This is a genomic window from Prolixibacteraceae bacterium (genome assembly GCA_019856515.1).
Lineage (GTDB): Bacteria > Bacteroidota > Bacteroidia > Bacteroidales > Prolixibacteraceae > Halosquirtibacter > Halosquirtibacter xylanolyticus.
In genome coordinates this window covers 3,460,283-3,517,953 of record CP082230.1, presented here as the reverse complement: position 1 = coordinate 3,517,953, position 57,671 = coordinate 3,460,283, and the positions used below count along the sequence as shown (strand labels likewise).

The window sequence follows — 57,671 nt, the reverse complement described above, 5'->3', positions numbered from 1 at the left end:
GTTGCATCGATACCAGACATTTTAGGCATTTGAAGATCCATTAGAATCAGATCTATTTTCAGCCCACTCTTCATCATGTCAACAGCTACTATCCCATTTTCGGCCCATACTACATCACAGGAAACTTTTTTCAATAAAGCCTCTAGGTATATATAGTTAGACTCGACATCTTCAGCAACTAGAACACAAGGGTTATTCATAAAAATTCATTTTATACTTTAATGAAACAATGATTCCATGACCGATAAGTAAAGATCACAGAGTCCATTAAGACATCATGAAAGGGGGTATCACTACAAAGTTGGAGTTTTTTTTTCTTAGATCAAAACAAGGCACTGATAAACACACGGTAGAGTCGATGTTTCAGTGTCGACATATTCTCATCGGATACGATGAAATGTAGATATTATACCTAGATGTTGTCGTGATATGGTTGTTATTCGAACTACATCAAATGTTTATTGGTATCATCACGATTAAAATACATATATTAGTTATCGAAAAACAATCCAATATTCTATCATCTAACAGTATATAGATAAACAAATTGGTATAACCCGTCATATACCCATTTCATCATGAAATGAGCTATTCTATTTGATGATGCAATGGGTAATAAAAAGGTATTTTATGAACCATTGGCATACAATTATCACCTTTGACCAGCCACTCAATGCACATATGGCAAAGAACCTGCTAGAGTCGGAAGGTATTCCAACAATAATGAGAGATGAATTGACAGTGCAATCACATAACTTCTACTCTAATGCTATCGGGGGCATAAAGCTCGATGTAAGAGAGGAGTGCATCGACGAAGCTCTTAAGATATTAGTGGATGGAGGATATCTTCAACCGCCCCAAGAAGAGGAGGAGAAGAAGAGGCTTGTTGTGGTGTCGAAAGAGAAGACTAAAGATACGACCTTATGTCCTTTCTGTCAATCGAAAGAGATTCGACAAGAGGGCAATCAAAGGCAAATGATTATATTCTTTCTTTTTCTATTTGGTCTACTTATACCAATGTCTTTTGTGATGGGGAGTATAACTATGGGTGTGGTTACTACCGTTGTCGCAGCAGTGATACTTATCTATATGTTTAAGAGAAAGAGCTACAGTTGCTTTGATTGTGGTGGTCGATGGAGGTATAGGAGTTAATCTTAGATGATATACGGGCATAAAAAAAGCTTCTTCGAAAGATCGAAGAAGCTTTGTACCCGGGGCGGGAATCGAACCCGCACGGCATTACTACCACTGGATTTTGAATCCAGCGCGTCTACCAATTCCGCCACCCGGGCGTATATTGCAGTCATGCTGTTATCATGTATGCGGTGCAAATATAATAGAATTAATAAGTTGTTTGCAACTTATTCTTCTAAAAAAAATAAGATAAAACGACCATTTAACCGTAACCATTTCATTTTCAACTGATGTAAACAAAGTATTTTATGCACTTCCAAGAGAGGTCATTCAAAAGATATTAAATTTCATGTTCTTTTGATCGCATGAAGTCAAAACAGGAGGTGTAGGCTCAATGTAATACTTTTTGAAAATCTGCAGCATATTTACGTGAAACAGGGATGGGATCACTGGATGCTTTTGAAATAAGTTGATAACCATTGGTATTTCCTTTTGCTGAAACGATATGGTGTAAGTTAACGACAAAAGATCGATGACACTGGACAATATGGTTTTCATGAAATAGCATTAGAGTCGAAGATAGCGTATTTCTGATCCATTTTTGTTTTACCTCTTCATTATCGAAGTAGACCACTTTGACATTATTCTTTAGTGCTTCTAAGTAGATAAGACTATTCACATCAATAACTAGAGGTTTATCTTTCTTATTTAGAGAGATAAAAGTTATCGACCTACCGGCATATGAGTCCTTGTTTACTTCTATTACAGAAGGGTTTATGTGATACTGCAACTCTCTTTTTAGTTGCTGGTTTTTTTCAATCATATTCAACACAAGCACAGGTATTAAACCGACACAGAATGTTATTCCAAACACATAGGCCACAATAGTAGCATCAAATACCACTGGAAAAACGAAGAGATAGAAACAGAGCCAGTTTAAGAAACTTATAATAAGTAACAACGACGAAATGCTAATCACTTCGTATATAAAGAGCCATTTCTTCACCCATCGTCTTAAGAAATACCCCTTTATAATATAGATAGAGATTAGTTGTCCAATAGAAGTGGCTATTCCAAAGGCTATCGATAAAAGTATCTTGTTTCCAGTGAAATTAACAAAACCAAAGGGTTGAAATATGTATAAAAAAAGGGCGATAAAGACACTGACAATCATGCAGCCCCTTATACTTAATAGCTTGTAAGGAAAAGGGCGAAGAAGATAGGTAAGATAACGAGATATCATCGATATATTTTATTAAAACCGTTCTGTAATATAACCTTAACGAAGTTAATCAAAAAATGATATCTTTTTCTATCTCCTCTTTACATCATCACAAGACGGAGGATATGCCCATTAAATAGTGTAATCAATTACATCTATAGATGAAGTAGAAACATAAATACGCTGACTGAAGTCCTCTAGCCTGGTTTGTCTTGCTACCCAATTTTTTTATTGAAGTTATAACCGAGCTGGAGCTCAGTATTCCCAATTATTGTTTTCACTGGGGCTTAATGGCTTTTTGCAATTATATTTTATTATTTATCCTTCAGAGATTGTTGATCCTTGTAGGCTTATGCTTTAGCATAAATTAAAGATACAATTCAGTAACCTAAGAGAATCTAATGTTTGAAGTTTAGAAGATCGCTTTATTGTATTGGGTTATTTTACACCATTGCAAATTGGAGTAGAACTCTGGATAATAAGTATTTGGATCTACAGGAATATAGCAATTAATTCCATGTACATTATCAAGTGAAAGATTCTCTTGAAACTTATCTGTATGGTCATGGAAGAGGATAAATGTTGAGAGAGCAGACTTCATTTGCGTTGCAGCATTTGCTCCATAGTTCTTATGTACCATGTCGAATAGATCATAACAGTCGGCATCTTTATGAAGCTTCTGCACCTTTTCCGCCTTGACTTTCATGTTTGGATCGTTGGTAATGATCTGTTGCATGGCAGTTTGAATCATATTAATGTTATTAAGATTATATAGTGCGATACTTGCCGATTGCATCTTTCCCTCTTTTTGTTTGTAGTGTCGGATATAAGTTTTACAAACCTCTTTTAATCGTTTCTCTACTGTTTGTTGTGTGTTTAGAAGGATAGGCAATATTTTTTTGTAAGGCATACCTGTGGTTAATATATCTGTAGGAGAAGCTATGAGGTAATCGGTATTGTTTTGTAGTTCTGAAGCGACTTCTACACTTCCCATTAAACAGGCATCGAAAAGAATATATTTAAATTTTGTTGGCAGTGCCGATGCGAGATCATGGATCTCCATGGTGAATTGCTTGTCTACACCGAATGATTTGGTTTTGGGTTTCGGCGCAGGAAACCAAGAGGTGCCATGTGACCATAAGATCAATCCATATTGCTGGGATGGATATCTCTCGATCACCTCTTTAAGTACCTGATGGAGGGTATGGCTATCCGCCGAGTTTTGATCGGGATATTGTTTAACCACTTGGCGGTGGATAGCCGTACCATTCTTCTTGTTGAGCTCCATAAGGTATGAGCTTTTGTCTCCTTTATCCATAAAAACGACCACCTTCTGATCCTCCTTAATGCCTTCTACCATATCATATACGTTCAACAGCGCATTGCCTTTTAGATCATTATCCGCAGCCATATAGATCACTAATGTCTCGCTGGCTTGTGGTTCTAAACTATCTGTTTGCTTACAGCTGAAACATATGGTAGCTAACGTTATAAAAAGAAGGTGTTTCATAGACTAGATATGATCGTTGTTGTTAATAAAAAACCTTGTAGCTCAGAGTTGAGCTACAAGGTGGTATAAACTATCTCTTAGGATAATCTTTAGAGTATACAAGAGAGGTTTCGTTTGCGATTTTATAGGTTTTATCATCTCTTTCAATCCCAATCTTTTTGAATTTTACATATACAATAATGCTTCTAAAATTCTTTTCTTTGAAGTTGTAGAAATTGGATTCATATTTGGCAGTCATTATTTCATTTTCATATTTAAAATGACTCCAAGAACCGTCGACGTAATTAATATTATCCATACGGGAGTATATACTTTTATCAAGCACATACCTTTGGGCATTATATCTCCACTTTACATATCGAGAGAATGTGTTCTCTGATGCAGAAAAATAAATATCTGTTCTAGGAAATGTGATGTAAATGTTTTTGGGCATAACGAATGTAAATAATCTAGCATTATTTAAATTGGTCTTTATGTTCTCATCGCCCCCGTCACTATTGATTATCTGTCCTAGAATATCATTGGATTCTATCCCATCGTTGTTAATATCAAAACAATCCATTGGATCTGCTTTTGCTTCGATGAGTTTATAAACGCCCCTCATCTCCATTGGAAGATCTTCTTTCTCATTGGGAAGGTCTTCTTTCTTACAAGAAGCAAAGATGATGAACAGAATAAGTAATTTCTTCATTTATTTTATTTAGTTGTTTATGTCTGGTAAAATCATAAGATGCGCAACATTTCCGTCTTCAATAGTTTTTATCGGCATCAAGTTATTTTTTATCTCTTTTTTTCTTGTAATGAGAGGATCGTTGTAATTTATTGTTCCCTTCGCAATAACATCATCATTATCATTTAGTGATAGTAATGTTTTCACTTCTTTAACAGAGCCTGAGCTATTGTTGTATCCCCCCGACACATTGAATTCTATTTCTTTAACCTTTCCTGAGATACTTGCATCAAAATTCCATGCCTTTTGATGAGTGAATGTCATTTTTATATCTTCTTCTACCTTAAGATCACTACTGTCCTGCTCTATCAACATCCATGCAACGTTGGTTGATTCTTTAGCGATATCCCATTCAAAAAGCCATGCTCCGTCATCCCCATTGGGCTTAAACCATTTTCCTTGTATTACGTTTTTATCCTTTGTCCTCATTTGATATTCATTCCTACTACTATTAAACCATGTAGGAATTAATCTATTATTAGACACGGTAATCACGTCAAACAGATCTTTACCTCTTGCAGTAAAGTGATACCCTACTTGGGAGGTTGTACCATCCAGATATTTATGTTTTAGTACTAATTCAAATTCCCATGCACCATCTGTCCAGATGGCCTTATTAATAGTAGAGTTAGATGCTTCGTATCCTCTCGTTGTATATTTTGTAAAGTTAGGGTCGTTGTTTTGGATATATATCTTTCCAGTAGTTGGATGTGTAGTATCTTCATCTTTAATTATATTAGCACAACGACTACCATGAATTCGAAATTTATACAACTTTTCTTTAATTCTATTCTTTCGAAATTGAATCTTTGAACAATCAGAAATCTTATAATAGGCATAATCACGTTGACATACAGAATTATTTCTGTGGTATCCTGTAATAATATCAGGATATATGAGACTTCTTTTTAAATAATTTATTGTGTCTCCTCCTTTAGAGATTGTTCGTTCTCTCCATTCTTCCCATTTTTTTGATTTTGGGTTACTATAATTAGGATTGTATATATTTTCTGCAAATTCATACTTTGCTTCAGATGATTTTGTTGCTGGAATTTTAACAACCATTCTTTCATTTGTCTTGACTACAAGTAAAGGAAATTTTGGGATCTCATTTTTACCAATGTAGTAAACTTCTTCTCCATTACCATAAACGGTATTTTCAATGCTTCCTACTTCTGAAGCGACACCAATACGGTTATTTGAAATATCCCATTTCTCTGCACTAAGTCCACCTGCAAATTCTAAGTCAGGTAATAGAATGTTAATAAGCGGAGCACTTTTTTCGATTTGATCTAATGTATTGGCATCTTCTGCATATACATCTAGTGCTTGCTTGAAAGTGATTCCGTCTTTTACTTCTTGATTCTTTACTTTACCATAAAGAATATCATAATCACAGTCGAACTGTTTCAGTGCTTCTCTTTGGATAAAGCTTCGAACAGCTTCGTCGTTGTAGACTGCTTTAGAAAGGATCTTAGCAAATTTGGTTTGTGCTTCGCCCTGAGAAATAGTAGGCAAGATTTCAAAGGCACTTACATCTACCGTTTGACTGGTTGTTTCCATTGCATCTTGTTGGCATGACATCATACCCCCCCTAATACAAAAAGTGAAAATATTAGTTTTTTCATTATAAAAATAATTAAATTATGTTGATGCAATTTTATATTATATATAAATACGAAATACTGTTTTTACCCATATTAACATTTAATAATCTAAGCACAAAGCAATACTCTTTTGATCGTATTTATTGATTTACATGTATATTATTGGGCTATTGCTGTTGGCAACAAGTGAAATTCAAAAATATTGACATGTCATTTTTTAAGCTTTATCTCTATTTGTATTGCATAATGAAACAAAAACAATTGGTTTGCTTTTGTTTTTCATGAACACTTAAAATGTACGATGTAATTCAAGGAGATTTAATGCATAGCATATGTTAAGAATCGTGTTGGCTATATCAAAATAAGAGTTGTATTAAGAAGGAATTCATATTTCTGGGAGGTGAGGACTTACAGCCCTCTAGTGTGTTTTGCACCTATACCCAGCGCTTCGCACTTGACTAGTAAATGTAGCACTTTCAGTGCATGTTGCCATAATATGGATTCGAAGTATAGAAACTATTATTTTCCAGCCATGCATAACACTTCGCAATGGAATATAAAGTGTAGCACTCTCAGTGTATGTTGCAGCAACATTGGTTTAAAATAAAGGAGCTATCTCTTTAGACCAATAAATAGTGACTTTATTTTTTAGCGGTACAATTTTGTGTTTTCTCTCTCTTCAGGTCGTCCATTCCCCATGATGGATAATACTTTTTGGTTTTGGCATTTTGGAAGAGAGATTCCACTCGTTCTAATGTATGACAATAATCCTCTTGTTTGCCACCTTGGAATGCGTTCATCTTATTTTGAAACATGGATAAGATGAGATGGGCTCTAGGATTTTGCTTATTATATCGAATTGCTTTATTACACTCCTCTATTACTTTGCGATAGTATTTTGGTCCATTTACTTCTGGTTTTGAAGCAATCAACACATAATAGTAGTAAGCATTTAGGGCAGATAGTTCAGAACGATCGACTTGTCTATAGGCTAAGAGTTTCGCTAGATACTTTTGTGCCTCGTCAAGCATACCTTTCTTCATTGAGCTATCGGCAAAGAGAGATAGCTTCATATTTAAGTATCCAATATAATAGGTTGTTAACCATTCATTCGGGAATCGGTCTTCTATCCTCTTCAAGAAATTACACGTCGCCACTCCACCTTGAAGAGTGTGGACATGACATAGGCTATCTATGGCTACTCCTAGATGATATTCAAAGTCATTAGATTCTTTTTCACTTTTCTCTTTCTCATTGGCCCAGGTGCCAGATATTCCTAATATAATGCATGCAATCAATAATAGATTTTTCATTGTCAAATATTTAAATTAGTAAATTGTCATTTTATCCATAATAGTAATTGTTCGATTCTAAGTGCTAGCTCATGAAATGTACTTTCCCCTTTCATCATCCTGTAGGTCTAAAAAGTAGACACATCATATGCTGCTGATTTCCTCAACGAAAAGAATAGTCCAACAAAGAAGAATCGATCTCTGTTATTCACAATAGCTCTCCTCTTATATATCCCTACATTGTTAGGAGTAGCGGCATAATCGTACCCATAGACATGCTCTTTACCTAACACATTGGTGGTGTAAGCATATAGGATAATACTTGGGCTTATTAATGCAGTGATATTTAAATCCAAATTATGAATTGGAGTTGTCGAAGCATTCATAAAACCACTTCGATTCGGGTTGTGATAAGTACGCCCACTGGTGTAAGCGTAACTAGCCCCTATATAGATCTTGAGCGGAGAGATAAAGTACTTTGCAGTTCCACTTATGTTGTGACGTGTTGCATAGGATGGGGTTGCCATTAATGGGTACTCCATCTCTTGTCGCTGGGCATCATTATATCCATATGCCAAAGTGTAATCGATCTTTCTACGAAAGATCTTTCCTTTCAAAAACAGATCAATACCTTGACTATAGCCGTATCCATTTGAGGTGTAGTTTAGTCCCTCTTTTAGCGAAAGTCCATCATACACTTTTTTATACAACTCTAATTTGAATAGAAAGGATCGCTTGTCATAAGTTGCGCTCAGCTGATAATGTAAGGCAGTCTCTTGATCCACATCATTCTGAATGGTATAGTTTGGTAACTGAGAGTAACGACCTATTGTTGCCGACAATTGTAAGGGAGAAGTAACCCAGTGTAGGGACACCTTTGGAAGGTGGCTGTAGCTTTTAAATGAAGAGGTGTATTCCAGACGATAAGCAAGGGAGGTATAAAGACTCTTTACTATCCTGAACTTATTATCCCAAAAGAGTGCACTTAAGGTGTTCGAATATTGATTATCCAGGGTGTGTATGTAGGATTTATCCACATACGTCTCTTGGTTATCAAAGAGGTAGGCCTCCGCACCTAATCGTATCGAATAACCTCGCCCCACCTTCTTTCTTAGCATTGCTTTCAGATGGAGCTCATCACCCTGCATTGAATAGTTGTCTCCAGCCACTCTCGCATTTTTATATCTGAGAGCTGAATGAGAATAGGCAGTACCTAAGAATAGCTTTGTTCCTTTGGATGAAACAGACTCAATTACTGAATTGATAAAATAGTTACTCCCATCCATGTCTATATTACGTAGAGAGTTTGTAGAGAAAGGCTCTTCTACCGCTCGTTGATAGGTGGTGTTATCATAACTGACAAACAGTTTGTGTATCGTTCTAGGAGAGAGCTGTGTCTTTAGCTCAAACTCTCCTGCCAAGGATTGATAATCCTTTTGCCAATCATAGTTGTCCGGAATCATAGTGTTGTATAAGGACATATTGGTGTAGTTTATATTGGAAGATAGAGAACCGTTGTTCCAAGCTGCTGTTCCACCTCCGCCGACACTTAGAGGTGATATATTTAATCCGAGTTTATTGGTCGTAATATCCTTCGTCTCCATAGATAATACGGATGATAGAGCTTGTCCATATTCTGCACTATATGCCCCTAGAGACATATTCATCCCTTTGAATAGAAAAGGAGAGTAACGGGATCTTGAGGGTATATTATTGGCTGTAGTGGTATAAGGAGACAAGACATGCATGCCGTTTATAAATATTTGGGTCTCTCGGGTATCTCCTCCCCGAACATAGAGCTTACCATCATCCCCTCCTTTTTGTACTCCGGGAAGTATTTGGAATGCATTTAACACATCTCCTTGTGATCCTCCCTGTAAGACGACATCCAAGGCATCTACCCTCTTCAATGCCTTGTTTTCGCCATAGCTATAACTGTTTCCTGTGATAACTACCTCATCGATGGCGATCTTCATCGGCTCTAAAATGATCATGATGATACCGGTTTGTTCTGGGTGTATGGCTAGCTCTTTCTGTTCATATCCCATAGCCCGAACAACCAAAGTCTGCTCTGTTGATATGTCGATCGTGAAATCGAACAGTCCATCGATATTAGTAGAGGTGCCAACAAGTGTCCCTTTGAGGTAGACATTTGCTCCCATAATCGGATCAGCCTTTATGTCTTTCACATGGCCTTTTACCTGCAACTGTGCAGTAGCATTATAGGTTATTAATAGAAGGATGATCATTATCAATAGTCTCATTGTGTCCACTTTATCATTCAAAATATTTGTATCCATCTTGGCAGATTCGCGTGTTCGATTATTGAAACCCACACTCTCCTGCCCAATACAATATTATGACTTACAACACATTAACACAAAACACTAGGATATAACACTAAGAGTTGGGACCAATGACTTTCCCATGTGACGAATGGATTATTATTATGACCAATGGCTAAGGTTGCTTCTGGTCTAAATCATTTTATCTCTTTTGTTGTTATAGCATTATAGGGATAAGAAATATTAAATGATAGGTGGAGATATGAGACAGGTTATTCATAGAGCAAAAACAAGAGGTCATTCCAATAATGGTTGGCTAGATTCATTTCACACATTTAGTTTTGCGGATTACTACCACCCCGAACGTATGCGGTTTGGAGTGCTTAGAGTACTAAATGATGACAAGGTAGCTCCAGGAAAAGGTTTTGATAAGCATCCTCATGACAATATGGAGATCATATCCATCCCCTTACAAGGAGAGCTAGAGCATAGAGATAGTTTGGGAAATGTAGCCGTTATTAGAGAGGGGGACATTCAAGTGATGAGTGCAGGTAGTGGGATACGACATAGCGAGTACAACAAGAGTGACTCGTCTGATGTATCCTTTCTACAGATATGGATTATCCCCAACCAGCACAGGGTAGCCCCTAGATATGATCAGATATCCTTTAAAGGATTGGAGAAAGAGAATCAATTGGTTCAGATATTATCCCCTTATGTAGAAGATCAAGGCGTGTGGATATATCAAGATGCATGGTTTTATTGGGGATCATTTATTGAAAAGACAGAAATAGAGTATCATGTTCATAAAAAAGGAAATGGTGTCTATATACTGGTCATTACTGGCTCTATTTCTATAAACAATAAGACTTTTCATCAAAGAGATGGAATAGGTGTATGGGACCAAGATTTGTTAACTATAACCTGCTATCCAGAGACACAAATACTATTAATGGAAGTCCCTATGAGATAGAGGTTTCAGCCCTTTTTTTACATCCCATTATATGGCATAAAAAAAGCTTCTTCGAATAATCGAAGAAGCTTTGTACCCGGGGCGGGAATCGAACCCGCACGATATTACTACCACTGGATTTTGAATCCAGCGCGTCTACCAATTCCGCCACCCGGGCGTACATCACAGTCATGATGTTTTCATGATTGCGATGCAAATATAGGTGCTTTTTGTAAATATGCAAACAAAGGAATCAAAAAAGATTCTTTTATTTCAAAAGACCATCCTTTAAGCCACTTGTTCTTGGCTATCTACCTTCTTTACTACACGACCATAAATCACTAACATTATAGCAGATACGGTTGCAATCCCCACAAATACATACCAGATATAGTGTGCATGGTCGTAAGCAGTTAATTTTTCTGTGTCAGACAAAAGAGCTGGGTCTGGACAAAACTTCTCCAATAGAAATCCTGAAAGACCAAAACCTAGTATCGATGAGATGAAAGAGTGAAGGTGACTAAATCCAAGGTACATGCCCTCTTCTCCTTTAGGCGCTTGAAGAGAGAAATACTCTAAGAAACGAGGTGAGATGAATGATTCCGCAAGACCTTGGAATACAATACCGACAATCATCATGAATGCTACAGGATGCATACCAAGGATTGGTTCGCCTCCCAATAAGTTACCTGATGCCATACAGAATGCTGAAATAGGCATAATGAACATACCTATTGTCATTGAAGTTAGTGCAGATTTGTTTTTCATCAATGCAGTCACAGCTCCTACAGTTAGGAATACCACTAATGGGTTAACGTTAGCATACCATGAAGGAGAGGCACCTTCACCAGCCATACGCAGTACATATTTAGGCATGGTTGCATACAATTGGTGCTGCACCATCCAAAAACCTGTTATAATCAATATAAGTACGATCAATCTAGCATTGGTTAATACTTTCCCAAGTGCATTAAGAATATCATGAATTGATTTTCCTTCCCCCTCATGATGAGAGGTCTTAAAGAATAGATAAACTAAGACAATGGCTAACAAAGTAGCTGCTGCAGAGAAGAAATTTAGGTAAATTAACCCCTCATCCCCCATTGACTCACGCAAAGGCTTAACAATTGTTTTTCCAGAGAATGCGCCGACATTCACCATCGCATAAAAGATAGAGAATCCTTTTGCTCTATTGGCTACCGTTGTCTCTTTCGAAACAGTAGCAGTAATCACCGACTTGATAAATGAGCCACCAATAATGATTAAAGAAACAATAGGAATAATAGCCCATTTTAGACCACTCTCTCTGAGGCCATGGAAATGTGTATGTTGACCATATTCGACAAGCCCTGTTGTCTCAAGTACAGTTGGCAAAGCTCCAAGTCCGAAGTAACCCAATGTTAATAAGGAGAAAGCTAGAATCAATGCTTTCTTAAATCCGATCTTATCCGCATATGCCCCACTAAATGTAGGAAGGAAGTAGAGCAGTCCAGAGAATACACCTGCAATAGAAGCAGCCTGCATGTCTGTAAAACCAAGTATACGTGAAAGATATAAAGTAATCACAATAAAGACACCATAGTAGGCAGCTCTCTCAAGCAACTCCACCGAATTGGCTACCCAAAAGGCTCTCGAAAAAGATGATTGTTGTTTCATAAAGAGTAATAACGTTGATTTATATTAATAATTAGTTGTGAATAAACATTTTTCAGATCATAGCACGAAAATAATAGAATTTAAATCACTTGCACGTTTTTCATTGACAAAAACAGTGATCATCTATTATCATTCAGTACAAAAAACAGACATTATTTGGTAAAAACTAGAACAATTGTCATATGACAGTATCCAACACATACAGGTAAATTGAATTGCATATATTTAATTATAATACATATAATCAATCAACAATTACTGTTAATAATGTTAGGCAGCGTCCACAACTTCCATATGCATAGAAATAGAGAGTCTAAAATAGAAAACAATAGGCTACACGTTTAATAGATTTAGAACTTTTAATATATCAGATTAACCAACTGCTTATCAAGACTAATGTGATTGTATTTACACTGTCGTATAGACCTCCACATCATCCCTAAACGGTAACAATAAATTCCTTCAACATAAGTAATAGTATTAACATAACTATATAAAAACATGATCTTAATACAGATAGCACAATAATTAATATAAAAAACGTAGATGTTTAATCTATTTTTTCATATCTTTAAGATACGTTAATTTGCATATTTTATTTAACCCTTACATGAAAACACTGCTTTACCGATTATTTAGACATAACCTAAAGCCAGAAATAGAGACGGCACAAGGTGCATTTGAGACCTATTTTCCTATATATACTAGTTTCGCATTTGACATATGCTGTAACAAGACGATTGTGAAGTGTCTTATCGAAGACCTATTCATAGATATATGGTTCAATCATCCCAATCCGATTGAAACATGGGGAAACACCAGTGAAATGTTTATGAAGATAAAAGTGTATCTACTAACTCATATGGAACTTTCCACTTCATTATATGAAGGAGTACGTCATCTTTCATACTCAAGGATTAGTCCAGAAAGAGAGAGTCAACTTAAAAACTTTATTTCGATTCTTTCGCCGTTACAACAAGAGATACTAAACTACCATGAAAGCAACCAACTTATAAACGCAACCACTTTAAGAAGCCTTAATCTTAGTACCAGTGAATTTGAAAAAGAAGTAGGTAAAATACTTCAGCTATTACATTCACTTCCCAATCCAAACCAAAAGCTACGCCTTTCTATTAATAGACAAAGCAAACGAGTAGGAAATGAATAATAAAGAAACATCATCAGATATCTCAAATAATAAACGACTATGGACCCATTGGGCAGGTCATATATTAGGGACTAATCCCCCAAAGGAACATCTGATATTAGAGCACAAAGGAAAAGATCTTACCTCTGTATATCGAAGAGTGGTGCAAGCATGGGAACAGTTAAACCAAATTACAAATAAAGATCCTCTTAAAGATCGTAAATCATGGAACACTGTTATGAAAAAGATAAAACATAGAGAAAGAGATGAAAAAAGAAAAGACATACAGAAGTTCTGTATTTATGGTGTTTTCTGGATAGTCATTCTATTAATCATTGTTTGGGCTATTTTTAGCTAAAACATGCTATGAAACAAGTTTTTTGACCAGAGGTTTATGTAAACAAATTATAAGAATGGATGTTCTATCAGTAGCCATTTTATTCATTCTTATAATCTTATTTATATGAAGATACATGAATACCAAGCGAAGGATATATTTAGAGAGTATCAAATTCGCACCCCTAAAGAGAGACTCTGTTTTGATACAAAAGAAGCGATTATCGCTTTTCGTAAAATCAATAAGAAGGTTGTTGTAAAAGCACAAGTGCATACTGGAGGCCGAGGGAAAGCTGGTGGAATAAAACTTGCTTCAAATGAAAAGGAACTTCAGATGGCAACCAATACCATTCTCGGAATGGATATTAAAGGACATATTGTTGAGAAAGTACTTATCTCAGAGGCTGTAGATATTCAGAAAGAGTACTATGTAGGTCTTACTATCGATCGAAGTAACCATACTATTCTTCTCATGGTTAGTTCAGAAGGAGGCGTTGAGATTGAAGAAGTTGCAAGGGTAAGCCCCGAGAAGATTCAAAAATACGCCCTTCCTATAGGTTCTAGTTTAGCTCCTTTTCGAGCAAGAGAGGTCGCATTCGATTTTTTCAAGGATATTCATCTTGTTAGACAATTCGCAGATATCATAGAGAAGATGTATAAGGTCTTCGTAGAGAAGGATGCGTCCCTGGTTGAGATCAACCCACTTGTTATTACAGGAAAAGAGGAGATGATAGCCTTAGATGCTAAGATGACCATTGATGACAATGCAATGTATCGTCATCCTGAATTGGAACAATTAAGGGATGATGATGAAAATGAGAAGCTTGAGCTCGAAGCGAAGCAACATGGGCTTAGCTATATTAAACTAGATGGGAATATTGGCTGCATGGTCAATGGAGCAGGTCTTGCCATGGCCACGATGGATATGATCAAGCTATACGGAGGAACACCAGCCAACTTCCTTGATATTGGTGGAAGCTCTAATCCAAAGAAGGTGAAACAAGCGATGCATTACCTTACACAAGACCCCAATGTAAAAGCCATCATGATTAATATTTTTGGAGGAATCACTCGATGTGATGATGTCGCGCAAGGTCTTCTACAAGCATTCGACGAGATTGAGATTACCCTTCCCATCGTTGTGAGACTATCAGGCACTAATGCTAAAGATGGGCTTAAGATACTAAGTGCATCAAACAAAGTGAAGACCGTTTCCTCAATGAGTGAAGCAGCAAAACTTGCAATTGCAACCATCGCGTAAAATATTGCATTCATCAAAAAAGAGTTATTATGAGCATTCTAATAGATAAAAAAAGCCGCGTCATCGTACAAGGAATTACAGGTAGAGATGGTGCATTTCACACAAAAAAGATGTTAGAATATGGGACGCATATTGTAGGTGGTATCTCTCCAGGAAAAGGAGGCACAACCGTAGAAGGTGTTCCTGTGTTCAATACCATGCAGGAAGCGGTCTTAGAGACATGGGCAGACACCTCCATTATCTTTGTACCTGCACGTTTTGCACCCGATGCCATTATAGAAGCATCGGAATCAGGAATTAGACTTGTTATCGCCATATCAGAAGGGATACCTGTGATTGACATGCTTCGTGTAAAGGAGGTTCTTAAGCGAAACGGCACGAGTATGATTGGACCAAACTGCCCAGGGCTTATATCGCCAGGTAAAGCGATGATTGGTATTCTTCCGACCAATATCTTTAAAGAGGGTCATGTTGGGCTTATAAGTCGTAGTGGAACATTAACTTATGAGATGGTAGATCAACTTACTCGTAATGGTATTGGACAAAGTACTTGTATTGGTATTGGTGGTGATCCTATTGCAGGGTTATACTACCTTGAATTACTAGAACTTTTTGAAGAAGATCCAGAGACAAAAGCAGTCGTATTGATTGGTGAAATTGGTGGCGATGCTGAAGAGATAGCTGCTGAGTTTATCAAAAATCATATGACCAAACCAGTGGTTGCATTCTTTGCAGGGCAAACGGCTCCTGTTGGAAAACAGATGGGACATGCTGGAGCCATTATTTCAAGTGGAAGTGGTACGGCACAAGATAAGATCGCATGTTATGAAGGGTTGGGTATACCTGTAGCGAGAGAACCAGAAGAGATTCCGGTTCTTGTAAAGAAGCTTCTTTCATAACAATAATATCCTCAACGATAGGATTAAAACAGAGGCGTCAATGGGAAGACCATTTGACGCCTTTGTTGATTCTAAAACTCCACCATAATACCTATAGTAGGTATCATATTACCTGAAGAGGTGTCTAGATATTTCAGATCATATCGAGAGGGGTCATTTGGGTCTGTCAGAGGAGTACCATTCTCATCAAACTGTTGCACTAATACATCTGGAGTATCGGTAGCAGCAGCCAACACATTTTGGATATCAATATAGAACATCAGTGTCCACTTGTCATAATACCAAGCTTTATCCACCCGCAAGTCTAGCTGTGAAAAAGAACCTAGTCGCTCCGTGTTAAATGCAGCATAATCTAGATACCCTTGCCCTTGTACATCCCAAGCCTCTTTTAGTGATGATTTAGGCTCGTTGTATGGAGTATAGGGTGATCCTCCTTGAAAACGGTATCTTGCCCCAATAGACCAATTTTTAGGCAGATTCTTCAATACTGTCAAAGCCAATATGTGACGCACATCCCATGACGACGGAATATACTGGTGACGATAGTCTTGGAATTCGGAATAGAAGAAGGTGTAAGAGGCTGTAACATTAAACCCCCTTAAGTCGCTATTGCGATAGAGGGCCTCCATTCCATAGGCTCGCCCTTTAGAGGTGGATGTCACCTCTTCTGTACCTACCACACCAAAGTCGCCACCTTGGCTCGCAGTAGAGATTGAATCTTGAACAGAATAGGGATACTTATCATACTGCTTATAAAAGCCTTCTACAGAGAAAACAGTATTCTCTCGCGGACGTAATACCACCCCTAGTCCAAACTGATCAGAGGATATAAAAGTAATCTCATTGTCTTTGTTTACGAGATTTCCTTCTAAATCTTTATATCCAAGAGTGGTGTTTACCGGCAATTGATAAAGTCTGGCACCATAACCATTTAAGCTTAACTTATCCGTGAAGTTGTATTTCGCAGACAGTCGTGGGGCAAATTGTTTAAAAGGATTATTCATATAAGAGGCATAGCTAGAACCATCAATTCGTAGACCTAGAGATAGGTCAAGTCTTTGATCAAAGAAAGCCTGTGTTAGCTGTGTGAACAGACCAAACTTCCAGTAGTCAAGATTGGTTTTATATTGATAATCAACAACCTCATCTCCAAGATATTCTCTTTGAAAGGTTTTATTATAGTATTGGACATTTTGAACACTAACCCCGGATACAGCCTTAAAGTTTTCATGGTAGAAGTGATTCTCATAACGAAAACGAGTGTTCATCTCATAAGAGTTATAGTTAAGATTCAAGTTATCTACAGTCTCCACATTATCTTTAAACTTCTCTGCACTATTATCGAGGCGGTCATTACTTAATATCAGTGCATGATATCCTTTGTCATAGAAATGTTTATATACGGCACCTAAGGTATAACTCCACTGATTATTGGTAGGTATATTCCCTAGAATATATCTCTGCTCTTCTGTCTCGTTGGCATCCTCATTTAGAACAAGGTCGTCATATGCCCCAATACCGATAAAAGTCAATTCATTCTTACTATCAAACTTATGTTTAATCTTAAACTGAACATCATTATATGTTGGTAGAAAAGGTAGATCCAGCAACTGGAATAGAAACTGCAAATAGGATCTTCGGGCAGAAACAACCATAGTGGTCTTCTCCCCTATTGGTCCATCAGCTGTTAGTGCCAAGTCAGAAGCACCAACGGTGGCCCTAAATTTCATCTTATCTGTATTTCCATCTTTCTGTTCAAAAGAGAGAACCGAACTTAATGGCATTCCGAAATTTGTAGGATAAGATCCCGAATAGAAGTTTACCTCACGAATGAAATCAACATTTAAAATTCCTGTAGGGCCTCCAGAAGCTCCCTGTGTTGTAAAGTGATTAATGGTAGGAATCTCGACTCCGTCTAAAAAGAAACGATTCTCCGCAGGGCCACCACCACGAACAATTAGATCGTTACGGAAGGAGACAGAAGATCCCACTCCTGGATAGGATTGAATCACTTTAGATATATCTCTGTTTCCTCCAGGATTACGCTCAATCTCTTCGATAGGTATTGAACGGAAGGCAATGGGAGCTTCCACCTTCTCTTTAAATGCTGAAGGTCTCACTTTTACCTCATCAATATCAACAACTGAAGGGGAAAGAGAGACTTGTAAATAAGTAGATCTGGCATTAGTTACTAGTAAGGTTTTTGAGATAAACGTTTTGTAACCTAGAAGCGTAACTTTGATGGCATGATAGCCGGGTTTAATATTTTCGATAGTGAATAGACCTTCATCATCGGTTATTGCACCATCAGTAGTATCTGCAATTTGAACCGCAGCAAAGGGCAAGGGTTTATTGGTTTGTGCATCCACTATAACCCCTTTAAAAACACCTCTATTTTTTGTTTGTGCATTTAAGCTTCCTGTTCCTAGGAATAACATCAAAGCCCAAAGCATCACTATATTTTTCATTGTTGCTATTAGTTTGATTTACACTAATAGCAACAATGGTGAACATATAATGTTGTTAAGATTTGACTTTTTCTACTGGCCATTGAAGTAAGATCGATAAAATTGCAGCCATTCCCATTAAATATGGATAGTACAAGAACTGCATTAATTCTATTGGTGTCACCTTGTCTAGCCCAACTAATGTTACCGCAGCGAGAATTTGTGCTCCATATGGGATGAGGCCTTGAACGAAGCAAGAGAAGGTATCCATAATAGAAGCAGCTCTTTTCGGTGAAATATTATAAGCCGTAGCGATATCTTTCACTATAGGACCCGACATTACGATAGCAATGGTGTTATTTGCCGTAAATACATTGACCAAACTCACTAACATAGCGATACCAAATTCGGCACCTTTCTTTCCATTGGCACGTTTACCGATTGTGTTTAGTAGAAACTGTATCCCACCATTAATTCGGATTAACTCTACGATACCTCCGACAATCATTGAGATAATAATGATCTCTGACATCCCCATTGCACCATCACTCATGGTCTTCAACCAATCCCAAACAACCAGTTTTCCTGTCATTAGGCCAATAGATCCAGCAAATACAGTTCCTAACAGTAGAACAAAGATAACGTTCATCCCAGCCAAAGCAGAGATCAGTACAAACAGATATGGTAATACCATAATCAACTCTTGTGTTGTAAAATCGGTAGCTTGTACACTACTTGATACATTACACAATGCATATATCACGATTGTAACAAGAGCTGCAGGAACAACAATCTTGAAGTTCATTCTAAATTTGTCTCTCATCGAACATCCTTGTGTTCTTGAAGCAGCAATAGTCGTATCAGAAATTAACGATAGGTTGTCTCCAAACATTGATCCTCCTACAATAGCACCCAATGCTAAAGCAATACCGACTCCCCCACGCTCGGATAAAGATACAGCCATCGGAGCCAAAGCTAAGATAGTACCTAATGATGTTCCGATAGAGAGTGAGATAAAACAAGAGATTACAAAAACGCCTGCCAGCATGATATTTGGAGGAAGAAAATGTAATCCAACATTAACTGTGGCATCTACTGCTCCAACCGCCTTTGCTGTCGCGGCAAAACATCCTGCCAATAAGAATATAAAGACCATCATCATGATATTCTTATCTCCCATCCCCTTCACAAAAGATTCGATCTTCTCAGGAACTGATCTCTGACTATTCATCGCAATGGCACAAAATGCCGCCACAAGGAAAGAGATTATCAATGGCATCTTATAAAAGTCACCAGACCAAAGAGACGAGACCAAGTAAATCACTAAGAATACAAGGATAGGCAGAAGGGCCCACTTATTTGATTTTACAGTGTTATTCATCGTTATAATAGTTGCATTTTTCTGCAAATATGCCCCTCTTTGTTTAAGATATGAAATATTTCATGCTATTTTTAATTTATTTTCATACTTATATCTATAAACGATGAAATATGATCTTAGGGTAAGATCATTTTAGAAGTGAAGGAGGTAGGTCTATGCCTCTTTGATGATTTACATTGTTAATGAAAAAGAGAGGATCCATAATAATGGATATATGATTATCGGACTTTCAGTGCCAGTTGTGACAAAGGTATCGTTTTGGAAACAAAACATATTCACAAAACAGTGTAAAAGCATATCATCATTGGACATCACCTTGAAGCAGTGTATTGAATCCAACCTATACTAATCCATTCCTTTGAAACCAGTGAAAACTTAACCTATATTTTAGTGATCCTATAAATATCTATTTAACAATCTTGATGAAATAACTATCCACAAAGTATCCTTAAAGCACCAACCAAATCACAGGCAATAAAAGAACGAAAGAAGTTGTACTTGGAATAACTACACCAAAGTTCTGTCTAGTCCTAAATAAACCATTCATATTATATTAGGACTAGACAAGACTCTTATGGGTGTAGCACCATAAATTCACCTTTTGACACTTTACCTAGCGTTCCTTTTACTTTTAGCTGAAGTTCATATTTCGCATCTGTATTCACATCTTGAATATCTAGAAAATAAATTCTTTCATGGTTTTTATCTGTTGAAATATATCCGAGGTGTTTATCACTGGCAATTTGTTTTCCGTCTTTTAACACGATAGCCTTTTCTACAACTAGTTCTGCACCCTCTTTTATTTCTCCAAGGAAGAAATAAACTCCTGCTTCTTTTATTTCATTAGAAACATCATATTTCAGTACAGCAGTTTCATTCCACAAATCCTGTGTATCCCATATTCCGACAACTTTTTTATTTTCTCGCCAATATGATACCCCTTTGTAATCCAAACGTTTAACATGGCTCTTCATACGCCTTTCAAAATCACTCCAGTCTTTCAAATCTTTTGGTGTCCAAGCAGCTTCACTTAAAGCACAATTTCGTGGATAAAGCGCAATGTCCCATAGCTCACTTTTGTGCATAAACGGGGTCCATACAGAAGTTTGGATACCAAGTATAAGCTTCTCCTGCTCTTTTGTAAGGCTTTCTGGAATAGGATTATATTCATAAATATGTTTAGCCGTAGTTACACGTGGCCAACCTTGTGGATGATAAGGATTTTCACTTTGCTTACGCTGGATATAGTATCCTTTATTGGAAGCCACCACTGTTTTACGACCTTGCTTTACTGACTTTTCGGCTCCTTTCATACCACGCCAACCCATTACAGAGGCCGTTGGAGAGAGTCCACCGTCTAAGATCTCATCCCAACCAATTAGCTTACGACCACGGCTCACCACCATTGTCTCAAGCCTTTTGACGAAATAAGCCTGCAGTTCATCCATATTCTCTAGGCCTTTCTCCTTCGCTCTCTTTTGACAATGGGGACAAGCTTCCCACCAGTTTTTCTTTACTTCATCACCCCCCACATGAATATATTCACTTGGGAATAAATCAATCACTTCATTTAGAATATCGTTAATTATTGGATATACTGATTCTTTGCCTGCACAAACTACGTTGCTTCCTTTATGCTTGACATATTTGGTATTTCGCATGGGATAATCTCGGAAGTACTGAATGTATTTTTGTCTCTCCACATTGTCACACCTCATCTCAGGAATAGCCCCTAAAAGAGCAGATGAGTGCCCAGGCAAATCGACTTCTGGCACAATGGTAATATGAAGTTCTTGTGCATATTTAACGATTTCTCGTATCTGCTTCTGGGTATAGAAACCTCCGTAAGAATTGATTTCGCCCTTTACAGGATAATTTGGTTGATTTCGAAATGCAGCAATTTGAGTCAGTTCTGGATGTGATTTTATTTCAACTCTCCAACCATGATCATCGGTTAAATGCCAGTGAAGTACATTCATTTTATGTATTGCCATTAAATCAAGTGTTTTTTTTACATATTCAACAGGCTGAAAGGAACGTGAGGCATCAAGCATAAAACCACGCCATCCAAAACGTGGATAGTCTAGCACATTTACACAAGGGATGGATAGTGTCTTCTGATGTGTATTCACTCTACTAAAGACTTGTTGTGGCATAAGTTGAAGTAGCGTCTGCAGGCCGTAAAAGACACCTGTTCTGCTTCCTCCTGTAACGACAATCTTGTTTTGAGCCACATGCAGTTGGTAAGCTTCGTCACCATATTTATTTTTAAGCGAACGGCTAGTCTTTAATTCAATACTATTAGAACCGGAAGCAGCTTTTAGTTCTATACCTGTCGATATCCTTATTTGATTTTCAAAATATTGGACTTCATTGTTAAGCTTAGTCGGTGATTTCATTTGTGTTTTCGCATTTAACACAAAACTACCTGTTGCAACTTCTGCTTTTACAGGTTTAGGGATAATGGCTAATTTGTCTTGAGCCATCGAAAAGCATGGCAAAATTAAGATCATTGCCAATAGTATTTCTTTAAATGCTTTGTAATTCATACAATTATGATTTAGGTGGTTTTCAGGAGAATCTGTGGTGAGTCTTCGTGATTTCACTAAAAACTCAATGCAACTTATCCATATCATAGTTCTAGTTACATAAGCTATAAATAATGTCTTACAACACTGGGATATCTCCTATTGCAAAGGAAATGACATAACATAAAAGCAATGTTCTCAATATTCTAAGAAATGTTTGAACTTATCTCAATGTCATCTAAACGAAAAGACCTTATCTATACACCGAAGGTGATAAACAAGGTCTTTTGATTGATAATCCACAGGAAACAAGTCATATCTTGACTCGTTTATTCGAAATATTTAATCGTCATATTTACTTTTATTGGTCGTCTGATGCTTCCACTTTATTGTTCTCAGGTATCTCATATATTTCTGGCCGATCCGTATAATATTTTATTATCTTCTCTCTAGAACTAATACCATTGTCGTGAAAAATAAATTCGTTATTACTCATATATTCGCAACCAAGTTCTTTTTTTAAACGTTGAATAAATATTTTTCCTTCTTCGATCTTAGCAATGGCTTGATTAAGGTTATTCCATTTCTTTTTTTGCTGAAAATATTCTTTTTTCCACCGACCAAACAGACGAACCCCTAAGATTATATGCATTTTTTTAAGAAAGTCTGATTCTCTCTGTGATTGCATCTGCTTACTTGAAGTTTCAAGTGTTTTGCTATCTCTTAAAAAGCGAATATATTCTTCTTGGCATTGCGCCAATAAAGAAGCTGGCATATTGGCATCAATACGCTCTATTTCATTCTTGATACCTTCTTGTATTTCAGCAATATTTTCATCTATAGATCTATAAGCATAAGTTCTAAATGACGAATAATAATCATCTATGACTATTGAATTACGTAATAATTCACGCCTAAATATCGCTTCAGATAGAACCTGTTTTTTATAATTTCGATCTGCTGCTGCTTTTTCCTTTTTATAGGCTTCTGAACCATATTCGTAGAAATATTTAATCGTATTTTGGAAACGCAATATTTTCATATAAGCCTGTTCAATATAATCTTCAATAGGATCCAATTTAAACTGATGGTCAAAAATTAAAAGGCACCCATCTCTAATTATCCCGAACTGAGAAAGAAATCTACAATAAACAACTTGATCATCTACTTGCAAAGAGTTCTTTAAATTCCTGTACTCTTTAGGAGTATATATCAACTCCACATCATCATTCCCAAAATGCCAATCATCTGAATCTTTTGATACAGTATTGAATTGAACTGTTAGACCAACTAATTTTTTATCATAGTAAACCAAACCTGCTCGTGCCATCTTATGAGATTTCACTTTAGGTTGTGCCTCGACAAGATATGAAGTCATATTATCTCCATATTTATAGTTTATTGCATCTTCACTAAAATCGACAACAGGGATGGCTTTGATTTGCAATAGTTCTTTGTTTAAAGATATTTCAGAAATACGTTCACCGTAAAGACTCCTAAATACAGGGTATTCATTTAAATTATTAGATAACAAAGATTTGTATACATCTTCTTTTAACTCCTTTTCTACAGCATGAGAATGTTTTACTGAAAATGTTTGTGAAACGATATTACAAGCGGTTATAGGCAATAAGAGAAGTAATAGAAGTGTTTTTAATCGATAAATCATAGTCATATTTTCAGGTCAACTAGTATAGTGATACTTTGATTAGGCGGGTATTTTAAAAGAACAGACATCTGGTCTATTTCACCTTTCATATTTAGTAATACACATATCCTACTAGAGTTAATTCACTCTTTACTAAACCGAATATAGGGATTAGTCTACATTAATTATGCACCATATATCACACATCTTAACACTTCAGTGTATCAACCATTTATTTTACCCGAATATTTGTCATCATTACCTCATGTTCACTCGTTCAAAAAGCATGCTTTCTTTTTCTCCGCTTAACACCAGCACCATATCAATCCCTATCAATAATAATTGAATCAGACCATTCATCACGATTATAATCAGGCAAGAGTCTTGTAACAGACTTCCAATCGGCGGAATTATCCACAGTACAACCTCTTGCTATATTGTCCGTTTCATTAAATTGTACACAAGATATTTCGCAGTGATCCAACTTTAAACTAGTAGCTTATCTTAGAACATTTATATTAGCCTACCTCACTTATTCAGTGTATAGCAGCCATATACAAGAGAAGTACCCTTTCAATCCACTCTCCCATGACTAACATACTACGACACCCTGACTTCTTTTGAATAAAATTCAAAGTATATTCAAAGTTCCCTCACCCAAAATGTAAAATCGATGAATGAACTTCGAGTGAACTTTGAATATACTTCGAGCCATCTCAGACGAAAGGCATGGGTTAGTAGTATGTTATTCTCTTTAAATGTGACGTTTGATTTAAACTTGAACCTTAATATCAATACCACTCTATAAAATCATCATATGAACCACCTCTTTGTGTTCTAATTTGTGAACTCTGCAAAAGTTCCAGGCAACTGTTTTACCTCCGCAGCCAGAATCGATTTCATCTCCTTTAGTTTGGCTGCATATTTAGGATCTTTGGCTAGGTTATGTTGTTCTGTAGGATCAGCTGATAAATCATATAGCTGATCTGCATCGTAATAGTTTGGGTAAAACTTAATCGCGGGAGACTCCCCACCTCGACCACCAGGCTGGTCACAAGTATGTGTGAATGGAGCATTAGGATCGACGCCTTTTTTTGCCAACTTATTACGCTGTTCTACCGTGATATTTTGTACCCATTGAGGCTTTCTAAAAGCTATATATTTCCAATTCTCTTTTCTTACTGAACGAGTCGCTCCTACCTCATGAAATAGATAATCGTGTATTTCACTCTTTTTCCCAGTTAATAGAGGCTTCATACTCACACCTTGGATTGGCAAGTCAGTTTTTAGTGTGACATCACAAAGATCTAAAATCGTAGGTAAGAAATCGACGTTAGATGTAAATGCATCTATACTTCGCCCTCCTTTAAAGAATTTCGGACCGTAAAAAACAGATGGAGTATGTGTTCCACCTTCGTAACATGTAAACTTGCCATGTTCCACTCCATGATCAGACATAAAGATAATGATCGTATTGTCTAGTTCTCCCATATCATCGATCTTCTTTACCAATCGTCCAATAGCATCATCTAGCCATAAACCATCGGTAGCTTCTTTAGGCATATTTGCCTCTTTAACACGTTTTCGAATACTCTCTTGTGAAGGCAAAACATCTACGGGATTATCTAACCACCCTTTGGCTGTTGCCCGACGATCCCCTTTATACTTGGTTCCATATTTTGCAGGACCATGAGACACTGTCGTTGCAAAGTATAGGAAGAAGGGTTCCTCACTATGTTCCGATTCTGCTTTATTTAAGAAATTCAATGCCCCTTTAACGATCCAATCGGTATTGTGAAAAAGCAGGTCTTTGGGTAGAAAACCTGGAAGATTACCTGGATATATCGATGCAGCATAATCAAAACCAACATCTTTATATTTCTGTATCTGGTTGTCGTAAATTCCAGCCAATGCTTCTTGTACTTTGATACTGTCTCCATTCTTAGGAACTCTATGTTTTAATGAGTGTCTTGATTCATCTCCATGAATTACATGATTCTTACCAACTCCACCAGTATAATATCCTGCATCATTAAGTGCTTTGGCAACATTGTAATCGTTATTTGTAATTCCGATATTGAATGTAACATTTGCTTGATTACTCTTCTTTAGTAGTCTTTTAAATCCGATGTTTTGAGCCGTTGATGGATAGCGTCCTGTTAATATTGAGAATCTTGAAGGAGTACAGATTGCACCAACCACGTGCTGTTGCGAGAATATAACACCTTGGCTTGCTAAATTGTCGAGATTAGGTGAAAGGTTTCGTTCATGACCATTAGGAAGATGTCCCTCTTGTAAGAAATTGAATTCAGAGAGGTGTTGATCATCAGTTAAAATAAAAAGAACGTTAGGCTTCTTATTCTGTTTCGGTTTAGCTATAGCTCCATAGTTTACAACAAATGCAGCTCCTAAAACCATCCATGTGTGAAGTTTCATATTTCAAAAGTTAGTTTACTACCAATAGAATCATGAAATAAGCGATATCTTTTCTTTCTATCTTGTTTATACTTCATTAAAAGATATCACCGTAGGAAAAGAGATGCTTCCAATTTATGTGCCTAGTCTAAACAGGATATATCCGTTAGACCTTATAACACTTTTCATCATTCAATTGGTATTATTATTTCCAATACTGTTGTCGTAAGCAAACTTATAGAGTATAATTAACTGACTATCTATCATATTATCACAAAAAGTAACACAGATATCTCGTTGCAGAAATTATGGTAAAACATATGGTCTATTTTTCGTCACAAAGATGTTATCTTTGTCAGTATTCAGATAAACACTTAAATATCATACACATTTTGTATCTAAACATTAACCATAGAAACTATTGTGTTGAAGTATTTGGAGAAGGAGAAGTCCTTTTACTTCTACACGGTTATATGGAATCGAAAAAGGCGTTCGATCCAATAAAAGAGAAACTAGCACTCCAATATAAGGTCATCGCGGTAGACCTTCCAGGACACGGTGATGCCGGTGAGATTACAACTCCTTTTAGCTTTGATGAGATTGCAGCAGATATGATGATGCTTCTTGACCATTTGGAAATTGAAGGACGTGTTCATTTTGCAGGGCACTCTATGGGAGGTTACGTGGGACAAGCCATGGCTGCTTTTTATCCCAATACACTAAAATCCCTAAACCTTATTCATAGTGCTACATGGGCAGCAAGCAAAGAGTATCAAAAACTTAAAGAGAGAGAGAAGAGCTTTGTTTTAAAGGGAAAAGCAGGAAGTATTGCCCGTATCTCTATTCCAGACAGTTTTGCGCCTAAAAACAGAGAGAGGATGCGCCCAGTCATTGATCAAATGATCGAAGATGCACAAAAAATGACTACCGATTCATTAGTAACCATCATCGACGCGATGAAAGGAAGAGAGTCTTGGTATCATTTAGTCAATTGCTATCCTATTCCTGTTCATATCATCGCTGGAAAATATGATCAAGTAGCACCTTTAGAGAAGCTACAGGCTGATCTTCCTAATTGGAGAAATGGACATTTGACCATTTTAGAACAATCCGGACATCATGGATTTATTGAAGAACCAGAAGTGTTCCTATATCAACTAAATCAATTTACCACGCAAATAGATGCGCATTGGCAGGATAGACAAAAGGTAAAAGAATCCACAAAATTAGATCAGAAAGAAGACCTATAAGTACGAATTAACCTTTTTTTTAAGGAATGGTTCTATCGTACAGCGACCATTTTTAGTTTAACTATTAATAATGAACAATTTAGCCTAAATAGGTTGTATTTTTAGAAACATTTTAAATTGTCGAATTATAGGGCCGATCTATTGATCTATTTACGTATGGGTTCTACATTTGTGGAGATTTAAATAGAAATCAGTTAAATAAAGATTCAAATATCTTAAATAGAGACTTATGAGCAGTTTTATGAAATCTTCCATCGGGAAGAAATTCTTTATGAGTGTTACTGGGTTATTCCTGATAACATTCATCTTTGTTCACCTGAGTTTGAACTTACTGTTGATCGTTGACGACAGTGGCGACTTGTTTAACATGGCAGCACACTTTATGGCTACCAATCCAGCAATCAAGATTATGGAGCCTGTATTGGCACTAGGTTTCTTGGTTCACATCATCTGGTCGTTTGTTATCACTTTGGAGAACAAAAAAGCACGTCCAATTTCTTACAATTCAGGAGATAAAGTGCTTAGTCCAATTGCTCCATCAAAGAACATGTTGATTCTTGGAGGAATGGTACTTGTATTTTTAGTAATGCACATCGCTAACTTCTGGTGGAAATTCAAGATCTCTCATGTAGGTCTTTCTGAAGTTCATGTAATGCAAGGTGGTGTAAGTGTTGAAATGGAGAACGCGTATGCATTAGTTGCTGGTTTTTTTAAAGCATCACCTTTATATTGTATAATCTACATGGTTGGTGCAGCACTATTAGGACTTCATATCTCTCACGGATTCTGGTCAGCGTTACAGACAATTGGTTGGAACAACCAGATTTGGAGAAAGCGATTGGAAGTGGTTGCACGCATCTTAGCATGGGTAATTGCAGTAGGATTCGCGATTATTCCGTTATACTTCATGATTAAATTCTAAGAACCTTTAAGGATTTTACAGATGAGCATTTTAGATTCAAAAGCACCAGCTGGGCCATTGGCCGAGAAATGGTCTAAACATAAAGCAAGTATTAAAGTTGTTTCTCCAGCAAACAAGCGTAAACTAGACGTTATTGTTGTAGGAACAGGTCTTGCGGGTGCATCTGCAGCTGCTTCATTAGGAGAGCTAGGATACAACGTAAAGGCATTCTGTTATCAAGATTCTCCACGACGTGCACACTCTATTGCAGCACAGGGAGGTATCAACGCAGCAAAGAATTATCAAAACGATAATGACTCTATCTATCGTCTTTTCTACGATACAATTAAAGGAGGAGACTATAGAGCAAGAGAATCGAACGTATATCGTTTGGCAGAGGTTTCACCTCTAATCATTGACCAATGTGTTGCACAAGGAGTTCCATTTGCACGTGAATATGGCGGATCACTATCTAACCGTTCATTCGGTGGTGTATTGGTAAGTCGTACGTTCTATGCTCGTGGACAAACTGGTCAGCAGTTGTTGTTGGGTGCTTATTCAGCACTAAACCGTCAGATCAACGCAGGAACAGTAGAGATGCATAACCGTACGGAGATGCTAGATCTTGTTGTTGTAGATGGTAAGGCAAGAGGTATTATTGCTCGTGACATGATCACTGGAGAGATCCAAAAACATGGTGCACATGCTGTATGTATGTGTACAGGAGGTTATGGAAACGTATTCTTCCTTTCTACTAATGCAATGGGATGTTCAGGATCGGTAGCAGCACAGATTTACCGTCGTGGTGCTTACATGTCGAATCCTGCATTCGTACAGATTCACCCTACTTGTATTCCAGTTCACGGATCACAACAGTCTAAGTTGACTTTGATGTCAGAGTCTTTACGTAATGACGGACGTGTTTGGGTACCAAAGAAAAAAGAAGATGCTGTTAAACTTCAAAAAGGAGAGATTTCAGCAAACAATATTAAAGATGAGGATCGCGACTTCTATCTAGAGCGTCGTTACCCATCATACGGTAACCTTGTACCACGTGATGTTGCTTCTCGTGCTGCAAAAGAGCGTTGTGATGCAGGTTTCGGTGTAAATGCTGAAGGTAAAGCGGTATTCCTTGACTTTAAATATGCTATCGACCGTTTAGGACGCGATACTATTGAGAAGCGTTATGGTAACCTTTTCCAGATGTATGAGAAGATTACTGACGTGGACCCATATAGCAATCCTATGCAGATCTATCCTGCGATTCACTATACAATGGGTGGAACATGGGTTGATTATAACTTGATGACAACTATTCCTGGACTATATTCATTAGGAGAAGCAAACTTCTCTGATCACGGTGCAAACCGTCTAGGAGCATCAGCATTGATGCAAGGATTGGCAGATGGATATTTCGTTCTTCCTTATACTATCGGTGATTATCTTGCAGATGAGATCATGGTTCCTAAGATCGAGACAACCCTTCCTGAATTCGCAGAAGCAGAGAAGAGTGTTACAGATCGCTTGAGTCAACTTTTCAATGCGAATGGATCAGAGCCAGTAGACTATTTCCACAAAAAGTTGGGTATGATCATGTGGGATCATGTAGGTATGTCTCGTAATGAAGCAGGTTTGAAAACGGCTGTTTCAGAGATCCGTGCTCTACGTGATGAGTACTATACAAATGTACGTATCCCAGGTGAATTGGATAATCTTAACCCTGAACTGGAGAAAGCAGTTCGTGTAGCAGATTCATTCGATATTGCTGAACTTATGGCATTAGATGCATTGGCACGTAATGAATCATGTGGTGGACACTTCCGCGAAGAGTCGGCTACAGAAGAAGGAGAAGCAAAACGTAACGATGAGATCGGATGTTACGCTTCGGCTTGGGAATATAAAGGTGCTGGGCAAGAGCCTGTAATGCATAAAGAAGAATTAGTTTTCGAGAATGTAAAACTTGTTCAACGTAGCTATAAATAATTAGTTAGATAATCCACATTACGATGGCAGATAAGATTTTAAATAAGCTATATATCAAAATTTGGAGACAGAAAAACTCCAAATCACAAGGAGCATTCGAGACCTATGAGTTGGAAAATGTTTCACAAGGAAGTTCTTTTCTAGAGATGCTTGACATCCTTAACGATCAATTGATTCGTGAAGGTAATGATCCAGTTGCATTTGATCACGATTGTCGTGAAGGTATCTGTGGTATGTGTTCTCTTTACATCAATGGTGAAGCACACGGACCTGATACAGAAATTACAACTTGTCAGTTACACATGCGTAAATTCAACGAAGGGGAGACAATTACGATTGAGCCTTGGAGAGCTGGAGCATTCCCTGTAATCAAAGACTTGATTGTTAACCGTAATGCTTTTGAAGAGATTCAACAAGCAGGTGGTTATGTTTCTGTAGGTACTGGTGGTGTTCCTGATGGTAATGCGATCCCTATTGGACAAGACGATGCAGAAGAAGCAATGGATGCAGCTGCATGTATCGGTTGTGGTGCTTGTGTTGCCACTTGTAAAAACTCTTCAGCAATGCTATTTGTATCTGCGAAAGTTTCACAATTTGCCAAACTTCCTCAAGGTAAAGTAGAAGGTAAGCGTAGAGCGAAAGCAATGGTATCTAAAATGGATGAGCTTGGATTTGGTGGATGTACCAACACTGGTGCATGTGAAATCGCATGTCCTAAAGCAATTTCTATCTCAAACATTGCACGTTTGAACCGTGAGTATCTATGTGCTAAATTAGCAGACTAATCTCTGTATAGCACTAATCACATATATAAAAGCGCCACATTCGTGTGGCGCTTTTTTCATGTCTACAGTAGCGATATTCAGAGCCTGTGTCATTCCAAAAGATCACATGGATATCAAGACATTTATCCACCACCCTCTTATTTGTATGTTATAAAACATAATAGTGACAACAGGAATAGATCTTATTTTAACATATATTTACATCATTAAATAACCTTGTACATTGATCTTCGTTTGCCATGAATCAATCATATACTTCTAGATTAAAATATAGAGAAGGAACCGCCCAAGATAATACACAAATCCGTAAGGGATATTTGTGGATAATGGGCTTTGTGATTGTTATACCCTGGTTATTGATTTATGGTCTATGTACATACATAACCACATCAATTTTAGGCATTAAAATTACATCCACTGAAGTGGACATGTCTACCACTTCCCTATTTTGGACAAGCTTTTCAGGTTTATTTGCTACAGTATTAACGGTAGCAGGAGCGATCAAGATTATGGAGAGGAAAAGACTTCGGGATATTGGTCTACGAATAGAAAATCGTACTACAGACATAATTATTGGTGTTATTTCTGCTGCATTATGTATTATAATAGGATACATCGTTCTTATCTCAACCAAGCAAATTGAGTTTATTCGCACCAACTTCAACCTCTATGAGATGAGTGCAACCATATTTATTTTTCTATTCGGAGCAATGATAGAAGAGTTGTTAACTAGAGGGTACATGCAACGAGTTTTGATGAGTAGGTTCAATAAGTATGTTGCAATATTAATCTCTTCACTCATATTTATGCTCATGCATGGGGCTAATCCGAACTTAGGTATAATCCCATTTTTAAACCTGTTCCTTGTCGGTATATTATTTGGACTCTCCTATCAGTATACAAAAAACCTATGGTTTCCTATAGCATTTCACGCCAGCTGGAACTTTTTCCAGTCTCTATTTGGTTTTAATGTAAGCGGCATATCCTTCTATTCAGCTATCGAAAGTCGCATACATACTCCGACAATAATCAATGGTGGTAGTTTTGGATTCGAGGGATCTATTCTTTCTATCTTATTTGAGGTCGGCATCATTCTTTGCTTGTTTTTATACTACCATAAGAGTGACGAGATATATCGATAGAGTAAGTAATACTTATATGACAACAAGAGTTAGGTATTTCTCATCACCAATTCCCCATAGAAACTACAGCTCATATAACGACAATAGGCTATACAATAGATAAATTACAGTGAGAACGTAGTAAATAAACACAGATAGAGCAGTTGAAATGATCCCCCTCTTCTTATCTCTAAGATTCAAAATAACAGACAAACTACCTTGGTTTTAATTGTTAATCCTAAAACATTTTTACTTTTGCACCGTTTTAGAGATATATAGAACATAACTATACGCACTTTTCAATTAAGTTATGTCTATAATGACAGATAAAAATAGTAGTAGAATAAACCCCCTTTATTCGTGATAATTATGCCATATCGTAGACTACCAAATACAGATAAAGCAAGATTGCGAGCGATTCGCAACGCCATAGATACTGCAGACAGACAGAGTATTAATAATATTCCATTTGATGTTTCGTTGCTCGCACAACTTCAATCATTTTACCCAATATTTGAGACCGCAACATTGAATCAGAAACAAGCGATTAAAGAACAGAATCTAAATAGTAAGAAGTATGGAAAGGCGGTAGATAATGCAAGGCTATATCTACATCATTTCATCCAGGTCTATAATTTTGCGGTCATAAGAAAAGAGATCAAGGCAGAGACACGCACGTTATATGGTTTAGATCCATTAAACACAAAGCTTCCAACACTAACCAATGACAAAGAGCTTCTCTTTTGGGGAGAGAAATATATCCAGGGTGAACAGCAACGTATTACACAACGAGGAAATCCAATATACTCTCCTTCCATCGCAGTGGTAAAAGTAAAATATGATCTATTCAAGGATCTTTACTTTAGTCATAATACGTTCAAAAAGAGCACCATTAGACATTCTAAAGAGGTCTTAAAACTCAGAAACGAAGCGGACCGATATATTCTTAAACTATGGAATGAAATCGAAGGATACTACTCTCGACTTGCAGCAGAAAGAAAAAGAGAAAGAGCGAGTGAGTATGGTGTAGTGTATGTATATCGCCCTTATGAAAGAGCAAAGAAGGACTCTGAGAAGCAGCAATGTAAACTAAACATATTAGACCCCAATTTAATGGTAGAGGCTTAACCTCTACCATTAAATTTAGAAGTATTACGACATAGGGTCTGACTCTATACTTTGATCAGCACTAGAAACAAAGTGCTTACGTTTTGCATAAAGAGACCTTACTGCAGGTACGAACAAGACAACAGCCATCATCATATATCCACTTAATTGAGCCATTGGGATATCATTCTCAATAACGTCAATTCCTAATATGCCCTTAGATGAGAGGTAAGCTAAAACAACGAGTGTTCCATTGTTAACAAAGTGCGCCCATATAGACATCCACAAACTTCCAGTCCAATAGTATATATATCCTAATAATGCCCCTAAGAATATTCGAGGTATCATTCCAGAGAATTCAAAATGAAGTACACTAAATATAATCGCAGCCAACCATATTGCTTTATGTGCATTTTGGACTTTATTAAAAAGCATACGTTGAATTATCCCTCTAAAGACAATCTCTTCCCCAATCGCAGGAATTACTGCAACGACAACAAGGTTTGCTAACATATACGGCAAACTAGTGACACTAAGTAATTTCTTTATGATTGTCATAGACTCCTTTTCCAGCTCGTGTAGCCAGCTCTCTAAACCACTGAGAGCATCAGGAAATGGGATGGCTTGATTCAGCTCTCCCAAATAGGTCGAAATAGGAATAGCCAAGAGGGTCATAAAGAAGATCAGTAAGCTATAAGTCTTCACATCATTTTTAGATCCAAAACTGAAACCTTGACAACCACCTTTCATGGCTGTCCGCGAAAAGAACCAACCAGTTCCCACAAAAAGCGACAAAGAGGAGATTCCCAAAAGCAAGATAGTTCCTACTTGTGATTGCATGTCCAATCCTAATATTTTCATTGGAACAATCGTCAATAATGCACCTACCACTTGAAAAAGACAAAAGCCGAGCAACAAAAATAACATCGCATAAATAGGCTTTCTCTTCAGCTGAATATTATACATACAATTTAGATTATCTATTATCAAAATGATTACATGATGAAGATACATAAAAAGCAAGATATTTACATACAAGATGTTCCATCGATAATTAATTGATATAGACAGAGGGATATGGTTCTAGATAGATAATACAAACAGCTACAGACTCACTATTGACTATTAAGGAGTTAAAAATCTTTTTTCTATATTTGTCCTCTCAAATAAAATTAGGAAATCGTGAAAATCGGAAATATAGAACTAGGCTCAATGCCATTATTTTTAGCCCCAATGGAGGATGTTACATATAAATCGTTTCGATATATGTGTAAGAAATTTGGAGCTGATGTAATGTATACTGAGTTTGTTTCATCAGAAGCATTGATTAGAGATATAGCCAAAACAAAGAAGAAGATGACCCTTTTTGAATTCGACAGACCTGTTGGAATTCAAATTTTTGGTCATAACATAGAATCGATGGTTGAAGCAGCAAAGATTGCGGAAGAGTCCAATCCCGACATCATCGATATTAACTTTGGCTGCCCAATGAAGAAGATCGTGAATAGAGGAGCTGGATCGGGTATGTTTCAAGATGTACCTAAGATGGTCGAAATGACACGACAGATAGTAAATGCAGTCAACAAACCGGTGACCGTTAAGACTCGTCTTGGCTGGGATGATAACAGTAAGGTGATCGTAGATGTTGCCGAACAACTTCAAGATACAGGTATTGCTGCACTAACACTTCATGGAAGAACTAGAAAGCAGCTTTACACAGGAGAAGCAGATTGGGATTGGATCGCAAAAGTGAAGAATAACTCCCGTATGCATATCCCAATTATTGGTAATGGTGATATCAATGGTCCATTAAAAGCAAAAGAGTGTTTAGAGCAATCTGGTGTGGATGGATTAATGATTGGTCGTGGAGCTATTGGACGACCTTGGATATTCAAAGAAATTAGACACTATTTAGAAACAGGAGAACTTCTTCCATCACCTCTTGTACCTGAGATTGTTGATAATGTAAAAGAACAATTAACACAGTCAGTGAATTGGAAAGACTCTCCAGAAAGAGCAGTAAAAGAGATGCGTCGTCATTTCGCCAAATACTTTCCTAGCCTCCATAATTTTAGAGACATCCGAATAAAATTATTACGTGCAGATGAACTAGACGAAGTGTTGCTATTATTAGATGAAATTGCAGAAAGATATGCAGATACTAGAGTAGACTATACCAATATTAGTCTCAAATAAAGTCTGTAGAGATGAAGTAAGGCCTAGATGAATCAATCATTTAGGCTTTATCTTTTCAACTATATAATAGCGTTAAAATAAAAAAGGATGTCCTGGTGGACATCCTCAAACCTAACCTAACCTAAAATTCCTATGAAAAAATTTGCTTTTCCCTTACACTGCAAATATGCATATAAATTTCATTTGACACCCAAACATTTCAGTTAATCAATGTTAAAGCTGTCTTCTTTTATGATTTAACATACATATTTCACATCAAATATATAAAGACTTAAATGTATTTTATTACTTTCAACCCCACAAACTAAAGACAAGCATCACATGATATATTCTGCAATCATCACCTGTATAGGAACTTTAATTTTCAATATACCTTTTGGATACTTTAGAGCATCCACCAAGAAATTCTCATTTCTATGGTTTGTATTTATTCATCTGCCCGTACCGTTTGTGATATGGTTTCGCTCACTTAATGGAATATCATTAACTTGGAGCTTAGCACCTTTTCTTTTTGGATCTTATTTCCTTGGTCAATATATAGGTAAAACAATTGGAATCAGACGTCAAAAGAAGCGTCTTGAATTAGAGAAGTAAGGTGTTTGGCAAGTTTTGCCTTCACCTCTTCTATATCTATTCTTTGTCCCACCTCTTTTTGAATGGAGGTAACCCCTCTATCTTGGAAACCACATGGGTTGATTAAATTGAAATACTCAAGATCTGTATTCACATTGAGAGCAAAACCATGCATCGAAACAAATCGTGATGCTCTCACTCCAATGGCACAGATTTTACGCATTAACGCAGGCTTATCTGTATCTAACCAGACACCTGTAGCCGCATCATCACGAGTACCTGTAATTCCATACGCTGCAATCGTTCTAATGACTGCCTCTTCCATCAGTTCTATGTAGGTACGTAGACCAATATTGAAATTCTCTAAATCGAATATGGGATATCCAACGATCTGCCCTGGTCCATGATAAGTAATATCTCCACCTCTATTGGTCTTTACAAACTCAGCATCTTTGGCCTGTAACTGTATATAGTTTGCCAATAGGTTATGCTCATCACCACTCTTACCCAAAGTAAAAACATGAGGATGCTCTACAAAAATTAAACGGTTAGGAGTCGATTTTTTCGACTCCAATGAACTGTTCTGCTTTTTTATGTTTAAAACTTCTTGAAAATACTTCTCTTGAAGATCCCACACCTCTTGATAGGCACCTTGACCTAAGTCTATAATATCAATTTCTTTATTCATAAAGCGCTTCTAATAATGTAGAACAATTACTGTATCTTACGAATATGATTCTCTGCATGATAAGATGAACGAACCATAGGACCACTTTCGACCACTCGAAAACCTTTCTGTAGGCCAATCTCTTTTAGCTCCGCAAAATAGTCTGGATGGAAATATTCCTGCACCTCTAGATGTTTCTTTGTTGGCTGCAGATATTGCCCCATTGTTAAGATCTCAACACCATTGGCACGTAGATCATCCATCGCTTCCATGATCTCCTCCTTTGTCTCTCCAAGGCCCAACATCAATGCTGTCTTGGTTACCACACCAGCATCCGAAATATATTTCAACACGGACAAGCTTAAATCATATTTCGCACGACTTCTTACACTAGGTGTTATACGACGCACGGTTTCAAGATTGTGTGATATAATTTCAGGCTGGGCATCGATTACCTTATCGATACAAGCAGTGTCGCCATTAAAATCAGGAATCAACACCTCCATGGTTGTGGTAGGGTTCTCCGCTTTCACTTCTCTAATAGTCTCGGCCCAAACTTGAGCTCCACCATCATCTAAGTCATCTCTATCGACAGAAGTCACCACACAGTGCTTAAGCTTCATCAGCTTCACAGAGTTGGCAACACGTTTAGGCTCTTTCAGATCTAGGGGCAGTGGACGTCCACTTTTGGTCGCACAAAACTTACATGATCTCGTACAGATCTCTCCAAGAATCATGAATGTAGCGGTACCATTTCCCCAACACTCCGCCATATTAGGACAACGTCCTGATGAACAGATAGTGTGTAACTTATGCTCTTTTACAATACCTCGTAGGTTCTGATATGTCTTTCCTTCTGGCAAACGAATCTTAAGCCAATCAGGTTTTCTTCTTCTATTTTCCATAAACTATCAAATTTAGTCACTTCTTCTTTCCTCAAATGGATGACATTTTCCGAAAGGCACACCAATGTATAAAAAAGAGTTTAAAGTACGAAATTAGTCATGACGTTATTACAAAGAAGCAGAAAAACGATCCAAGACACCATGAGAATAGTCAGATAAATACTGTCTAAAAGAGTAATTATGCCCCCTCTATGTGTGACACTAAAATCACACTCATTAACACTATGAAAGCGAAATGATGTTATCATTGATAATATGAAACAACTCGCTTCAATCAAAAAGCATTTGCATATTATTTTTCTTACTTTTGGACAAATAATAAAATTATTGATCTATTTCGATTATCAAAATCGGAACTCTTTTTAGAGCACTAGAGGCATTTTTAAGAGTATAACCAACATAATAAACAAAGCAATGTCAATAACTAAAGTTTTTTCTAAGTTCCCAAAGACATTTTGGGTTGCGAATTCTATTGAGCTTTTTGAACGCTGGGCGTGGTACGGCTTCTTTGCTCTTTTTGCAAACTATCTTACAGGGTCTGCGGATCAAGGAGGTCTCGAGCTTACCCAACAAGATAAAGGTTGGATTATGGGAGTCGGTACTGCCATTCTATATTTCCTTCCTGTCATCACAGGTGCCATAGCCGATCGCATAGGCTATAAGAAAACACTTTTTATCTCTTTCATTGTTTATATCACAGCATTCCTTCTTTTTCCACATGTAGACTCTTTCATCGGAGTATTCATGGTCTATTTATACCTTGCTTTGGGTGCAGCACTCTTTAAGCCAGTTATCTCTGCAACGATAGCCAAAGTAAGTACCAAAGAGACAAGTTCTATTGCATTTGGCATCTTCTATATGATGGTAAATATCGGTGCTTTTATTGGTCCTCTTATAACGCTTACGACCAAATCAGAACCAAACAACATCTTCTATATTTCTGCCTTTATTGTCAGTCTAAACTTCATTCTTCTGTACTTCTATCATGAACCACATAAAGAGGAAAAAACACAGAAGACAACTATCGGACAGACTGTTTCACATATCTTCAGTAATATTGGAGAGGTATTCAAAGATCTGAAATTCGTCGCATTCCTTATTATCGTAGCTGGCTTCTGGACAATGTACAACCAGCTGTTCTTCACCCTTCCTGTATTTATTACACAGTGGGTAGATACAACCTCTTTATACCATTGGTTTGCAGAGTATTTTCCTGCAATTAGCAGCACCTACGGTGACGCTGATACGCAGACAATGCAAGCAGAGTTTATTGTTAACTCGGATGCACTATTCATCATTCTTTTCCAAATCATCATCTCTTCTATCGTAATGAGATGGAAAGCATTGAATGCCATGATGAGTGGTTTCGTTGTTTGTGCAACAGGTATGGCTTTGTCTCTATACACACAAAATGTATACTTCACAATCTTCGCCATCTTTATATTTGCAGTAGGTGAAATGTCATCGTCACCTAAGATCACAGAATATATCGGGATGATTGCTCCCAAAGAGAAGAAAGCTCTTTATATGGGATACTCATTTATCCCTGTATTCTTAGGAAACCTATTCGCTGGAGTGATTGCTGGAGACCTTTATGGTAAATGGTCAGACAAAGCAACTATCGTAAAAGAATTCGCAACAGAAAAAGGCTTTGCCATCTCTAGCGAACTATCACAAAACGAATATTTCCATGCTGTAGCTCAAAAGATGAACCTTTCGGATATCGAACTGACCAATTTGCTGTGGGATCAATACAACCCTTCTAAGATATGGGTAGTGATCTACGGTATTGGTATCTTTTCTGTCGTTGCACTATTTCTATACAACCGTCTTATCTTAAATAAAAAAGAGTAAGACCCAACGACTATTAAAAACAGAATAGCCATCCTCCTTAACAGTAAAACTGTCGGAAGATGGCTATTCTGTTTTTATATTTTACACTATTTGAACAACACGAGTAACTACTCCACTTCGAATACCTTCATATCCTTTACCAAAGCTTGATTGACCTGGATATTCATATTGCGATTCTCTTTCTCTAAACAGATCTTAATCATAGTCTTCGAACCTTTCGCTGTGAATGATATAATGTTTGAATGTCCTATCGACCCCCATTCGTTAACCCCACGTTGTGGCATCACCAAAGGATCAACATACACTCCATCAACATAAACCGATCGAATAGCACATTTATTATCTGTATTCCATGGCCCATTTCCATTGGCATAATTAACATAGAATTGATAGTGTTTTCCTCTCTTCGTACGAATAGGAACCATAACTACATTATTAACCCCCGCTACCGAAAGTTCAACCATATTTTTATCTACATTTGGAATAGAAACCTGCTTGTCTTTAGCATACGACCTTAATAGTATCGTCTGTTCATTCGTAGGATGGCTACTGTACAATATTGGGGAAGACATATATGAATTGAGTAGATCATCACCCCCTTTAGCTATAATAGAATAACTATGTGTCAAACCATCGGACTTTGGTAAGTCAAAAGAGAATGATGGAGCTTTTTCATCTGTTGGTACCGTAGAAAGACATTTCCCATCATTGTAAACAAGATACCCTGTGGCACCCTCTACTCGATCCCAGTATATCTTACCACTCTCACAACGCACGTTTTGTGGCATCTCCAACTGAAACTTATTGGCTACCATATTGACATCTTGACCTTCACCAAAACCTTTGTTATCAAGAACTATTTTCACCTTATAATGTTTCGATTCATTCAAGTCAAGCTTATTATCCACACGCTTGCCATTAACATACATCTCGGAAATATGACGACCAAAACCTTCCATCGTAATATCAACGGTAGCCTTACGAAGTTTTAAATTAGTTAAACTCTTCTTCCCTTGATATGACTCTGGGACCACTGGATGAAACGACAAAATCCCTTGGGCATTGATATCCACTCCAAAGAACACTTTGTAAATCATACTCAGGTTGCCACTAATACTCCACAACATCTCACTTGAGTTTAAAGCAGTAACAAAATCACCATTATCAGCAACCATATTCTCTTTATTAGTCAAGAATAGAGCAGCAGCTCTATAGATCGATGCCAATCCTGCATTTAACGCTTTTTCATTACCAACCTTTGCGGCAGCTTGATTATAGAATGCCTGAACAAATGGCCATATACCATTATTGTGATAAGGACGTATACTTGGAATCTGTGGATAAACACATGGTGCACCATAAGCAACCACAGGCATCTTTGAAATTACCGACTCACTCTTTTGATGATCAGCAACATCGAACAACACAGTAAATGCTTCACCCAATGTTTCCGACTTTGGAGAAAGCACATCTGCTCCTCTTCCATAGAGGTATTGTCCATAATACCCACTTTGGGGTTGCCATAGATGTTTATTTATCGCCAGCTTCAACGACTCTGCTCGTTGCTTATAAACCAACAGCTTCTCATTATCACCGAGTAGCGCAGCCATCTGTTGCAAAATCTGATACACTTCATAATGTGCTGCATTCGTACCTAGATTCTTAGAGCTATAAATATCCACATTATCCATCCATCGTGGATAAGTCTGTTTTCTCCAATCTAAGAATGAAGATTCGCCACGCATCAACCCTGTCATTGGATCGTAAACAATCTTCCAATCATCCTCTACCGATTTTGAAATAATGTCATATGCCTCTTTCAACCATGCATCATCGCCCATGATCTTATATACTTCCCATGCAGCAAGTGTCCACACCACTCTATCTGAAGATACTGGCCAAGCCCCTCCAGAGCCAGTATCCTGGACAATGCGACCACCTCTCACCTTCTTTCTCAAAGAAGTGAGAGATCTAGTAGGATCAATCATTCCAACACCTAAGATGGTAGAATAGCTCACATCACGTGTCCATACCCCACCCCATTTCTGTCCAGTTCTCCATGTTCCATCCTTTTCACTATCCGCTTTTGCCTCTTCCAAAGCCATCGCATAAAGAGCATTCAACAGAGGAATATCAGAACTAAACTGAGGATATTCTGAAATATCACTCTTCAATTTCCACGCTTCTGCGACATGCCTATCTGGATTAAACACATTAAACTCATAGCTAATCTCATAAATGCCATCTCCGTCGGGATCTTTCATCTGTTGATAATCACCAAAATTCTCGAAATCCCAAGAAAGAGGTGGAACACCTCCAGCAATATATACACCATTGAAATCACGCTTCATCACTCTTTCTCCACTACGATCTTCGTAATATCCTTTCTCTTCGAACGATGCCAAAACATCTCTTAAATCTAGACGAAAAACAACTTTGGTCTTTGGCTCTAAAAGATCATTCACATCATCCACGGATGTAGTATCTGCATTGTTCACACCAAACGTTGAAATAGGAGTAACAAAAACCCCATTTTCAGGTCTAATTACAATACGTCGATTGACATTAATAGGAAGGTCATTGTCTTGCTTATTCAAACTATACTTAAATTCGACAGCACGACTAATACTATTTAAAGGACTTTCATAATTAGAAGTCATATGGGTATTCGAATGGACCTTTGCAGTGTAAGCCCCCTGTTCCACTCGATCTTTATAAATAGAGAAAGATTGGCTCTCATATATTGGTTTATCATCTTGACAAGCAGTTAAAATACTACTGAAACCAACAAGAATAGCCATGAGCCTAGCTATCTCATTAAACTTTTTCCACTGTAACATATTCTGGATCTGATTTTAAATAATAGACATTTCTTCTATACGAAGATATAAATATTTAGCTGCAGAAAACCCACCAACTACATGATTTACAAAAGATAACCTCCGCAAACGTTTTCGGTAATACAGAAACTCTCGATAGACATAATATTTTTATCCAAGTCCCTTAAATTTGCCGAGAAAAACAGAGTCATAAACTTCTCTAGAAGCGATATTGTCTACACAAAAAGATCGATGAAGAGACAGATGCAAGAAAAAATATCTCGATTTAAAAAATGGAGGAATGAAACATGTAAACAAATTGTCCCCACTTTTATGTACATCCATAACGAGAACCTCCTCTATATTATCATCAATAAAGACAGCATACCCTTCACTTAAATCATTTATAATCTCCTCTTTCTCTATACTGAAAAATATCTCCGTCTCATTGGATTCAATAGAGATATCTTTAGATCGAAACTTCGGAATACGCTTCGACAACAAGATTTTTGTTGGATCAAGCATCCATTTATCACCACTCCATCTAAAGGCATAGTTCATATTATACGAGAAACACTCTCGATAACGGTTTCTATCATGAGTGGAAAAGAACCCTTCGTCCCAAACCTTTTTAGTTAACTTCATCAAACGACTACACTGCTTAAACTTATCCCTATTTACCTGCTGCTTGTGCGTACCCTTATCCACTTGAGGTGAATGAGAAATAACACGGTGAGATGGTCCCTTATACGAGGAGCTAGAAATAGACTTCTTTTTTGTAACAATCGCTTTAACCATAATTCCATTTTTAGGGGTACCCCTATTATTAAACTAATAACAAACCACCATCCCCATTGGTTCACATGCATTGTTATTATTATGGTGTTTATCATCAGTTTCGATTTAATACAACAGTCAATGATGCTTTATGACAACATCTTACAGGGATTAAAAAACACTATATTTAAAATCACTACGAAAAAGAACCCAGACAGAGTTTAATTTACACGACCAATCACTACTAAAAACACCCAAGACAGTGTTAATTTACACTACCCTATCTTCATTAACCTCGCCTCTCTAACAGCATAAATGACACAGAACATCCATATTTTCTGTACGATGAAAAAAGGGCTTCCTAGGTACTTTCTCACACCCTTCTAGGTACCTCCTCCTACCTTTGTCCATGGTTCATCCATGGTTCGTCCATGGTTTGTCCATCGATTTCGGGGGTCTCGATGGCTGAATCATGGCTATAACATGGACGAATCTTGGACAAAGGTAGGAGGAGGTACAGAGGAGGGTATTGTTAACCTACTAGCAAAGTGCGGTAAGGTGTGTCTGATTTGGAGTAGCGTAATATACCATCGATAGTTAAATTGAAATCTTAAAGAGTCTTGAATGAGCAGGAGTATGCAGTATATGAGGCACATGTGTGTTTTCACCCATTAGTATATCAAGATAGACAAAATCCATAAGAGTAAGGCAGTGAAAATTATATATTTTAGTGGGTTTAGTGAATTTATTTAAGTTGTCGATTCATAATCTACGACATCTGTATGGGAATCATTTTTGACACGGAATGGTACAGCGTCAAAAAAAAAGGCTTTCTTATTGAAATACAGTAAAAAACACTATCTTTGCGGCTCAATTACCATCCATACTTGTGAACTGTAGTCTTGAATGTGTCTGGAAACATTGGTGTTAGCTCCACTTTATGGACATCAGACACGTCCGAAGATGATGAGTTTTTAAGAACAAAACGTAATTGTTAATTTTTATATTTATTTAAATTAAAAAGAAGCAAGTGGATACTTTAAGCTACAAAACCGTATCGGCGAATAACGCGACGGTAAAAAAAGAGTGGGTTGTAGTAGATGCTACAGACCTAGTACTAGGACGTCTTGCCAGTAAAGTTGCTAAAATTTTGCGTGGAAAGAACAAACCATCATTCACACCTCACGTGGATTGTGGAGATAACGTAATCATCATCAATGCAGAGAAGGTTCGTTTGACAGGTAAGAAACTTACACAGAAAGAGTACCTTCGTCACACTGGATTCCCAGGGGGACAACGTTCTATGACTGCGGAAGATATTCTTGCTAAATACCCAGAGCGTTTAGTAGAGAAAGCGGTTAAAGGTATGTTACCTAAAAACCGTCTAGGTCGTAAGATCTTTACAAACTTAAAAGTTTATGTAGGTGGTGAGCACAACCAAGAAGCTCAACAGCCTAGAGTTATTAACCTAGATGACATTAAATAAGTAGTATGGAGACTATAAACGCAATTGGTAGAAGAAAAGCCGCAGTTGCACGTGTTTACGTGAAAGAGGGTGCTGGTAAAATCACAATTAACAAGCGTGATATTGCAACTTACTTCCCATCAGATATACTACAGTATATCGTGAAACAACCTCTACTTCTTCTTGATGTAGTTGAGAAGTATGACATCAAAATCAACCTTGATGGTGGTGGATACAAAGGACAAGCGGAAGCTGCTCGTCTTGGTATTTCTCGTGCTTTAGTAATGATTGACGAAGCAGTTAAGTCTGATCTTCGTAAAGCTGGATTCATGACACGTGACCCTCGTGAGGTTGAACGTAAGAAACCAGGTCAGCCTAAAGCTCGTAAACAATTCCAATTCTCGAAGCGTTAATATCATTTTTATTAAAACATATTTTTGTTTAGTATCTAAACCTCGAAGATCTCCTTTATGGAACTACTTTGAGGTTGCTTAAACAGAAAGTAAACATTATTTATTATGCCTAGAACTGATTTTCAGCAATTGCTAGAAGCAGGTGTACATTTTGGTCACCTTAAAAGAAAATGGAACCCAAATATGGCTCCATACATCTTCATGGAGAAAAACGGTATTCATATTATCGATCTTCAGAAGACTGTAGTTAAGATTGACGAATCTGCTGCTGCACTTAAGCAAATTGCGAAGTCTGGTCGTAAAATTCTTTTCGTTGCTACTAAGAAGCAAGCGAAAACTATCGTAGCTGAAAAAATTAGCGAAATCAACATGCCTTATATCGCTGAGCGTTGGGCTGGTGGTATGTTAACTAACTTCCCTACTATCCGTAAGGCAGTTAAGAAAATGACTACTATCGACAAGTTGATGAAAGATGAGAGTAGCTGGTCAAACTTATCTAAGCGTGAAAAGCTTCAAATTACTCGTCAACGTGCGAAACTAGAGAAAGTATTGGGATCTATCTCTGATCTATCTCGTCTTCCAGCTGCATTATTTGTAGTTGACGTGATGAAAGAGAAGATTGCTGTACGTGAGGCAAAACGCCTTGGTATTCCAGTTTTCGGTATGGTTGATACAAACTCAAATCCACAAGATATTGACTTTGTAATTCCAGCTAACGATGACGCTTCTCAATCTATCGAGCTTGTTCTTTCTATTATGGCTGATGCTATTAAAGAAGGGCTTACTGAGCGTAAGATGGATCGTGAAAAGGATAATAAAGAGAAAGAAGCTTCTAAGAAAGAGGCTGCTAAAGAAGATAAATAATTTTCAACCTAATATTTTCTGACCCATGTCTGTAAATGCAAAAGATGTAATGAAGTTGCGTAAAGCAACAGGCGCTGGTATGATGGATTGTAAGAAAGCTTTAACTGAGGCTGAAGGTGATTACGATCGTGCTGTTGAGATCATCCGTGAGCGTGGTAAAGCAATCGCAAACAAGCGTGCTGATCGTGAAGCAACTGAAGGAGTTTGTATCGCAAAAACTTCAGCTGATAATACTTTTGGTGCAATGCTAGTTTTGAACTGTGAAACTGATTTCGTAGCGAAAAACGAAAGCTATATTGCTCTTGCAACAAGAATCCTTGATGTAGCGATTGAAAACAAAGTGGCAGATCTTGAGGCGTTGAAAGCACTTGCTATTGATAACACTACTGTTGGTGAGTTTATCGCTGAGCAGACTGGTGTTGTTGGAGAGAAGCTAGATCTTTCTTTCTATGCATGTTTAGAAGCAGCTTATGTTGCTCCTTACATTCACGCTGGAAACAAGCTTTCTACTATGATCGGTTTTGACGGTGTAGTTCCTGAGCAAGTTGGAAAAGACGTTGCAATGCAAGCTGCTGCAATGGCACCTATCGCAATCAACAAAGATGCAGTTGCTGCTGAAACTGTTGAGAACGAGTTGCGTATTGCAATGGAGAAATTCCGCCAAGAAGGTAAGCCAGAGAATATGCTTGAGAAGATTGCTCAAGGATCACTTAACAAGTGGTTCAAAGAGAATACTCTTATCGAGCAAGCATTCGTAAAAGATGGAAAAATGACTGTTTCTCAATACCTAGCTCAAGAAGCTAAAGGTGTTAATGTAACAGGAATGGTTCGTAACTCTTTGAACGGATAATTCTGGATCTACTATAGATACACTAAAAAGGGCACTCAAATGAGTGCCCTTTTTTTGTTTTTATATCTATATGAATTGTAAAAGACATATGATTATCAACATGTCATTGATTTCATCTTATTATTACACATATAATTAATTCTAATCAAAAGAAAAACTCTTTTATCCTTTATAGATAATGAAATTCATTAAATGGTATCTCTTTATGTATTAAATCGGCCGTGACACATCACTATCACTTTACTATGATTTGATTTTTAATACTTTGCAAATATTACTATATAGTTACACCTCGAACTGAACAACAATAATAATTGCTGTTATTAGCATTCATAACAAAATGCTAATACAACTTAACTACTAGATAAAAATACTAAATTACAACAATATAATATTCGAAAGATTATATCTATATTTATCGAGTTAATAGTTACTTATCGATAAAATCACTTACATTATTGTTGTTATTTCAATAATATCACGCACAAAATATGGATATCAATAAACATGACAATATAGGTTATAACGAGATTATACAATCCTCAGTTAATACACCCTTAATATCTATTATTATTCCTACTTACAGGCGTCCATTTAAAGTACGTAAAGCAATTATTAGTGCAATACAACAAGATACTAACACTAATTATGAAATTGTAATAGTTGAAAATACATCTGATAAATCTCCCGAAACTGAAGCAGTGATTCGAAGTTGCAAATCAGATAGAATTTCATACTACCAAAATCATGATAATATTGGCATGTTCGGTAATTGGAATAGGGGTTTGAGACTAGCTAAAAGTGAATGGGTGACCATACTTTGTGATGATGATTTGATTGAGAATGATTTTATCTCAAGAGCTACACATATTATTAAAAGAACTTCTTACCGTTTTTTTTGTTTGAAGAATGAAATCTTTTCAAAAGAGGATGATTTACATCATATTAGAAATAATACTTTTAAACAACATGTAAGGGAAAAGAATAAATTTCATATGCTGTTATCTAATCAAACTTCAACAGTTGGTAATTTTTACAAACGGTCTATTGCGATAGCTCTTGGTGGGTTTGATGAGTCATTATATCCATCTTCAGATTACGATCTATATCTCAGATATATAAATACTGAAGGTCCATACCTTATCGATAGGTCAAAATCATATGGTTATTTTAGAATGGAGGGAAACACCTCTAGTGAAATCAAAGTTCAATTTGATTTTTGTAAAAAAGATCTGATACTTCAAAAAAAATGCATTAATAATCTGAAAATAAATGTATTGAAGAAAAGACTGATGCTGTCTATTATTAAAGTAGCAAATAGAAAACGGTTACAGAAGTTAAATCACCAAAAGAAGTCTTTATTATTTAAATTGGAATTAATCATTTTGTCTTTTTATACAGGAATGATTAATTTCTTGTACAAGAAAAAGATTAATATTTAGTGATATTAAGTCTATATAAATAGCATTTATACTGAATAAATTAATCAAAAAAGAATTATTGTGAATAAGATAGAGCAATTACGCAAAGAGATACTTGAGAAAGTAGAGATGTACTACAATGCAGTTGAAGATGAGAAAGAGTCTTTTATACCTGGAAAAACGAGAGTAAGTTTCGCAGGCAGAGTATACGATGAAAAAGAAATGGTTAACCTTGTCGATTCATCTCTAGACTTTTGGCTTACGGCGGGAAGATATGCAGATGAATTTGAAAGACGCTTTGCAACCAAGATGCAACAGAAGTACTGTGCCTTAGTTAACTCAGGTTCGAGTGCAAACCTAGTAGCATTCTCAGCCCTTACATCTCCTAAACTGAAGGCAAAACAATTAAAGCCAGGAGATGAAGTAATAACAGTTGCAGCTGGTTTTCCAACGACAGTAAATCCAATTGTACAGTATGGTTTAATTCCTGTTTTTGTTGATATCGAAATCACAACATGTAATATAGATACCTCATATTTAGAAGAAGCTCTAAGTGACAAAACTCGTGCTGTAATGCTTGCTCATACTTTGGGGAATCCGTTTGATCTAGAAACAGTATCTGCCTTTTGTAGAAAACATAATCTTTTCTTAATTGAAGACTGCTGTGATGCTGTTGGATCTACATATAATGGTAAGATGGTTGGAACTTATGGTGATCTTGCAACGGTTAGCTTCTATCCAGCTCATCATATCACTATGGGAGAAGGTGGAGCTGTTCTAACCAAAAGTGGTTCACTTCATAGAAACGTACTATCATTTAGAGATTGGGGACGTGATTGTTTTTGTGGACCTGGTAGTGACAATACCTGTGGTCATCGTTTTGATTTTCAATTTGGAACACTGCCTCCTGGCTATGATCATAAATACGTATACAGTCATATAGGATACAATTTGAAAGTTTCTGATATGCAAGCATCTGTTGGGGTTGCACAGCTTGACAAATTAGATTCATTCATTGAATCTAGAAAGCAAAATTTTAAAATTTTAAAGAATCACCTACAACAGTATTCATCATATCTAATTCTACCTGAGGCAACACCTAATTCAGATCCCAGTTGGTTTGGCTTTATGTTTTCTATTGTTGAAAATGAACATTTTTCCAGATTAGATATAGTGGAACATCTTGAAGATGAAGGAATCTTAACAAGACAGTTATTTGCTGGAAACTTAACAAGACAACCCGCATATGAGGATGTGAACTACAGAATTGTAAGAGAATTGAAAAATACTGATTATGTAATGAAGAATGGGATTTTTATTGGAGTATATCCTGGTATTGACAGCGAAAGGATGGATCATATGAAATCATCATTTAATCGTTTTTTTCAAAAGAAGGGATTAGCGTAATAATTACAACACAAAATACAAGATTATGAAAGCTGTAATTTTAGCAGGTGGATTTGGAACAAGACTGAGCGAATCGACTCACCTAATCCCTAAGCCAATGGTTGAAATCGGAGGGAAACCTATTCTTTGGCATATCATGAAATCTTATGCTGCTCACGGAATAAAGGAATTTATCGTTTGTTGTGGATACAAAGGGTATGTTATCAAAGAATGGTTTGCAAACTATTACTTACATAATTCCGATGTCACTTTTGATCTTAAGAACAACCAAATGCAAGTGCATAATTCTGATTCAGAGGATTGGAAAGTAACTCTTGTAGATACTGGACTTCATACGATGACAGGATCTAGGATAAAAAAAGTAAAAGATTTCATTCAAAATGAACCTTTCTGTCTAACATATGGAGATGGGGTTTCTGACATTAATATATCAAATGTTATTAAACAACATTTTCAACAAAACAAGCTAATTACAGTCACAGCCTATAAGCCACAAGGTAAATTTGGCGCATTAGAGATCAGTGATAGTGGTGTCGTAAACTCTTTTCAAGAGAAACCTAAAGGAGATAACACTTGGATTAATGCTGGTTATTTTGTTTGTCAACCTGAGGTTCTAAACTACATTGAAGAGGGAGACAATATAATATTTGAAAGAGAACCTTTAGAGAAACTAGCTGAGGACAATGAAATGTATGCTTATCGACATCATGGATTTTGGAAGCCAATGGATATACTCAGAGATAATATTGAACTTAATAAACTGTGGGACGAAGGAAATGCTCCATGGAAACAGTGGTAGTAAGTATACCAATCTATTGTAATAATCTAAAAACAATAGATATAACCATTATTAGTCAGAAACATGACAATACAACATTATAATAACTTCTACAAAGGCAAAAAAGTCCTTGTAACTGGACACACAGGATTCAAAGGGTCATGGTTGTCTATATTCTTACTTGAGCTAGGTGCTGAAGTGATTGGTTATAGTTTAGATCCAATAAGTAATAAAGATAATTTTAGTTTAGCTTCAATATCTTCTAAAATAATTGATATTAGAGGAGATATTAAAGATAAAGAGAAACTTTATACAGTTTTTGCTAAATACAAACCAGAGATTGTCTTTCATTTAGCAGCCCAAGCATTAGTCCGAGATTCATACTTGTCTCCGATTGAGACATATGAAACCAATGTAATGGGGACAATTCATGTTATGGAAGCAATTAGACAAACTCCAAGTGTTCAATCAAGTGTACTTATAACTACAGACAAATGTTATGAAAATAAAGAGCAACTCTGGGGATATAAGGAAACTGATTCATTAGGTGGTTTTGATCCTTATTCAAGTTCTAAAGGAGCCTGTGAAATTGCGATACAATCGTGGCAAAGATCATTCTTCTCTTCATCTAACAAACAAACAATCGCAAGTGTCAGAGCAGGGAATGTAATTGGAGGTGGAGACTGGGCTAATGATCGAATTATTCCAGACTGTATAAGGTCAATTGAAAGTAATATACCTATTGAAGTAAGGTCTCCTAAATCAATAAGACCATGGGAGCATGTGCTAGAGCCACTATCTGGGTATCTACTTTTAGCACAAAAAATGTGGGATTCTCCCGGAAGTTTTAATGAGCCATGGAATTTTGGACCTCACTTAGAGTCTGTAATCCCAGTTTGGGATATTGCTACTAAGATTGTAAATGAATATGGCTGTGGGCAAATTATTGATATTTCAAGTTCTGATCATCCTCATGAGGCAAAACTCTTATCTCTCGACATATCTAAAACATTCTTTAAACTTGGATGGAAACCAAAGCTAAATATTGATGAAACAATTAAGCTAACGGTTGATTGGTATAAGAGATATCAAACAGAAAATGTTTATAATATTTGTGCAGATCAAATCCATTATTTTTTAAGTAAATGAAAATCATCAACACAACCTTAGAAGGAGTATACATAATAGAAAACTTCCATGCCTTAGATTCAAGAGGTGAGTTTGTAAAAACATTCAACAGTAAAACCTTTGAAGAGAATAATTTAAATACGGTTTGGAATGAATCATATTTCTCTATTTCAAAAAAAGATACAATCCGTGGGATGCATTTTCAACTACCTCCACATGATCATTACAAGTTAGTCAATGTTCAAGCAGGATCTATTCTAGACGTAGTGGTCGATTTAAGGAAAAGTTCTTCTACATATGGTAAATATGACTTTTTTGAATTAAATGACAGAAACAAACGATCTATATATATACCTAAGGGGTTTGCACATGGCTTTCTTGCATTAGAGGACAATACAATTAGCACTTATAATGTATCAACAGGATATAACCCAGAATCTGACTGTGGCATTAAATACAATTCTATTGGTTTTGAATGGAACCATATTGAAGATCCTATTATTTCTGACAGAGATCTAAATTTCGTAACTTTAGACATGTTTAAATCCCCATTCAAATGAGAATACTAATAACTGGTGCAACAGGTTTTGTTGGCTCAAATTTAACACATTACTTTATTGACCAAGGTTATTCTGTTACAGTGACTGTACGAGATAGTTCTTCTTTTTATAATTTGAAGGACATTAATGATAAAATAGATACAATTCTTTATGATGGTACGATTACAAGCCTAAAGAAAGGTATTAAGGATAAGAATATTGATACAGTATTACATCTTGCTTCACTTTTTATTGCAGAACACAAAACTGATGATATTGACAATCTAATTACTAGTAATATTTTATTTGGAACACAATTACTAGAAGCCATGAAAGTGTGTGGTGTAAAAAAGATAATTAACACTGGGACATCATGGCAGTACTATCACCAAGAGACATATAACCCTGTATCACTTTATGCAGCAACAAAACATGCATTTAGCAATATACTTGAATACTATATACAAGCAGAAGGTTTTAAAGCCATTGACCTTATTCTTTATGACACTTATGGTGAAAATGACAACAGAGGTAAATTAATAAATCTTCTTCATCAATTTTCTGATAGTAAAAAGGTATTAGATATGTCTAAAGGAGAACAGAGACTTTACTTTGTACATATTTCAGATGTCTGTTATGCTTATAAAGTTGCATTAACATTATTAGATAAAACTAACACCACACATCCGATATATTCTGTTAGAGGTAATATTAATTATTCTTTGAAAGAAATGGTTTATCTTTTTGAACAAGTAACAGGGAAGAATCTAAAAATTAATTGGGGAAAACGGGCTTATAGAAAAAGGGAAGTAATGAATCCTTTTTCGGTAGGACAAATTATGCCAAACTGGGAATCAAAAATAAGCCTGGCTGAAGGATTAAAGCTCTTACATCAATCAGACTAATTACGCATTCTTAAGCGTACATTCAATTATTGACTAGAGGTGTTATTAAAATCTATTTTCCACTTAGAGAAAATAATTATTAATTACGTCGTAATCATCAACTGTAAGACTTCCTAAATTAAACATGAATAGTCATAGGTTATTTAATGTATATATGGTAAGCCAAAAGCATCTATTACACAAAATGAAAAAATACGTTTTCAAATTGGAGGATATTATTTTAAATTGTTAAAGACTCATACAATGGTGTAGACACACATATTTAATATAGTCTACGAGGATGTAATAATAACTTTTTGATATCAATAGATTGTTTAATACTTGTGAATTGAAAGTTATTCTTTAATTTTGCGATTATAAGTGATTATTCTCAATTTTTAAATAGGGCAATATCATCACATAACTCCATAGGTTCTGCTGCTATTTTTATATAGAAATGATTATTTAATCATAAAGAAATTGTTGTGTTAAAATGAGAAAAACTAACTCTTTATTGGTATCGATCATTATGTCCGTTTATAATGAAGAAAGTGAGTGGATAAGAAAAGCGATCAATTCAATACTAAATCAAACCTACACTAACCTAGAGGTAATCGTAGTTAATGACAATATACAGAACAAGGTTAACACCAATCTACTCAAAGAAATTCAACACAAGGACAACCGTATACAGATAATTGATAATCCAACTAATTTCGGATTAGCTAAAAGTATGAACATCGCAATAAAAGCATCTCAAGGAACTTATATTGCAAGAATGGATGCAGACGATATATCTTCACCTCAGCGTATTGCCAAACAAGTTAAATATTTAGAACAAAATAAAGAAATAGCTGTATTAGGAACACAAATAAAGAAATTTGGAGATAAGAATAATGTCAAGATATTCCCTTCTGAACCTGATGATCTTAAAACAAAGCTATTCTTTAAATGCTGTATCTCTCATCCATCTGTTATGATAAGAAAGTCTGTGGTGATTGAAAATAAATTCTTCTATAATGAAGATTACAAATCTGCACAAGACTATGATTTGTGGACAAGAATGATGTTGAATGTAAAAATCGCAAACCTTAATGAAGTTCTACTTCATTATCGTGTTCATAATAAACAAATAACGCACATTAAACGAAAAGAGCAGATTAACAACACAATTGTCTCACATTCAATGATGTTATACAATAGTCCATTTCATAACATACCTCATATTAACTTTATAAGTAATGTAATTTGGGATAAAACAAAATTTAAAGATAGAGACAAACAAGCTCTATTTAGAACCAATATTATTGAATTAATAAAGCAAAACAATAGGGTTAAATACTTTGAACCATTTGAGTTTAACAAATGTATGTTCAAAACATTAATAAGGAGGAGTATAAAGATCAGTTATAAAGACCTAGTAATACTAAAATATATTATTGCACCAAAGCCAATACATGTAATCTTTTTTGACTCTATACAAAAAAAGCTACAAAGATTAAATGCATTTACGAGATTCTGTATACAATTCGTTCTTTATTCCTAAAGAACGAATTTATAATATATCAATGGAACGTGATTTATTATAAATTTCTTTAATTTCCATTTAGTAATGGGATTTTTTAAATATGGGATTTTATGAGATTTCATAAAATCAATTTTATGACTATTAATATCATCAATCCCTTTAACACATTTATAAAATTCTTTTGTAATAAAATAAGTATACCAAAGAAAGAATTTTTCATCTTGATTAAGCCTTGCGGTAATATGTGTTTTATCTAATAATAAATAAAGTGATTCCGCTCGGCTCCAAGTATTAACAGTAGATAAACTTCTACTATCTTGTCGATAATAATAAAGAGATTCAGGCAACAGCATAACATTATTTGCGCATTGAATGAAGTCTTGCATGAAATAATCATCTTCATGATTACTAAGCTCCTCGTTAAAAATAAGACCATGCTCTTTTAGCAATTCTGTACGATATAAATTTAACCAAACATTGGGTTGGTATATTTCCTTATTATAGAAATTAGCGGCCTTTATTTGTTCTCTTTTAAGAGGTGAACGTCTTAAAAATTCAATATGGTTCTCATTGAAGTAGCTAACCGCAGAAAAGTGAAACATATCAATTGAATTATTTTTCTCAATTAACTCGATCAATTTATCGATAGCTCCGTCCTCAATCCAATCATCAGAATCTACAAACCAAATATATTTACCCGTTACAAACTTTAGTCCTTCATTCCTTGCAGAAGATAATCCCCCATTTTTCTTATTTACGAATTTCACGAAATCATACTTTTCAGCATATTTCTTTGCAATTATTGCAGAATTATCAGGTGAACCATCGTTTACCAAAATAACTTCATATTTATTCGATGATGAAGAAACTACAGACCTGACACATTTATCGATAAAGTCTTCCACATTATAAATGGGTATGATTATTGATAAAATAGAGTTACACATATGATTATTAATTTACTTTTTGTCTATAATTACGTCTAAATATCCCTTCTCTAATAAAACTCACCATACAACTCATGATAAACTCGACAAGTATCTTTCACATATTTCGATAATGAGAAATTCTCTTCTACATATGGTATTGCATTACTTTCAAATGTTCTTAGTAAATCACGATCTTCATATAATCTAGTTATATTATTGGCTAATGATTGGGCATCTTTGACAGGAGACAATAATCCAACATAATTGTCCTTCACAGCCTCAGGAATACCCCCAGCATTTGTTGCAACAACAGCCTTTCCTTGAGCTAATGCTTCAAGAATGGAAACACTGAGGCCTTCTCTCTCAGATGTTAGTGTATATAGATCAAACTGAGGTACAAGTTGTATTGCATTTTTTTGAAATCCATGAAGTATGAGATTTGAGGAAATATCATATTCCTCAATCTTATTTTTCATCTGTTCTGTGAGTTTATTGTCTTCACCTACTTGGATTACAAAAATATTCTTGTACCCATTTATATTTACAAGAATATTGACCACTTCAACTAGAGTTAACAAGTCTTTGGCTCTAGTGTGATTTGCAATATTACCAACAATAAAAGCATCAGAAGGAAGGCTATAGTGTTTTTTTAGTGAAGGTAGATTACTATTTCCTATTTTATCTGTAGGAATACCATCATAAATAACAGTGACATTTTTTCTATTATCTTCTGTTAAAATAGAGACCAAATCATCTTTCACTGCATTTGAAATACAAATATATCTTTTTATGATATCAGAATTATATTTCTTTCTCTTAATATATGCAGAATTTACCCCTAGATTTTTCTTACTAAATACAATTGGGGCTTTTAAATGGAAGAACTTAGATAAAACATAGTGCAGCGTAAGCCCAACTCTAGTATGTATATGTATAATATCAGGTTCTTCATTTTTCAACACATCAATATAATCACGTAATATCTGAAAATGATATTTCTTTCTTTTTTTCAAACATATTACACGACAAGATAAATCCTTCTTTCGTATCGAAGAAGGTGTTTCATCTAAGCAGACCAATATGTGTTCACATGAACAATCATTTTTTAATAGGTAGAAGAGTTGTTCCTCGCTGCCCCCCCAAACTTTAGAATCTGAGAAATGTAATATCTTCATCAAACTATTATTCCTTAATTTAATCCTTAATTATCGAAATGATCTCACTCTTTGAACCAAAGATACATTAATATTTTTGAGAAAGATAAAATCATAATACTAAAAAGAATTCTCTGAAAAATATAAACTTCAAGATTAAACCTAAATTATTATTGAAATTAATGAGTAGAAATTCCTTTCCTTGCACAAATATATTTTTCACCTATTGCACCTTTTAAATACTCTTCATTCTCAGCAAAGCGATCATTTTCTTTCTGTTCATGATAAATATGAGAGCATGACGCTAATAAATGAATGTTTTTTCTTTTGACACCATTATTCATCAAACGTACAACTAGATCTGAATCTTCTAAGCCCCAACCCTCAAATGATTCATCAAAACCATCTACATCTATCAAATCTTCTCGCCAAACTGAAAGATGACAACTTCTCACCTTTCTATAATGATTTAGTATTCCTGGGAACATGCGATGGTAAAAAGGCCATCGTATGAATGTTAATCTTCGCCCAACACCCTTCGTGAAGAAATTCTCACGCTTTATTTCTTTATTTAGAATTTTAGATGTTAAACTTTTAGACAAACGAGCCCTAGATCCTGAGATAAAATAACCATCCTGTCTATACTTTCGATGATCTTCAATGAAATGATTTCGAATAAGAATGTCTCCATCAATAAAAATAATATAATTATACTTGCTTTTTTCAATTGCCATATTTCGGCTCATTGCAGCCCTAAAACCATCATCCTCAATCCAAGAATGGATAATTGGAAAAGGCAGTTTACCACGCCACAGATCTATTAGCTCCTTGGTTTCACTTGTAGAGCCATCGTCCGCTATGATAACCTCATCAGGAAATAAAGTCTGATCAAGCAAGCGTTCTAGAACAACATCAAGTGCCTT

At 36.2% G+C, this 57,671-nt stretch carries 46 protein-coding genes and 2 tRNA genes (2 of these 48 running past the window's edge); 25 read left to right on the top strand and 23 right to left on the bottom strand.

The window, feature by feature from the left end:
* Nucleotides 1-200 carry the 5' portion of a response regulator gene (locus K5X82_12920; protein ID QZT36180.1) on the bottom strand. Its footprint begins 178 nt before the window's first position, so the window shows 200 of its 378 coding nt (coding positions 1-200); its start codon is at nt 198-200; its stop codon lies off the left edge, out of view.
* 430 nt (nt 201-630) lie between these two features.
* Here K5X82_12920 and K5X82_12915 point away from each other — a divergent pair, with 430 nt between their 5' ends.
* The gene (locus tag K5X82_12915) at nt 631-1,152 is read left to right on the top strand and encodes a DUF2007 domain-containing protein (protein QZT36179.1); all 522 of its coding nucleotides are present in this window, start codon (nt 631-633) and stop codon (nt 1,150-1,152) included.
* 56 nt (nt 1,153-1,208) lie between these two features.
* On the opposite strand, the gene K5X82_12910 is transcribed toward K5X82_12915, so the two are convergent.
* The 7 genes from K5X82_12910 to K5X82_12880 form a co-directional block, all read right to left on the bottom strand.
* Nucleotides 1,209-1,292, bottom strand: a tRNA-Leu gene (locus K5X82_12910).
* A 233-nt stretch (nt 1,293-1,525) separates the two neighbouring features.
* Entirely contained in the window at nt 1,526-2,308 is a 783-nt protein-coding gene (locus K5X82_12905) for a LytTR family transcriptional regulator DNA-binding domain-containing protein (protein ID QZT36178.1), read from the bottom strand.
* A 460-nt stretch (nt 2,309-2,768) separates the two neighbouring features.
* Nucleotides 2,769-3,866: a hypothetical protein gene (locus K5X82_12900; GenBank protein QZT36177.1), complete on the bottom strand. Its 1,098-nt coding sequence runs from the start codon at nt 3,864-3,866 to the stop codon at nt 2,769-2,771.
* A 70-nt stretch (nt 3,867-3,936) separates the two neighbouring features.
* Nucleotides 3,937-4,557 (bottom strand): hypothetical protein, encoded by a 621-nt coding sequence (locus K5X82_12895; GenBank protein QZT36176.1) that lies wholly within the window; start codon nt 4,555-4,557, stop codon nt 3,937-3,939.
* Between the two features lie 9 nt (nt 4,558-4,566).
* On the bottom strand, nt 4,567-6,183 hold the full coding sequence (locus K5X82_12890) for a hypothetical protein (protein QZT36175.1): 1,617 nt from the start codon (nt 6,181-6,183) through the stop codon (nt 4,567-4,569).
* Nucleotides 6,184-6,844: 661 nt separating this feature from the next.
* On the bottom strand, nt 6,845-7,516 hold the full coding sequence (locus K5X82_12885; protein QZT36174.1) for a hypothetical protein: 672 nt from the start codon (nt 7,514-7,516) through the stop codon (nt 6,845-6,847).
* Nucleotides 7,517-7,623: 107 nt separating this feature from the next.
* Nucleotides 7,624-9,759 (bottom strand): TonB-dependent receptor, encoded by a 2,136-nt coding sequence (locus K5X82_12880; GenBank protein QZT36173.1) that lies wholly within the window; start codon nt 9,757-9,759, stop codon nt 7,624-7,626.
* A gap of 283 nt (nt 9,760-10,042) precedes the next feature.
* On the opposite strand from K5X82_12880, the gene K5X82_12875 reads away from it, so the two are divergent.
* Nucleotides 10,043-10,753, top strand: a complete 711-nt coding sequence (locus K5X82_12875) for a pirin family protein (GenBank protein ID QZT36172.1) — start codon at nt 10,043-10,045, stop codon at nt 10,751-10,753.
* Nucleotides 10,754-10,826: 73 nt separating this feature from the next.
* Here K5X82_12875 and K5X82_12870 read toward each other — a convergent pair.
* Nucleotides 10,827-10,910 (bottom strand) — tRNA-Leu (locus K5X82_12870).
* A gap of 110 nt (nt 10,911-11,020) precedes the next feature.
* Complete coding sequence (locus K5X82_12865) at nt 11,021-12,388, bottom strand: MFS transporter (GenBank protein QZT36171.1); 1,368 nt, start codon at nt 12,386-12,388, stop codon at nt 11,021-11,023.
* A 610-nt stretch (nt 12,389-12,998) separates the two neighbouring features.
* Between K5X82_12865 and K5X82_12860 the strand changes: the two genes are divergently transcribed.
* The 4 genes from K5X82_12860 to sucD all read left to right on the top strand — a co-directional run bounded on the left by K5X82_12860 (nt 12,999) and on the right by sucD (nt 16,031).
* Nucleotides 12,999-13,556 (top strand): hypothetical protein, encoded by a 558-nt coding sequence (locus tag K5X82_12860; protein ID QZT36170.1) that lies wholly within the window; start codon nt 12,999-13,001, stop codon nt 13,554-13,556.
* Entirely contained in the window at nt 13,549-13,893 is a 345-nt protein-coding gene (locus K5X82_12855; protein ID QZT36169.1) for a hypothetical protein, read from the top strand. The genes K5X82_12860 and K5X82_12855 overlap by 8 nt, the downstream gene beginning before the upstream one ends.
* 105 nt (nt 13,894-13,998) lie before the next feature.
* Nucleotides 13,999-15,132: an ADP-forming succinate--CoA ligase subunit beta gene (gene sucC, locus K5X82_12850; GenBank protein QZT36168.1), complete on the top strand. Its 1,134-nt coding sequence runs from the start codon at nt 13,999-14,001 to the stop codon at nt 15,130-15,132.
* 29 nt (nt 15,133-15,161) lie between these two features.
* Entirely contained in the window at nt 15,162-16,031 is an 870-nt protein-coding gene (gene sucD / locus K5X82_12845) for a succinate--CoA ligase subunit alpha (protein QZT36167.1), read from the top strand.
* 71 nt (nt 16,032-16,102) lie between these two features.
* On the opposite strand, the gene K5X82_12840 is transcribed toward sucD, so the two are convergent.
* The 5 genes from K5X82_12840 to K5X82_12820 form a co-directional block, all read right to left on the bottom strand.
* On the bottom strand, nt 16,103-18,499 hold the full coding sequence (locus K5X82_12840) for a TonB-dependent receptor (GenBank protein QZT36166.1): 2,397 nt from the start codon (nt 18,497-18,499) through the stop codon (nt 16,103-16,105).
* A 55-nt stretch (nt 18,500-18,554) separates the two neighbouring features.
* The gene (locus K5X82_12835) at nt 18,555-19,859 is read right to left on the bottom strand and encodes a Na+/H+ antiporter NhaC family protein (protein QZT36165.1); all 1,305 of its coding nucleotides are present in this window, start codon (nt 19,857-19,859) and stop codon (nt 18,555-18,557) included.
* 572 nt (nt 19,860-20,431) lie between these two features.
* Nucleotides 20,432-22,408: a beta-N-acetylhexosaminidase gene (locus K5X82_12830; GenBank protein QZT36164.1), complete on the bottom strand. Its 1,977-nt coding sequence runs from the start codon at nt 22,406-22,408 to the stop codon at nt 20,432-20,434.
* 340 nt (nt 22,409-22,748) lie between these two features.
* Nucleotides 22,749-24,056 carry a hypothetical protein gene (locus K5X82_12825; GenBank protein ID QZT36163.1) on the bottom strand — a complete coding sequence of 436 codons (1,308 nt, stop codon included), beginning with the start codon at nt 24,054-24,056 and terminating at the stop codon, nt 22,749-22,751.
* A gap of 816 nt (nt 24,057-24,872) precedes the next feature.
* A complete protein-coding gene (locus K5X82_12820) occupies nt 24,873-26,471 on the bottom strand; it encodes a sulfatase-like hydrolase/transferase (GenBank protein ID QZT36162.1) in 1,599 nt (532 codons plus the stop codon).
* A 371-nt stretch (nt 26,472-26,842) separates the two neighbouring features.
* Here K5X82_12820 and K5X82_12815 point away from each other — a divergent pair, with 371 nt between their 5' ends.
* The 6 genes from K5X82_12815 (at nt 26,843) to K5X82_12790 (ending at nt 33,618) form a co-directional block, all read left to right on the top strand.
* Nucleotides 26,843-27,700, top strand: coding sequence for an alpha/beta hydrolase (locus tag K5X82_12815; GenBank protein ID QZT36161.1), 858 nt, complete (start codon nt 26,843-26,845; stop codon nt 27,698-27,700).
* A gap of 229 nt (nt 27,701-27,929) precedes the next feature.
* Nucleotides 27,930-28,622 (top strand): succinate dehydrogenase cytochrome b subunit, encoded by a 693-nt coding sequence (locus K5X82_12810; GenBank protein QZT36160.1) that lies wholly within the window; start codon nt 27,930-27,932, stop codon nt 28,620-28,622.
* 21 nt (nt 28,623-28,643) lie between these two features.
* Nucleotides 28,644-30,584 (top strand): fumarate reductase/succinate dehydrogenase flavoprotein subunit, encoded by a 1,941-nt coding sequence (locus tag K5X82_12805; protein QZT36159.1) that lies wholly within the window; start codon nt 28,644-28,646, stop codon nt 30,582-30,584.
* A gap of 23 nt (nt 30,585-30,607) precedes the next feature.
* Complete coding sequence (locus tag K5X82_12800; protein ID QZT36158.1) at nt 30,608-31,369, top strand: succinate dehydrogenase/fumarate reductase iron-sulfur subunit; 762 nt, start codon at nt 30,608-30,610, stop codon at nt 31,367-31,369.
* 239 nt (nt 31,370-31,608) lie between these two features.
* Complete coding sequence (locus tag K5X82_12795; GenBank protein QZT36157.1) at nt 31,609-32,511, top strand: CPBP family intramembrane metalloprotease; 903 nt, start codon at nt 31,609-31,611, stop codon at nt 32,509-32,511.
* Nucleotides 32,512-32,859: 348 nt separating this feature from the next.
* Nucleotides 32,860-33,618, top strand: coding sequence for a hypothetical protein (locus tag K5X82_12790; GenBank protein QZT36156.1), 759 nt, complete (start codon nt 32,860-32,862; stop codon nt 33,616-33,618).
* 24 nt (nt 33,619-33,642) lie between these two features.
* Here the strand turns inward: K5X82_12790 and K5X82_12785 are convergent, their stop codons facing one another.
* Nucleotides 33,643-34,563 (bottom strand): CPBP family intramembrane metalloprotease, encoded by a 921-nt coding sequence (locus K5X82_12785; GenBank protein ID QZT36155.1) that lies wholly within the window; start codon nt 34,561-34,563, stop codon nt 33,643-33,645.
* A gap of 213 nt (nt 34,564-34,776) precedes the next feature.
* Here K5X82_12785 and dusB point away from each other — a divergent pair, with 213 nt between their 5' ends.
* Nucleotides 34,777-35,793 carry a tRNA dihydrouridine synthase DusB gene (gene dusB / locus K5X82_12780; protein ID QZT39128.1) on the top strand — a complete coding sequence of 339 codons (1,017 nt, stop codon included), beginning with the start codon at nt 34,777-34,779 and terminating at the stop codon, nt 35,791-35,793.
* A gap of 556 nt (nt 35,794-36,349) precedes the next feature.
* Here the strand turns inward: dusB and lipB are convergent.
* Nucleotides 36,350-37,054, bottom strand: a complete 705-nt coding sequence (lipB, locus tag K5X82_12775; GenBank protein QZT36154.1) for a lipoyl(octanoyl) transferase LipB — start codon at nt 37,052-37,054, stop codon at nt 36,350-36,352.
* A 26-nt stretch (nt 37,055-37,080) separates the two neighbouring features.
* Nucleotides 37,081-37,938, bottom strand: a complete 858-nt coding sequence (gene lipA, locus K5X82_12770; protein QZT36153.1) for a lipoyl synthase — start codon at nt 37,936-37,938, stop codon at nt 37,081-37,083.
* A gap of 414 nt (nt 37,939-38,352) precedes the next feature.
* Here lipA and K5X82_12765 point away from each other — a divergent pair, with 414 nt between their 5' ends.
* Entirely contained in the window at nt 38,353-39,792 is a 1,440-nt protein-coding gene (locus tag K5X82_12765) for an MFS transporter (protein ID QZT36152.1), read from the top strand.
* A 107-nt stretch (nt 39,793-39,899) separates the two neighbouring features.
* Here the strand turns inward: K5X82_12765 and K5X82_12760 are convergent, their stop codons facing one another.
* Entirely contained in the window at nt 39,900-42,632 is a 2,733-nt protein-coding gene (locus K5X82_12760) for a hypothetical protein (protein ID QZT36151.1), read from the bottom strand.
* A gap of 150 nt (nt 42,633-42,782) precedes the next feature.
* Nucleotides 42,783-43,409 carry a hypothetical protein gene (locus K5X82_12755; GenBank protein QZT36150.1) on the bottom strand — a complete coding sequence of 209 codons (627 nt, stop codon included), beginning with the start codon at nt 43,407-43,409 and terminating at the stop codon, nt 42,783-42,785.
* Between the two features lie 1,009 nt (nt 43,410-44,418).
* Between K5X82_12755 and rplM the strand changes: the two genes are divergently transcribed.
* The 11 genes from rplM to K5X82_12700 all read left to right on the top strand — a co-directional run bounded on the left by rplM (nt 44,419) and on the right by K5X82_12700 (nt 54,683).
* A complete protein-coding gene (gene rplM / locus K5X82_12750; GenBank protein ID QZT36149.1) occupies nt 44,419-44,874 on the top strand; it encodes a 50S ribosomal protein L13 in 456 nt (151 codons plus the stop codon).
* 5 nt (nt 44,875-44,879) lie between these two features.
* Nucleotides 44,880-45,266 (top strand): 30S ribosomal protein S9, encoded by a 387-nt coding sequence (rpsI, locus tag K5X82_12745; GenBank protein ID QZT36148.1) that lies wholly within the window; start codon nt 44,880-44,882, stop codon nt 45,264-45,266.
* A gap of 105 nt (nt 45,267-45,371) precedes the next feature.
* Nucleotides 45,372-46,130 (top strand): 30S ribosomal protein S2, encoded by a 759-nt coding sequence (gene rpsB, locus K5X82_12740; GenBank protein ID QZT36147.1) that lies wholly within the window; start codon nt 45,372-45,374, stop codon nt 46,128-46,130.
* Between the two features lie 25 nt (nt 46,131-46,155).
* Nucleotides 46,156-46,980 carry a translation elongation factor Ts gene (gene tsf / locus K5X82_12735; GenBank protein QZT36146.1) on the top strand — a complete coding sequence of 275 codons (825 nt, stop codon included), beginning with the start codon at nt 46,156-46,158 and terminating at the stop codon, nt 46,978-46,980.
* A gap of 491 nt (nt 46,981-47,471) precedes the next feature.
* The gene (locus K5X82_12730) at nt 47,472-48,422 is read left to right on the top strand and encodes a glycosyltransferase (protein QZT36145.1); all 951 of its coding nucleotides are present in this window, start codon (nt 47,472-47,474) and stop codon (nt 48,420-48,422) included.
* Between the two features lie 60 nt (nt 48,423-48,482).
* Nucleotides 48,483-49,808, top strand: coding sequence for a lipopolysaccharide biosynthesis protein RfbH (rfbH, locus tag K5X82_12725; protein ID QZT36144.1), 1,326 nt, complete (start codon nt 48,483-48,485; stop codon nt 49,806-49,808).
* A gap of 25 nt (nt 49,809-49,833) precedes the next feature.
* Nucleotides 49,834-50,607, top strand: coding sequence for a glucose-1-phosphate cytidylyltransferase (gene rfbF / locus K5X82_12720; protein ID QZT36143.1), 774 nt, complete (start codon nt 49,834-49,836; stop codon nt 50,605-50,607).
* 63 nt (nt 50,608-50,670) lie between these two features.
* Entirely contained in the window at nt 50,671-51,735 is a 1,065-nt protein-coding gene (rfbG, locus tag K5X82_12715; protein QZT36142.1) for a CDP-glucose 4,6-dehydratase, read from the top strand.
* Nucleotides 51,732-52,274 carry a dTDP-4-dehydrorhamnose 3,5-epimerase gene (gene rfbC, locus K5X82_12710; GenBank protein ID QZT36141.1) on the top strand — a complete coding sequence of 181 codons (543 nt, stop codon included), beginning with the start codon at nt 51,732-51,734 and terminating at the stop codon, nt 52,272-52,274. The genes rfbG and rfbC overlap by 4 nt, the downstream gene beginning before the upstream one ends.
* Complete coding sequence (locus K5X82_12705) at nt 52,271-53,158, top strand: NAD-dependent epimerase/dehydratase family protein (protein QZT36140.1); 888 nt, start codon at nt 52,271-52,273, stop codon at nt 53,156-53,158. Before rfbC ends, K5X82_12705 begins: the two co-directional genes overlap by 4 nt.
* 472 nt (nt 53,159-53,630) lie before the next feature.
* Nucleotides 53,631-54,683 (top strand): glycosyltransferase, encoded by a 1,053-nt coding sequence (locus tag K5X82_12700; GenBank protein ID QZT36139.1) that lies wholly within the window; start codon nt 53,631-53,633, stop codon nt 54,681-54,683.
* On the opposite strand, the gene K5X82_12695 is transcribed toward K5X82_12700, so the two are convergent.
* The 3 genes from K5X82_12695 to K5X82_12685 all read right to left on the bottom strand — a co-directional run.
* Entirely contained in the window at nt 54,680-55,612 is a 933-nt protein-coding gene (locus K5X82_12695) for a glycosyltransferase (protein ID QZT36138.1), read from the bottom strand. The genes K5X82_12700 and K5X82_12695 overlap by 4 nt on opposite strands.
* A gap of 50 nt (nt 55,613-55,662) precedes the next feature.
* A complete protein-coding gene (locus K5X82_12690; protein QZT36137.1) occupies nt 55,663-56,769 on the bottom strand; it encodes a glycosyltransferase family 4 protein in 1,107 nt (368 codons plus the stop codon).
* 158 nt (nt 56,770-56,927) lie between these two features.
* On the bottom strand, nt 56,928-57,671 hold the 3' portion of the coding sequence (locus tag K5X82_12685; protein ID QZT36136.1) for a glycosyltransferase family 2 protein. The gene runs 48 nt beyond the window's last position; 744 of the gene's 792 nt are visible here — the last part of the coding sequence; the start codon falls outside the window, past its right edge — the gene reads right to left on this strand; its stop codon occupies nt 56,928-56,930.

Excerpts from the sequence above, each read along its gene's own strand:
- rpsI (QZT36148.1), top strand. The coding sequence starts at position 44,880 with ATGGAGACTATAAACGCAATTGGTAGAAGAAAAGCCGCAGTTGCACGT.
- K5X82_12760 (QZT36151.1), bottom strand. The coding sequence starts at position 42,632 with ATGTTACAGTGGAAAAAGTTTAATGAGATAGCTAGGCTCATGGCTATT.
- K5X82_12825 (QZT36163.1), bottom strand. The coding sequence starts at position 24,056 with ATGATTTATCGATTAAAAACACTTCTATTACTTCTCTTATTGCCTATA.
- K5X82_12865 (QZT36171.1), bottom strand. The coding sequence starts at position 12,388 with ATGAAACAACAATCATCTTTTTCGAGAGCCTTTTGGGTAGCCAATTCG.
- K5X82_12860 (QZT36170.1), top strand. The coding sequence starts at position 12,999 with ATGAAAACACTGCTTTACCGATTATTTAGACATAACCTAAAGCCAGAA.
- rpsB (QZT36147.1), top strand. The coding sequence starts at position 45,372 with ATGCCTAGAACTGATTTTCAGCAATTGCTAGAAGCAGGTGTACATTTT.
- K5X82_12705 (QZT36140.1), top strand. The coding sequence starts at position 52,271 with ATGAGAATACTAATAACTGGTGCAACAGGTTTTGTTGGCTCAAATTTA.
- K5X82_12880 (QZT36173.1), bottom strand. The coding sequence starts at position 9,759 with ATGAGACTATTGATAATGATCATCCTTCTATTAATAACCTATAATGCT.
- K5X82_12765 (QZT36152.1), top strand. The coding sequence starts at position 38,353 with ATGTCAATAACTAAAGTTTTTTCTAAGTTCCCAAAGACATTTTGGGTT.
- K5X82_12900 (QZT36177.1), bottom strand. The coding sequence starts at position 3,866 with ATGAAACACCTTCTTTTTATAACGTTAGCTACCATATGTTTCAGCTGT.
- K5X82_12840 (QZT36166.1), bottom strand. The coding sequence starts at position 18,499 with ATGAAAAATATAGTGATGCTTTGGGCTTTGATGTTATTCCTAGGAACA.
- rfbC (QZT36141.1), top strand. The coding sequence starts at position 51,732 with ATGAAAATCATCAACACAACCTTAGAAGGAGTATACATAATAGAAAAC.
- K5X82_12810 (QZT36160.1), top strand. The coding sequence starts at position 27,930 with ATGAGCAGTTTTATGAAATCTTCCATCGGGAAGAAATTCTTTATGAGT.
- K5X82_12885 (QZT36174.1), bottom strand. The coding sequence starts at position 7,516 with ATGAAAAATCTATTATTGATTGCATGCATTATATTAGGAATATCTGGC.
- rfbG (QZT36142.1), top strand. The coding sequence starts at position 50,671 with ATGACAATACAACATTATAATAACTTCTACAAAGGCAAAAAAGTCCTT.
- K5X82_12805 (QZT36159.1), top strand. The coding sequence starts at position 28,644 with ATGAGCATTTTAGATTCAAAAGCACCAGCTGGGCCATTGGCCGAGAAA.
- tsf (QZT36146.1), top strand. The coding sequence starts at position 46,156 with ATGTCTGTAAATGCAAAAGATGTAATGAAGTTGCGTAAAGCAACAGGC.
- K5X82_12695 (QZT36138.1), bottom strand. The coding sequence starts at position 55,612 with ATGTGTAACTCTATTTTATCAATAATCATACCCATTTATAATGTGGAA.
- sucD (QZT36167.1), top strand. The coding sequence starts at position 15,162 with ATGAGCATTCTAATAGATAAAAAAAGCCGCGTCATCGTACAAGGAATT.
- K5X82_12800 (QZT36158.1), top strand. The coding sequence starts at position 30,608 with ATGGCAGATAAGATTTTAAATAAGCTATATATCAAAATTTGGAGACAG.
- K5X82_12830 (QZT36164.1), bottom strand. The coding sequence starts at position 22,408 with ATGAATTACAAAGCATTTAAAGAAATACTATTGGCAATGATCTTAATT.
- K5X82_12895 (QZT36176.1), bottom strand. The coding sequence starts at position 4,557 with ATGAAGAAATTACTTATTCTGTTCATCATCTTTGCTTCTTGTAAGAAA.
- sucC (QZT36168.1), top strand. The coding sequence starts at position 13,999 with ATGAAGATACATGAATACCAAGCGAAGGATATATTTAGAGAGTATCAA.
- K5X82_12820 (QZT36162.1), bottom strand. The coding sequence starts at position 26,471 with ATGAAACTTCACACATGGATGGTTTTAGGAGCTGCATTTGTTGTAAAC.
- K5X82_12875 (QZT36172.1), top strand. The coding sequence starts at position 10,043 with ATGAGACAGGTTATTCATAGAGCAAAAACAAGAGGTCATTCCAATAAT.
- lipA (QZT36153.1), bottom strand. The coding sequence starts at position 37,938 with ATGGAAAATAGAAGAAGAAAACCTGATTGGCTTAAGATTCGTTTGCCA.
- K5X82_12855 (QZT36169.1), top strand. The coding sequence starts at position 13,549 with ATGAATAATAAAGAAACATCATCAGATATCTCAAATAATAAACGACTA.
- K5X82_12790 (QZT36156.1), top strand. The coding sequence starts at position 32,860 with ATGCCATATCGTAGACTACCAAATACAGATAAAGCAAGATTGCGAGCG.
- K5X82_12795 (QZT36157.1), top strand. The coding sequence starts at position 31,609 with ATGAATCAATCATATACTTCTAGATTAAAATATAGAGAAGGAACCGCC.
- K5X82_12890 (QZT36175.1), bottom strand. The coding sequence starts at position 6,183 with ATGATGTCATGCCAACAAGATGCAATGGAAACAACCAGTCAAACGGTA.
- K5X82_12905 (QZT36178.1), bottom strand. The coding sequence starts at position 2,308 with ATGATTGTCAGTGTCTTTATCGCCCTTTTTTTATACATATTTCAACCC.
- lipB (QZT36154.1), bottom strand. The coding sequence starts at position 37,054 with ATGAATAAAGAAATTGATATTATAGACTTAGGTCAAGGTGCCTATCAA.
- K5X82_12915 (QZT36179.1), top strand. The coding sequence starts at position 631 with ATGAACCATTGGCATACAATTATCACCTTTGACCAGCCACTCAATGCA.
- rfbF (QZT36143.1), top strand. The coding sequence starts at position 49,834 with ATGAAAGCTGTAATTTTAGCAGGTGGATTTGGAACAAGACTGAGCGAA.
- K5X82_12755 (QZT36150.1), bottom strand. The coding sequence starts at position 43,409 with ATGGTTAAAGCGATTGTTACAAAAAAGAAGTCTATTTCTAGCTCCTCG.
- K5X82_12700 (QZT36139.1), top strand. The coding sequence starts at position 53,631 with ATGAGAAAAACTAACTCTTTATTGGTATCGATCATTATGTCCGTTTAT.
- K5X82_12785 (QZT36155.1), bottom strand. The coding sequence starts at position 34,563 with ATGTATAATATTCAGCTGAAGAGAAAGCCTATTTATGCGATGTTATTT.
- K5X82_12835 (QZT36165.1), bottom strand. The coding sequence starts at position 19,859 with ATGAATAACACTGTAAAATCAAATAAGTGGGCCCTTCTGCCTATCCTT.
- K5X82_12730 (QZT36145.1), top strand. The coding sequence starts at position 47,472 with ATGGATATCAATAAACATGACAATATAGGTTATAACGAGATTATACAA.
- K5X82_12690 (QZT36137.1), bottom strand. The coding sequence starts at position 56,769 with ATGAAGATATTACATTTCTCAGATTCTAAAGTTTGGGGGGGCAGCGAG.